Annotated in this window: 52 protein-coding genes, 1 tRNA gene and 1 other RNA gene (2 of these 54 cut by a window edge); 25 read left to right on the top strand and 29 right to left on the bottom strand. The window is 66.9% G+C overall.

Annotated elements, in window-relative coordinates:
- Together ssrA and miaA are read right to left on the bottom strand one after the other, a co-directional pair.
- Positions 1–236, bottom strand: a transfer-messenger RNA (tmRNA) gene (gene ssrA / locus IFE19_RS09020); it reaches 130 nt to the left of the window's first position.
- A gap of 14 nt (positions 237–250) precedes the next feature.
- Complete coding sequence (miaA, locus tag IFE19_RS09015) at positions 251–1,135, bottom strand: tRNA (adenosine(37)-N6)-dimethylallyltransferase MiaA (protein ID WP_207821571.1); 885 nt, start codon at positions 1,133–1,135, stop codon at positions 251–253.
- A 77-nt stretch (positions 1,136–1,212) separates the two neighbouring features.
- Here miaA and IFE19_RS09010 point away from each other — a divergent pair, with 77 nt between their 5' ends.
- The gene (locus tag IFE19_RS09010) at positions 1,213–2,283 is read left to right on the top strand and encodes an Mrp/NBP35 family ATP-binding protein (RefSeq protein WP_207821569.1); all 1,071 of its coding nucleotides are present in this window, start codon (positions 1,213–1,215) and stop codon (positions 2,281–2,283) included.
- A gap of 15 nt (positions 2,284–2,298) precedes the next feature.
- Here the strand turns inward: IFE19_RS09010 and parE are convergent, their stop codons facing one another.
- Positions 2,299–4,383, bottom strand: a complete 2,085-nt coding sequence (gene parE / locus IFE19_RS09005; protein ID WP_207821567.1) for a DNA topoisomerase IV subunit B — start codon at positions 4,381–4,383, stop codon at positions 2,299–2,301.
- Positions 4,349–5,668 carry an O-antigen ligase family protein gene (locus tag IFE19_RS09000; RefSeq protein WP_207821564.1) on the bottom strand — a complete coding sequence of 440 codons (1,320 nt, stop codon included), beginning with the start codon at positions 5,666–5,668 and terminating at the stop codon, positions 4,349–4,351. Before IFE19_RS09000 ends, parE begins: the two co-directional genes overlap by 35 nt.
- A gap of 67 nt (positions 5,669–5,735) precedes the next feature.
- Between IFE19_RS09000 and IFE19_RS08995 the strand changes: the two genes are divergently transcribed.
- Complete coding sequence (locus tag IFE19_RS08995; RefSeq protein ID WP_207821562.1) at positions 5,736–6,893, top strand: low temperature requirement protein A; 1,158 nt, start codon at positions 5,736–5,738, stop codon at positions 6,891–6,893.
- Here the strand turns inward: IFE19_RS08995 and IFE19_RS08990 are convergent.
- Positions 6,890–9,226: an ATP-dependent helicase gene (locus tag IFE19_RS08990; protein ID WP_207821560.1), complete on the bottom strand. Its 2,337-nt coding sequence runs from the start codon at positions 9,224–9,226 to the stop codon at positions 6,890–6,892. The genes IFE19_RS08995 and IFE19_RS08990 overlap by 4 nt on opposite strands.
- 148 nt (positions 9,227–9,374) lie before the next feature.
- On the opposite strand from IFE19_RS08990, the gene IFE19_RS08985 reads away from it, so the two are divergent.
- Together IFE19_RS08985 and IFE19_RS08980 are read left to right on the top strand one after the other, a co-directional pair.
- Positions 9,375–9,686, top strand: a complete 312-nt coding sequence (locus IFE19_RS08985) for a flagellar basal body-associated FliL family protein (protein WP_225910216.1) — start codon at positions 9,375–9,377, stop codon at positions 9,684–9,686.
- Position 9,687: 1 nt separating this feature from the next.
- Complete coding sequence (locus IFE19_RS08980; RefSeq protein WP_207821558.1) at positions 9,688–10,059, top strand: DUF488 domain-containing protein; 372 nt, start codon at positions 9,688–9,690, stop codon at positions 10,057–10,059.
- On the opposite strand, the gene IFE19_RS08975 is transcribed toward IFE19_RS08980, so the two are convergent.
- The 3 genes from IFE19_RS08975 to IFE19_RS08965 are packed head-to-tail and all read right to left on the bottom strand — an operon-like array spanning position 10,040 to position 11,408.
- Complete coding sequence (locus tag IFE19_RS08975) at positions 10,040–10,762, bottom strand: SIMPL domain-containing protein (RefSeq protein ID WP_207821556.1); 723 nt, start codon at positions 10,760–10,762, stop codon at positions 10,040–10,042. The two genes, IFE19_RS08980 and IFE19_RS08975, sit on opposite strands and share 20 nt — an antisense overlap.
- A complete protein-coding gene (locus tag IFE19_RS08970; RefSeq protein WP_207821554.1) occupies positions 10,749–10,994 on the bottom strand; it encodes a ribbon-helix-helix domain-containing protein in 246 nt (81 codons plus the stop codon). Before IFE19_RS08970 ends, IFE19_RS08975 begins: the two co-directional genes overlap by 14 nt.
- Before the next feature lie 3 nt (positions 10,995–10,997).
- Positions 10,998–11,408, bottom strand: coding sequence for a YbaY family lipoprotein (locus IFE19_RS08965; RefSeq protein ID WP_207821553.1), 411 nt, complete (start codon positions 11,406–11,408; stop codon positions 10,998–11,000).
- A gap of 166 nt (positions 11,409–11,574) precedes the next feature.
- Between IFE19_RS08965 and IFE19_RS08960 the strand changes: the two genes are divergently transcribed.
- Positions 11,575–12,471 (top strand): DMT family transporter, encoded by an 897-nt coding sequence (locus IFE19_RS08960; RefSeq protein ID WP_207821551.1) that lies wholly within the window; start codon positions 11,575–11,577, stop codon positions 12,469–12,471.
- Here IFE19_RS08960 and IFE19_RS08955 read toward each other — a convergent pair.
- A complete protein-coding gene (locus tag IFE19_RS08955; RefSeq protein ID WP_207821549.1) occupies positions 12,468–12,653 on the bottom strand; it encodes a DUF4169 family protein in 186 nt (61 codons plus the stop codon). The two genes, IFE19_RS08960 and IFE19_RS08955, sit on opposite strands and share 4 nt — an antisense overlap.
- Positions 12,654–12,784: 131 nt before the next feature.
- On the opposite strand from IFE19_RS08955, the gene IFE19_RS08950 reads away from it, so the two are divergent.
- Positions 12,785–13,018 (top strand): DUF2171 domain-containing protein, encoded by a 234-nt coding sequence (locus tag IFE19_RS08950; RefSeq protein ID WP_207821547.1) that lies wholly within the window; start codon positions 12,785–12,787, stop codon positions 13,016–13,018.
- 96 nt (positions 13,019–13,114) lie between these two features.
- Complete coding sequence (locus IFE19_RS08945) at positions 13,115–13,507, top strand: YccF domain-containing protein (protein WP_207821545.1); 393 nt, start codon at positions 13,115–13,117, stop codon at positions 13,505–13,507.
- A 64-nt stretch (positions 13,508–13,571) separates the two neighbouring features.
- Here IFE19_RS08945 and fumC read toward each other — a convergent pair whose 3' ends face one another.
- A complete protein-coding gene (fumC, locus tag IFE19_RS08940) occupies positions 13,572–14,963 on the bottom strand; it encodes a class II fumarate hydratase (protein ID WP_207821542.1) in 1,392 nt (463 codons plus the stop codon).
- A 102-nt stretch (positions 14,964–15,065) separates the two neighbouring features.
- Between fumC and IFE19_RS08935 the strand changes: the two genes are divergently transcribed.
- Positions 15,066–15,416 (top strand): RusA family crossover junction endodeoxyribonuclease, encoded by a 351-nt coding sequence (locus IFE19_RS08935; RefSeq protein ID WP_225910215.1) that lies wholly within the window; start codon positions 15,066–15,068, stop codon positions 15,414–15,416.
- A gap of 145 nt (positions 15,417–15,561) precedes the next feature.
- Here the strand turns inward: IFE19_RS08935 and gltA are convergent, their stop codons facing one another.
- Together gltA and gltX are read right to left on the bottom strand one after the other, a co-directional pair.
- On the bottom strand, positions 15,562–16,863 hold the full coding sequence (gene gltA / locus IFE19_RS08930) for a citrate synthase (protein ID WP_207821538.1): 1,302 nt from the start codon (positions 16,861–16,863) through the stop codon (positions 15,562–15,564).
- A 65-nt stretch (positions 16,864–16,928) separates the two neighbouring features.
- Positions 16,929–18,344, bottom strand: coding sequence for a glutamate--tRNA ligase (gltX, locus tag IFE19_RS08925; protein ID WP_207821536.1), 1,416 nt, complete (start codon positions 18,342–18,344; stop codon positions 16,929–16,931).
- A 118-nt stretch (positions 18,345–18,462) separates the two neighbouring features.
- Here gltX and IFE19_RS08920 point away from each other — a divergent pair, with 118 nt between their 5' ends.
- Entirely contained in the window at positions 18,463–20,517 is a 2,055-nt protein-coding gene (locus tag IFE19_RS08920) for a ComEC/Rec2 family competence protein (protein WP_225910214.1), read from the top strand.
- On the opposite strand, the gene lexA is transcribed toward IFE19_RS08920, so the two are convergent.
- Positions 20,498–21,190, bottom strand: a complete 693-nt coding sequence (gene lexA / locus IFE19_RS08915; RefSeq protein WP_207821535.1) for a transcriptional repressor LexA — start codon at positions 21,188–21,190, stop codon at positions 20,498–20,500. The two genes, IFE19_RS08920 and lexA, sit on opposite strands and share 20 nt — an antisense overlap.
- A 294-nt stretch (positions 21,191–21,484) precedes the next feature.
- Here lexA and IFE19_RS08910 point away from each other — a divergent pair, with 294 nt between their 5' ends.
- Positions 21,485–21,688: a hypothetical protein gene (locus tag IFE19_RS08910; protein WP_207821532.1), complete on the top strand. Its 204-nt coding sequence runs from the start codon at positions 21,485–21,487 to the stop codon at positions 21,686–21,688.
- Between the two features lie 44 nt (positions 21,689–21,732).
- Here IFE19_RS08910 and trpC read toward each other — a convergent pair whose 3' ends face one another.
- The 3 genes from trpC to IFE19_RS08895 are packed head-to-tail and all read right to left on the bottom strand — an operon-like array spanning position 21,733 to position 24,156.
- Positions 21,733–22,530 carry an indole-3-glycerol phosphate synthase TrpC gene (gene trpC / locus IFE19_RS08905; protein WP_207821530.1) on the bottom strand — a complete coding sequence of 266 codons (798 nt, stop codon included), beginning with the start codon at positions 22,528–22,530 and terminating at the stop codon, positions 21,733–21,735.
- Positions 22,527–23,561 carry an anthranilate phosphoribosyltransferase gene (gene trpD, locus IFE19_RS08900; protein ID WP_207821528.1) on the bottom strand — a complete coding sequence of 345 codons (1,035 nt, stop codon included), beginning with the start codon at positions 23,559–23,561 and terminating at the stop codon, positions 22,527–22,529. Before trpD ends, trpC begins: the two co-directional genes overlap by 4 nt.
- Positions 23,562–23,565: 4 nt before the next feature.
- Positions 23,566–24,156, bottom strand: coding sequence for an anthranilate synthase component II (locus IFE19_RS08895; protein ID WP_207821527.1), 591 nt, complete (start codon positions 24,154–24,156; stop codon positions 23,566–23,568).
- A gap of 109 nt (positions 24,157–24,265) precedes the next feature.
- On the opposite strand from IFE19_RS08895, the gene IFE19_RS08890 reads away from it, so the two are divergent.
- Positions 24,266–24,454, top strand: coding sequence for a hypothetical protein (locus IFE19_RS08890; protein WP_207821525.1), 189 nt, complete (start codon positions 24,266–24,268; stop codon positions 24,452–24,454).
- Here the strand turns inward: IFE19_RS08890 and trpE are convergent.
- The gene (gene trpE / locus IFE19_RS08885) at positions 24,451–25,992 is read right to left on the bottom strand and encodes an anthranilate synthase component I (RefSeq protein WP_207821523.1); all 1,542 of its coding nucleotides are present in this window, start codon (positions 25,990–25,992) and stop codon (positions 24,451–24,453) included. The genes IFE19_RS08890 and trpE overlap by 4 nt on opposite strands.
- Positions 25,989–27,920, bottom strand: coding sequence for a peptidylprolyl isomerase (locus IFE19_RS08880; RefSeq protein ID WP_207821522.1), 1,932 nt, complete (start codon positions 27,918–27,920; stop codon positions 25,989–25,991). Before IFE19_RS08880 ends, trpE begins: the two co-directional genes overlap by 4 nt.
- A 132-nt stretch (positions 27,921–28,052) precedes the next feature.
- Here IFE19_RS08880 and tpiA point away from each other — a divergent pair, with 132 nt between their 5' ends.
- From tpiA to IFE19_RS08865, 3 genes are all read left to right on the top strand, one after another.
- Positions 28,053–28,802, top strand: coding sequence for a triose-phosphate isomerase (gene tpiA / locus IFE19_RS08875; RefSeq protein ID WP_207821520.1), 750 nt, complete (start codon positions 28,053–28,055; stop codon positions 28,800–28,802).
- A 105-nt stretch (positions 28,803–28,907) separates the two neighbouring features.
- On the top strand, positions 28,908–29,321 hold the full coding sequence (gene secG, locus IFE19_RS08870; protein ID WP_404822109.1) for a preprotein translocase subunit SecG: 414 nt from the start codon (positions 28,908–28,910) through the stop codon (positions 29,319–29,321).
- Positions 29,322–29,442: 121 nt separating this feature from the next.
- The gene (locus IFE19_RS08865) at positions 29,443–31,095 is read left to right on the top strand and encodes a CTP synthase (protein ID WP_207821516.1); all 1,653 of its coding nucleotides are present in this window, start codon (positions 29,443–29,445) and stop codon (positions 31,093–31,095) included.
- A gap of 131 nt (positions 31,096–31,226) precedes the next feature.
- Here the strand turns inward: IFE19_RS08865 and glnA are convergent, their stop codons facing one another.
- Both glnA and IFE19_RS08855 read right to left on the bottom strand, forming a co-directional pair.
- Positions 31,227–32,636: a type I glutamate--ammonia ligase gene (gene glnA / locus IFE19_RS08860; protein WP_105563499.1), complete on the bottom strand. Its 1,410-nt coding sequence runs from the start codon at positions 32,634–32,636 to the stop codon at positions 31,227–31,229.
- Positions 32,637–32,709: 73 nt separating this feature from the next.
- The gene (locus tag IFE19_RS08855) at positions 32,710–33,048 is read right to left on the bottom strand and encodes a P-II family nitrogen regulator (RefSeq protein ID WP_114817034.1); all 339 of its coding nucleotides are present in this window, start codon (positions 33,046–33,048) and stop codon (positions 32,710–32,712) included.
- Positions 33,049–33,168: 120 nt separating this feature from the next.
- Between IFE19_RS08855 and IFE19_RS08850 the strand changes: the two genes are divergently transcribed.
- Complete coding sequence (locus IFE19_RS08850; protein ID WP_207821514.1) at positions 33,169–33,993, top strand: NAD(P)H-hydrate dehydratase; 825 nt, start codon at positions 33,169–33,171, stop codon at positions 33,991–33,993.
- A 5-nt stretch (positions 33,994–33,998) separates the two neighbouring features.
- On the opposite strand, the gene IFE19_RS08845 is transcribed toward IFE19_RS08850, so the two are convergent.
- Together IFE19_RS08845 and IFE19_RS08840 are read right to left on the bottom strand one after the other, a co-directional pair.
- Positions 33,999–34,083, bottom strand: a tRNA-Leu gene (locus IFE19_RS08845).
- Between the two features lie 154 nt (positions 34,084–34,237).
- The gene (locus tag IFE19_RS08840) at positions 34,238–35,896 is read right to left on the bottom strand and encodes an amino acid permease (RefSeq protein ID WP_207821512.1); all 1,659 of its coding nucleotides are present in this window, start codon (positions 35,894–35,896) and stop codon (positions 34,238–34,240) included.
- Between the two features lie 155 nt (positions 35,897–36,051).
- Here IFE19_RS08840 and hrpB point away from each other — a divergent pair, with 155 nt between their 5' ends.
- Positions 36,052–38,487 carry an ATP-dependent helicase HrpB gene (hrpB, locus tag IFE19_RS08835; RefSeq protein ID WP_207821509.1) on the top strand — a complete coding sequence of 812 codons (2,436 nt, stop codon included), beginning with the start codon at positions 36,052–36,054 and terminating at the stop codon, positions 38,485–38,487.
- A 63-nt stretch (positions 38,488–38,550) separates the two neighbouring features.
- Positions 38,551–39,840, top strand: coding sequence for an MFS transporter (locus tag IFE19_RS08830; RefSeq protein WP_207821507.1), 1,290 nt, complete (start codon positions 38,551–38,553; stop codon positions 39,838–39,840).
- A 147-nt stretch (positions 39,841–39,987) separates the two neighbouring features.
- On the opposite strand, the gene IFE19_RS08825 is transcribed toward IFE19_RS08830, so the two are convergent.
- The 3 genes from IFE19_RS08825 to IFE19_RS08815 are packed head-to-tail and all read right to left on the bottom strand — an operon-like array spanning position 39,988 to position 43,137.
- A complete protein-coding gene (locus IFE19_RS08825) occupies positions 39,988–40,800 on the bottom strand; it encodes a TrmH family RNA methyltransferase (protein ID WP_207821505.1) in 813 nt (270 codons plus the stop codon).
- Complete coding sequence (locus IFE19_RS08820; RefSeq protein ID WP_207821503.1) at positions 40,800–41,696, bottom strand: class I SAM-dependent methyltransferase; 897 nt, start codon at positions 41,694–41,696, stop codon at positions 40,800–40,802. The genes IFE19_RS08825 and IFE19_RS08820 overlap by 1 nt, the downstream gene beginning before the upstream one ends.
- A 16-nt stretch (positions 41,697–41,712) precedes the next feature.
- Positions 41,713–43,137, bottom strand: a complete 1,425-nt coding sequence (locus IFE19_RS08815; RefSeq protein ID WP_207821501.1) for a glycosyltransferase family 2 protein — start codon at positions 43,135–43,137, stop codon at positions 41,713–41,715.
- Between the two features lie 120 nt (positions 43,138–43,257).
- On the opposite strand from IFE19_RS08815, the gene IFE19_RS08810 reads away from it, so the two are divergent.
- From IFE19_RS08810 to IFE19_RS08795, 4 genes are read left to right on the top strand one after another with little or no spacing between them, the layout of a single operon-like run.
- Positions 43,258–43,890, top strand: a complete 633-nt coding sequence (locus IFE19_RS08810; RefSeq protein WP_225910213.1) for a TetR/AcrR family transcriptional regulator — start codon at positions 43,258–43,260, stop codon at positions 43,888–43,890.
- Positions 43,887–44,681, top strand: a complete 795-nt coding sequence (locus IFE19_RS08805) for an ABC transporter substrate-binding protein (RefSeq protein WP_207821498.1) — start codon at positions 43,887–43,889, stop codon at positions 44,679–44,681. The genes IFE19_RS08810 and IFE19_RS08805 overlap by 4 nt, the downstream gene beginning before the upstream one ends.
- Entirely contained in the window at positions 44,678–45,667 is a 990-nt protein-coding gene (locus IFE19_RS08800; protein ID WP_207821496.1) for a FecCD family ABC transporter permease, read from the top strand. The genes IFE19_RS08805 and IFE19_RS08800 overlap by 4 nt, the downstream gene beginning before the upstream one ends.
- The gene (locus IFE19_RS08795; protein WP_225910212.1) at positions 45,664–46,428 is read left to right on the top strand and encodes an ABC transporter ATP-binding protein; all 765 of its coding nucleotides are present in this window, start codon (positions 45,664–45,666) and stop codon (positions 46,426–46,428) included. The genes IFE19_RS08800 and IFE19_RS08795 overlap by 4 nt, the downstream gene beginning before the upstream one ends.
- Here IFE19_RS08795 and IFE19_RS08790 read toward each other — a convergent pair.
- Entirely contained in the window at positions 46,419–48,449 is a 2,031-nt protein-coding gene (locus tag IFE19_RS08790) for a lytic transglycosylase domain-containing protein (RefSeq protein WP_225910469.1), read from the bottom strand. The genes IFE19_RS08795 and IFE19_RS08790 overlap by 10 nt on opposite strands.
- Positions 48,450–48,567: 118 nt before the next feature.
- Between IFE19_RS08790 and dapA the strand changes: the two genes are divergently transcribed.
- From dapA to prfB, 4 genes are all read left to right on the top strand, one after another.
- On the top strand, positions 48,568–49,452 hold the full coding sequence (dapA, locus tag IFE19_RS08785) for a 4-hydroxy-tetrahydrodipicolinate synthase (protein WP_207827286.1): 885 nt from the start codon (positions 48,568–48,570) through the stop codon (positions 49,450–49,452).
- Positions 49,452–49,919 (top strand): SsrA-binding protein SmpB, encoded by a 468-nt coding sequence (gene smpB / locus IFE19_RS08780; protein ID WP_105563368.1) that lies wholly within the window; start codon positions 49,452–49,454, stop codon positions 49,917–49,919. Before dapA ends, smpB begins: the two co-directional genes overlap by 1 nt.
- Positions 49,920–50,022: 103 nt before the next feature.
- Positions 50,023–52,407, top strand: a complete 2,385-nt coding sequence (locus IFE19_RS08775; protein WP_207827510.1) for a penicillin-binding protein 1A — start codon at positions 50,023–50,025, stop codon at positions 52,405–52,407.
- A gap of 127 nt (positions 52,408–52,534) precedes the next feature.
- A protein-coding gene (prfB, locus tag IFE19_RS08770) for a peptide chain release factor 2 (RefSeq protein ID WP_207827285.1) occupies positions 52,535–53,654 on the top strand; the annotation gives its coding sequence in 2 pieces (ribosomal slippage) (positions 52,535–52,603 and positions 52,605–53,654; 1,119 coding nt in all).
- A gap of 50 nt (positions 53,655–53,704) precedes the next feature.
- On the opposite strand, the gene IFE19_RS08765 is transcribed toward prfB, so the two are convergent.
- The 3 genes from IFE19_RS08765 to tyrS form a co-directional block, all read right to left on the bottom strand.
- Positions 53,705–54,268 carry a bactofilin family protein gene (locus IFE19_RS08765; protein ID WP_207827284.1) on the bottom strand — a complete coding sequence of 188 codons (564 nt, stop codon included), beginning with the start codon at positions 54,266–54,268 and terminating at the stop codon, positions 53,705–53,707.
- A 125-nt stretch (positions 54,269–54,393) separates the two neighbouring features.
- The gene (bcp, locus tag IFE19_RS08760; protein ID WP_207827282.1) at positions 54,394–54,861 is read right to left on the bottom strand and encodes a thioredoxin-dependent thiol peroxidase; all 468 of its coding nucleotides are present in this window, start codon (positions 54,859–54,861) and stop codon (positions 54,394–54,396) included.
- Between the two features lie 12 nt (positions 54,862–54,873).
- A protein-coding gene (gene tyrS, locus IFE19_RS08755) for a tyrosine--tRNA ligase (RefSeq protein ID WP_207827281.1) crosses the window boundary here: on the bottom strand, positions 54,874–55,403 show its 3' end. 727 nt of this gene lie beyond the right edge of the window; the window shows 530 of its 1,257 coding nt (coding positions 728–1,257); the start codon falls outside the window, past its right edge; the stop codon is at positions 54,874–54,876.

Here is a 55,403-nt window from a genome sequence, read left to right as displayed (position 1 = left end):
CGCAGTTAGAAAATGGCCCGATACGGTGGGCCAGGACGGGCAAAAGCATCCTCTTTACACGTCCGTCGATGCTAGTCGGCCCCGCAGCTCCCGCCGATAACGCGGTGAGAGATTTGGTGGAGCCGCCGGGAATCGCACCCGGGTCCGGTCCGCTTATTACAGGCGCGTTTATCGCCATAGTCCGGGCGAACCCGAACAAGTTCAATATAGGCGTCTCGGCGTTGGCTTCCAAGGGGAAGCTGTCGAAATCTCAGGCGAAACCCGGATGGCGCGGCCAGTCGCGGGTCTGGTTCCTGAACCAGGTCAGCTGGCGTTTGGCGTAGTGGCGGGTGGACAGGCGGATGGCGGCGATGGCCTGATCCAGCGAGGTCAGGCCCAAGAGATGAGCCGCCAGTTCGGGCACGCCCACGGCCTTCATGGCGGGCAGGACAGGGTCGAGGTTGCGAGTCAGAAGGGTGCGGACCTCGTCCACCGCGCCATTGTCGATCATCAGGCTGACCCGCACGTCGCAGTTGGCGTAAAGGCGGTCGCGCGGGGGCTCGACCACCAGGGCGTTATATGAACCTGCCGCCAGCAGAGGCCGGGTATCAGCCTTCCACGCGCTGAGGGAACGGCCGGTGGCCTGTGCCACGGCCAGGGCGCGGATCAGGCGCTGGCGGTCACCGGGGGTGATGGCGGCGGCGGCGGCGGGGTCGACCCCGGCCAGACGGCGGCGGAAGGCGGTTTCGCCCTCAAGGTCGTAGGAAGCCTGGACCGCGTCGCGGACGGCGTCAGCCACGGCGGGTATGTCGGCCAGACCGCGCGTCAGGGCATTGAAATAGAGGCCGGTGCCGCCGACCAGCAGGGCGGGGCGGTCCTGGGCCGTCAGTTCCTCCAGCAGCGGCATGATCGCGCGGGTCCAGCGTCCGACCGACCAGGATTCGGCGGCGTCGGCCACGCCATAGAGGCGGTGCTCGGCGCGGGCTTCGTCTTCGATGGACGGGCGCGCGCTGAGGACGCGCAGGTCGGCGTAGAGCTGCTGGCTGTCGGCGTTGATGATGATCGCGCCGGTTTTCTCGGCCATTTCCAGCGCCAGACGCGACTTGCCCGAGGCGGTGGGGCCGGCGATCAGGGTGAGGCGGGGCGATTTGGTCAAAGGAACGGGCTCGCGAACAGGATCAGAGGGCGATAGAACGCCCGCGACCGGCCCGGCAAGGGCCAAGGAGTAGAGCCTTGATCGACCGCACCGCCGTAACCGCCGCCCTCGACGCCATTGTCGATCCGAAATCGGGACAGGGGCTGGTCGCCGCCGGTCTGGTTCAGGGGCTGATGGTGGGCGAGGACCGCGCGGGCTTCGTCATGGAGGTTCCGGCTGGCGAGACGGCCATATACGCCCCGGTGCGCGACGCGGCCGAGGCGGCGTTGAAAGCCATGCCGGGCATGGCGCGGGTCTCGGTCGTCCTGACCGCAGAAACGGCGCCCGCAGCCGCGCCGCGTCGCACGGCCGGCCTGTCCAAGGCCGCGACTGATCCGGGCCGCGCCAAGGCGCCGGTTCCGACCGACCGCCCCGCCCATGTGAAGCGCGTTCTGGCCGTGGCCAGCGGCAAGGGCGGCGTCGGCAAGTCCACGGTGGCGGTGAACCTGGCGGCGGCGCTCGCGGCGCGGGGCCTGTCGGTCGGGATACTGGACGCCGACGTCTATGGTCCGTCGCTGCCGACCATGCTGGGGCTGTCGGGCCAGCCGGACTATGTGGACGGGGCCATCGTGCCCCACGTCGCCCACGGGTTGAAGGCCATGTCGGTCGGCCTGCTGACCAAGGCCGACGACGCCATGATCTGGCGCGGGCCGATGGCGTCGCAGGCGATCACCCAGATGCTGACCCAGACGCGCTGGGGCACGGAGGACGCGCCGCTGGACATTCTGGTGGTGGATCTGCCGCCCGGCACCGGCGACGTTCAACTGACCCTGATCCAGAAGACGCCGCTGGACGGTGCAGTCATCGTCTCGACTCCGCAGGAGGTGGCGCTGGCCGATGCGCGCCGGGCCCATACCCTGTTCCAGCGTGTCAACGTGCCGACGCTGGGGCTGATCGAGAACATGAGCGGCCCGGTCTTCGGACAAGGCGGGGCCGAAGCCGAATCCGCCCGGCTGGGCGTGGTCTTCCTCGGCGACCTTCCACTGGACGCTGCCCTGCGTCAGGCAGGCGATGCGGGCCATCCGCTGGTCTCTGCCGAGCCTGAGGGCGAGGTGGCGCAACGCTTCGCCGCCGTGGCGGCTCGGGTGGCGGAGAGCCTCGGCCTGTAAGGCCGAGGCGTTTCCTCAGACGTCCAGATCCGCGACGGCGAAGCGAGCGTTGTCCTGGATGAACTGGTAGCGGGCCTCAGCCTTGCGGCCCATCAGGCGTTCGACCAGATCCTCGATCTCTTCTTCGCTGTCGGGCAGGGAGACGCGCGCCAGGGTCCGCTTCTTCGGGTCCATGGTGGTCTCCTTCAGCTGGGAGGCCATCATCTCGCCTAGACCCTTGAAGCGTCCGATCTCGACCTTCTTGCCCTTGAACACGGTGGCCAGCAGCTCGTCGCGGTGGGCGTCGTCGCGGGCGTACTCCGACAGGGGGCCGGCGCTGATGCGGTAAAGCGGCGGCAGGGCCATGAAGAGGCGACCCTGACGGATAGTTTCGGGCATGGAGCGGTAGAAGAAGGTGATCAGCAGGGCCGCGATGTGGGCGCCGTCCACGTCGGCGTCGGTCATGATGACGATGCGCTCATAGCGCAGGTCTTCGATGTTGAAGCGGCTGCCGGGTTGGACACCGAGGGCCAACGCCAGATCGGAGAGCTCGACGTTGGCGCGCAGCTTGTCGGCGGTGGCCGAGGCGACGTTCAGGATCTTGCCGCGCAGGGGCAGGATGGCCTGGGTGGTGCGATCGCGTGCCTGCTTGGCCGAGCCGCCAGCCGAGTCGCCCTCGACGATGAACAGTTCGGTGCCCTCGGCGGCTTGTCGCGAGCAGTCCGAGAGCTTGCCCGGCAGGCGCAGCTTGCGGGTGGCGGCGGCGCGCTGGACTTCCTTGTCCTTGCGGCGACGCAGGCGGTCTTCGGCGCGGTCGATGACGAAGCCGAGCAGGGCGTTGGCCTGCTTGGGGCTTTCGGTCAGCCAGTGGTCGAAGGGGTCGCGCAGCAGCTGTTCGGCCAGCTTCTGGCCCTCGGGCGAGGACAGGCGGTCCTTGGTCTGGCCCTGGAATTCCGGGTTGCGGATGAAGATGGAGATCAGGGCGCCGGCGTTGGCGATGACGTCCTCGGCCGTGATCTGGGCCGCGCGCTTCTCGTTGGTCAGTTCGCCGTAGGCCTTGAGGCCCTTGACCAGGGCGGCGCGGAAGCCGGCCTCGTGCGTGCCGCCGTCGGGGGTCGAGACGGTGTTGCAGTAGGAGCCGATGAAGCTGTCGGCGTCGCCGAAGCCGATGGGCGACCAGGTGACGGCCCATTCCAGCGCGCCCGCCTCGCCCTTGCGCTCGGCGCGGCCGGCGAAGACGGGGGTGACGGTCTCCAGCTCGCCCACGCGTTCGGCCAGGGCGTCGGCCAGGCCGCCGGGGAAGTGGAGCAGGGCCTGTTCGGGCGTGGCGTCGGTGATGCGGTCCGCCGCGCAGGTCCATTTGATCTCGACGCCGCGGAACAGATAGGCCTTGGCGCGGGCCATGCGGAACAGGCGGGCGGGCTTGAAGGCCGCGCCGACGCCGAAGATCTGCTCGTCCGGCTTGAAGCGGATCAGGGTGCCCTTCTTCTTCGACGGACCGACCTGCTGGATAGGGCCGAGGACGTGGCCGCGGCTGAAGGATTGGCGCCATTCGAAGCCGTCGCGCCAGACGGTGACGTCCAACTGTTCGGCCAGGGCGTTGACCACCGAGACGCCGACGCCGTGCAGGCCGCCCGAGGTCTCATAGGCCTTGCCCGAGAACTTGCCGCCCGAGTGCAGCACGGTCATGACGACTTCCAGCGCCGACTTGCCGGGATGCTTGGGGTGGGGGTCGACGGGGATGCCGCGGCCGTCGTCGCGGACCGACAGGAAGCCCTCGGCGTCCAGATCGACGGTGATCAGCTTGGCGTGCTTGGCGACGGCTTCGTCCATCGCGTTGTCGAGGACTTCGGCGAAGAGGTGGTGCAGGGCGCGCTCGTCGGTGCCGCCGATATACATGCCGGGGCGCTTGCGGACGGGCTCCAGCCCCTCCAGCACCTCGATCGAGGAGGCGGAATAGCCGGTGGCGGCGGCCGTCGCCGTGCTGGCGTGGCTGGCCAGTTCGACCTTGGGCTCGTGCGCGGCGGGCGCAGGTGCGGCGACCGGTGCTGCCGCAGGGGGCGCCGCCGCCTCCGGGCGGGTCGGTTCAGCGTCGTCGAGGGTAGAGAAGAGGTCGGCCATCGGTGCAGTCTGAGGCGATTCGGGGACCGGTCTGGTAGGCTCGACGACGGCTGGGCGCAAGCGTTGCCCGTTCGGTGCGCGGTTCGGGGTAGACCGCGCGCGCCAGGATGGCCAGGCACAGGGTCCAGGGCATGTTCTGGGCGCTGACCAGCACGCTCTCGGACAGGGTCAGCAGGATGTAGACGCTCAGGTAGGCTATTCCCCAGAAGCCCTCGCGCAGACCCGCTGTAGGAAGACGCAGCAGGGTCAGCAGATAGGAGGCGGCCATGATTGTCCCGACCAGGACAGCGCCGGGCCAACCCAGTTGGACCAGCAGGTCGATCCAGCCGTTATGGGCGGACGGCACCAGCCAGCCGGTCTGATAGCGGACCCAGAGCGCGGGTTCGGACTCCTTGCCCCAGAAGGCGTTATAGCCGTAGCCGGTCCAGGGGCGTTCGGCGATCTTGGTGAACAGGGCGTCCCAGATGCCGGTGCGGCCGGTCAGCGAGGGGTCCTTGCCCAGGGCGGCGAGGATCTCGGCGGACTCATAAGTCCACAGCCACCAGCCGACAGCCCCGCCGACCACGCCCATCCAGACGGCGGCGACCGCCAGGGCGGGACCGCCGCGCTTGAGAGTCCAAAGCGCCGCCACCATGCCGACGCCCAGCATGACGCAAAGCAGGGAGGTCTTGGAACGCGTGGCCAGGACCAGGCCGATGCAAACCAGGATGGTCAGCAGCGGGACCGGTCGCAGCCGGTCTTCGGACGCCATCCAGGCGGCAGCCGCCGTTCCGCCGGCCGCCATGACGATGCCCATCTGGTTCTTCTCGTACCAGATGCCGCGCCACATGCCGGCGTTGATGTCGTGGTGGACGCCGATCGACGGCACGGCGAAGACCATGAAGACGCTCAGCACGCCCATGATCAGGGCGCAACGCGCCAGAAGTCGTGGCAGGTGCGGGCCGTGGAAGGTCGAGCCCAGATACATGGCGAAGGCGCCGCTGATGACCATGGCGATGACCCGTCGGCTGGTCGTGGACGGGTCGATCGACCAGTATTTCGAGGCGAAGGCCAGACCGACGATGCAGGCCCAGGCGAGGATGGCTGGCCAGGCCTTGATGACGGTTTTGAAGCGCAACACCGTCAGACCCGCGACCAGGGCGTAGACCGGCAGCCAAAACAGGCGCAGCAGTGGCGTCTCGCCCTGATCCGGGGCGAGAACCGGCCCGATCAGGGCACCGGTCAGCATGCACAGGATGAATCCTGCCGCAACCTGTTCCCACAGGGGCGGGCCGGGACGGATCATTTCTGGCTCTGGACGGATGGCGCGCACGGCGGCACGGTCGCCGAACAGGGTTAAGGAAGGGTGGGGCATGACCAGTCTGATGCGTATCCGGCGACCGGGCGAGCACGCCAGGGTCGGCTTCGTCGAACTGTTCTTCGATCTGGTCTTCGTCTTCGCCATTACCCAGGTCAGCCACCTGCTGCTGGCGCATCTTACGCCGCTGGGGGCGCTGGAAGCGGCCATCCTGCTGGCGGCGGTCTGGTGGGTGTGGATCGACACCAGCTGGATCACCAACTGGCTGGACCCCGAGCGCGGGCCGGTGCGGTTGATGCTGTTCGCCCTGATGGCGGCGGGGTTGATCCTGTCGACGTCCCTGCCCGAGGCGTTTGGCGATAAGGGCCTGGTCTTTGCCTGCGCCTTCGCCTCCATTCAGGTGGGCCGCAGCCTGTTCACCTTGTGGGCCGTGCGCGGGTCACCGTCGCAGAAGGCGAATTTCCAGCGGATATCGGCCTGGGCGCTGTTGGGCGCGGCCTTGTGGATCAGCGGGGGGCTGGCCGAAGGGCAGACGCGGCTGGTGATCTGGCTGATCGCCCTGGCTCTGGAGTTCACAGGGCCGGCCCTGGCCTTCTTCGTGCCGGGGCTGGGGCGATCCAGCACCATGGACTGGGACGTCGAAGGCGCGCATCTGGCTGAGCGGGTCGGCCTGTTCGTGATCATCTGCCTGGGCGAGTCGATCATCATCACCGGGGCGACCTTTGGCGAGCTGTCGTGGACGCCAACGGTGGTGACGGTCTTCGTATCGGCCCTGGTCACCACCATCACCATGTGGTGGCTCTTCTTCAGCGAGGCCCATGAGGCGGGATCGGAGACCATCAGCCACGCCGCAGACCCCGGCGCCATCGCCCGGCGCACCTATACCTATTGCCCGATCATCGTGGTGGCGGGGATCGTGGTGACGGCGGTGGGCGACGAACTGGCCCTGGCGCATCCGCTTGGCGTAGCCGGGGCGGCGACCACGGCGGTTCTGATCGGCGGACCGATGCTGTTCCTTCTAGGAACGGCCCTGTCGATCTACAGCATCTGGGGCAAGGTGGCCTGGCCGCGCGTGGTCGGGGTGGCGGCGATGGGCGCGACCCTGCTGTTCGGACAGGGCCTGTCGCCGCTGGCTCTCACCATGACCTCGTCGGCCATCCTGGTGCTGACGGCTATCTGGGAGTCGATCGCAGGCAGGAGAAAGAAGGCCTAGGAGGTCTTCTCGACGAAGGTGTCTATGACCTTTTTCTCGCCCGCCTTGTCGAAGGCGACGATCAGCTTGTTGCCCTCGACGGCGCGCACGGCGCCATAGCCGAACTTCTGGTGGAAGACGCGGTCGCCGCGTGACCAATCGCTGCTGGACTTGGGCGCTACAGGACGGCTTTGGCCCTCGATGATGGCCTTGCGGGCGGGCGTTGAAGCCGGGCGCGTGGGGGCGCTTGAGGTGAAGCTCTGGGCGCGTTTCCAGCTGGGGCTGGAATAGCCGCCGCCGAACGAGGGGCTGTCGTCCCAGCGGCTCTTGGGTTGCTGCATGCCGGGCGCGCCGCCGCCGTTGTAGTAGCCGGTGTCCGACTGCGGATCGACGTGGGCCAGAGGCAGTTCGTCAACGAAGCGGCTGGGCAGTTGCGAGGTCCAGCGGCCATAGACCAGACGGTTGGCGGCGAAGCTGATACGCGCGTCCTGCTTGGCGCGGGTGACGCCGACGTAGGCGAGGCGGCGTTCTTCCTCCAGGCCCTTCATGCCCTTTTCGTCGATGCTGCGCTGGCTGGGGAAGACGCCTTCCTCCCAGCCGGGCAGGAAGACCAGGGGGAACTCCAGCCCCTTGGCGCCGTGCAGGGTCATGATCTGCACCGCACCGCTCTCGGACTCGGGGGCGGCCCGATCCAGGTCCATGACCAGGGAGACGTGTTCCAGATAGCCTTGCAGGGTCTCGAACGCCTGCATGGCCTGGGTCAGTTCCTTGAGGTTGTCGAGGCGCGTCTGGCCGCTGGTGCGGTCGGCCTTCTGCATATCCGTGTAGCCGCTCTCGTCCAGAAGGGTCTCTGTCACCTGCCAGTGGGGCGTGCCCATGTTGGCCAGATCGCGCCAACGGTCGAGATCGCGGACGAAGTTGGCCAGGGGCGTGCGGGTGCGGGCCTGAAGCTCGTCCGTCGTCAGCAGGTGGCGCACCGCCTGCATGGCCGAGACGCCGTTTTCGCGGGCGATATGCAGGATCTTCTGGACGCTGGTGTCGCCGATGCCGCGCTTGGGCACGTTGACGATGCGCTCGAAGGCCAGGTCGTCGTCCTCGGACTGGATCAGGCGCAGATAGGCGTGGGCGTCGCGGATCTCGGCGCGCTCGAAGAAGCGGGGGCCGCCGATGACCTGATAGGGGACGGCCAGCATGACGAAGCGTTCTTCAAACGCCCGCATCTGGAAGGAGGCGCGGACCAGGACGGCCATGTCCTTGTACTTTATGCCCTGCTTGCGGGCGGTCTCGATCTCGTCGGCGATCAGGCGGGCCTCGGCCTCGCCGTCCCAGACGCCGCGCACGCGCACCTTGTCGCCGCTGTCGTCCTCGGTCCACAGGGTCTTGCCCAGACGGTCCTGATTGGTGGCGATCAGGGCCGAGGCGGCGCCGAGGATGTGCTTGGTCGAGCGGTAGTTGCGCTCCAGCTTGACGATCCTGGCGCCCGGGAAGTCGCGCTCGAAACGCAGGATGTTGTCCACCTCGGCCCCGCGCCAGCCGTAGATCGACTGATCGTCGTCGCCGACGCAGCAGACATTGCCGGTCGAGGAGGTCAGCAGCCGCAGCCATAGATACTGGGCGACATTGGTGTCCTGATACTCGTCCACCAGGATGTAGCGGAAGCGGCGGCGGTATTCCTCAGCCAGATCAGCGTGCTGCGACAGGATGGTGAGGTTGTGCAGCAACAGATCGCCGAAATCGCAGGCGTTCAACGTGGCCAGCCGTTTCTGATAGACGGCGTAGAGAGCGTGACCCTTGCCGTTGGCGAAGTCCTCGCCCGGCGGCAGCTTCTCGGGCGTCCAGCCGCGGTTCTTCCAGTGGTCGATCATGTGGGCGAGCGACTTGGGCGTGTGCTTCTTGGTGTCGATATTGGCCGCTTCCAACAGCTGCTTCAGCAGCCGCTCCTGATCGTCGGTGTCGAGGATGGTGAAGCTGGACTTCAGCCCGACCAGTTCCGCATGGCGGCGCAGGATCTGGGCTGCGACCGAGTGGAAGGTGCCGAGCCAGCGCAGGCCCTCGGCCGAGGGGCCGATCAGATGGCCGATGCGCTCGCGCATCTCGCGCGCGGCCTTGTTGGTGAAGGTGACGACCAGCAGTTCCCAGGGCTTGGCGCGACCCGTCGCAAGGATATGGGCCAGACGGGTGGTCAGGACGCGGGTCTTGCCGGTGCCGGCGCCGGCCAGAACCAGAACCGGCCCCTCGGTCGTCTCGACCGCAAGCTTCTGTTCGGGGTTGAGGCCGGACAGGTAGTCGGCCGCGCCTTGCGGCGACTGGCCGCGCGCGAGGTCGGAAATGCGGGGGGAAGGCAGGTCGGTCACAGGATAAGCGGCTCACGCAGGGCGGATTCGGAGGAGAACATAAGCAGCACAGCGGCCAAAGTCAGGCCCCGTTGGAAATTGGCCTGCGGGAACCGCCAAGCCTGACCTCCGTTCTCTCAACCTTAGCGAAGCGATGAGGAGCCTGTGAATGACGGACCCCAATATCCCGCCGCCCGAACGTGTCGTGCATCAGACGACGATCAATACGAGCGCTGAGCGCAAGGGTGGCGGCGGGCTTCTGGCCTTCATTCTGGGGGGGCTGGTCGTGGCTGTCGCCGTCATCGGCTGGTTCCTCTATTCGGGCGGAAACCCGCCCGCCGCCCCGGAAGCGCCAGAGGTCAACCTGGACATCAATGTGCCGGCGCCCAAGCTGCCGGAAGCGCCGCGTCTGCCGGACGTGCCGCGTCCGGCCGAGCCGCCCACCGTGACAGCGCCGAGCAGCCCCGAACCGCAGGGTTGATGTGGTCAATGGTCCGGTCATCCTGAAGCGCGCCTACGAAGCCGCCTCGCCAGACGATGGGCAGCGTGTGCTGGTCGATCGCCTGTGGCCGCGTGGCGTCAGCAAGGAGAAGGCGGCGATCGACCTGTGGCTGAAGGAGATCGCCCCCACCACGGCCCTGCGCCAATGGTTCGGCCATGATCCCGAACTGTGGGAAGAGTTCCAGCAGCGCTATCGCGCGGAACTGGACGCCAATGGCGAGGCGGTGGGGCAGCTAAGGGATGTGATCCGCAAGGGCAGGACCACGCTGGTCTATGGCGCGCGGGATCAGGCGCACAACGACGCGGTGGTGCTGGCGGACTATATGGCCGAGGCTATTTCAGCCGATAGCTGATGGTGGTGACGACGCGGACCTTCTTGTTCAGCGAGGTCGCTTCGTCGCCGAAGCCGTCGCGGGGCAGGATTTCGAAGGAGCCCTGACCCGCCGACTTGATCGGGCCCAGCGGCGCGCCGGAGTCCTTGGCGAACTGGACCGCGCCGGTGCGGGCGGCGGCGGTGGCCTCGGCGATCATGGCGGGGCGGACGTCGTTCAGCCTGGTGAAGATGTAGGATGGCCCCTGGAAGTCCTGCAGCACCACGCCCTGACGCACCAGATCGTTCAGGTTGCGGGTGGTGGTTTGAACCCGGTCAACGTCATTGGTCCGCACGATCACCGTCTGGGTCAGGATGAAGCGCGGGCCGCCGGTCTGGCTGGCGTATTCGCGCGAGCGGGTGTCGGCGACGCCGAGCTGGCCCAGATCAACCGAGCTGTCGGGATAGCCCTGGGCCTTGAGGAACTGGCGCACGATGGCCAGATCGCCGTCGATGCGGGCCTGAACCTCGGACAGGACCTCGCCCGAGGCGGTGAAGCGGATCGGCAGAACCGCCAGATCGGCCTTCACGTCCTTTTCCGCTAGACCGCGCACGGTGACGGAGCGGTCGCCGGCGCGGGCGTTGACCACGCCTTGACCAATCAGGGCGCCGGCGCCGATCAGGCCGACGGCCAGAAGACCGCCGATGACGGCGGCGGGGATCAGGCGGTTGTCAGAGGTCATCATCGTCTTCTCCGGCGAAGCTTCGGTCGCCGCCGGCCCACTGCAGGGCCAAAACGCGGCAGGCCGAGGCGAGGGGGCGACGGCCGCGCCAGGCGTCGATACGGATCAACAGGGCGGCGCGGCCGAGGTTCAGTTCAGCCCCGATGGCGTCCAGCACGGCCCAGAACTCCGGCTCCAGCGCAACCGAGGTCGCGTGGCCGGACAGGAGGACGGAACGCTTTGCGAGGCTGCTCACGGCTTAGCGAACGCCGATCATCATGATGTTCGCCGTATTGGGCGCGCCGTTGGTCAGGATCGAATGGCGGGTGTCGGTGGTGAAGCGCAGGGCACCGGCCGGGTCGCGGATTTCGGCGCGGACGGCATAGGTGTGGCGCGGGTCGATCTGCGCGTTCGGCACCGACAGGACGACGGCGTAGGGCGGACCGCGACCGTCCAGCGGTTGCGTGGTTTGCGCCAGAACGCGCGCAGGGGCGTCCATCAGGCTGACGTCCTCGACCTTGACCGTCAGCACGTGCCCCGGCGTCAGCATGATGCGCTCGCGATAGGAGGCGGTGACATCGACCTGGGTCGAGGTGGCCTCGTCGCCGGGCATGCTGGAACAGGCGGCGACCACTAGGGCGAGCGGGGCGATCAGCGGAAGGAAGCGCATGGCGGGGGTCCTGTGTGGGGGATAGCTTAGCAGAACGCGCGAGCGTCACATAAGGCTGCAAGACGTGAGGCGCGGCGGTCGCGATCCGGTGCTAACGGAGGTTCCGTTTTCGTTTCCGTTGAGTCGTCTTGAGGCCCCGCCTGTGACCCAGTCTGTGAAGCCTCTCATGTCTCCGGCCGCCCTGGCTCTGGGCGGGATCGGCGTCTGCGCCCTGATCTGGGGCACGACCTGGTACGCCATCACCTTCCAGCTGGGCGCGGTCGATCCGGTGGTGTCGGTGGTGATGCGCTTCGCCATCGCGGCGGCGGTGCTGGCCCTGGTGGTCAAGGCGACCGGCGGGAAGCTGGCCATGACCCGGCCGCAACATGTGATGGCCATGGGGCAGGGACTGTTCTCCTTCGCGATCAGCTACGCCTTCGTCTATGCGTCCGAGGAGAAGATCGCCTCGGCCGTGGTGGCGGTGATCTTTGCGGCCCTGGCCTTCCTCAACCTGATCCTGTTCCGCGTGGCCTCGAAGCAGAAGGCGACGCCGGCGGCCTGGATGGGCGCGGGCATGGGGGTGATCGGGGTGGCGGTCCTGTCGGGCGGCGAGGTCATGGGGGCCGGACTGGGCCTGCACGCGGTCGAGGGCGTGACCTTCGCCGTGATCGCGGTCGTGGCCTCGGCTTTCGGCAACTGGTTCGCCTGGAAGGGGCAGGAGGCGGGCGCTCAGGTCCTGCCGGGCACGGCCTGGGCCATGGCCTATGGCACGGGGGCGCTGGCCGTTTATGGCCTGATCACCGGCGTGTCGTGGTCCGTGGCGTGGAGCCCGGCCTATGTGATCTCGCTGCTGTATCTGTCGCTGTTCGGCTCGGTGATCGCCTTTGGCCTCTACTTCACCATCGCCCGGGCGCGGGGTTATGCGCTGGCCAGCTATATCTCCGCCCTGACCCCGCCCATCGCCATGCTGGTGTCGGTGATGTTCGAGGGCGCGCGGTTCGGCGTGATCGCCTTTGCTGGCTTGGCCCTGGTGCTGGCGGGGCAGCTGTTCCTGATCCGCGCGCCGAAACGGTCGGCGGCCTAGGCCTCCGGCTCATCCAGCTTGTGACCGTCCAGGCGGGCGGCGTCGCGGTCACGCTCCTTCTGCGTCGTCAGACGCTCGGCCCTGGTGCGGCCGAAGGTCAGGCGATTGGCGTCGGCGACGCGTCGGGCCTCGGCCTTGTCGCGGGCCTTCCTCGCCTTGTTCAGATTGACGACCTCGCCCATCAGGCGCGACCAGACTGGGGCGCGAATGGGTGGGTTGGCGACATCGTGAACTCCTTTCAGCGGCAATCGTGATGGACCCGTTGGCGGCGGGAGCCGTTTCACCATCACCTCAAACAGCCATGGAGAGGGTCATGATAAACGCCGCGATGATCAAGGAACATCTCGAAGTCGTCGGTTCGGACGGCGGGCACGTTGGTCGGGTGGACCATGTGATGGGCGATCAGATCGAACTGGCGAAGTTCGACATGGGGTCAGGTCTGAAGCACCACATGATTCCGGTCAGTTGGGTCGATCATGTCGATGAACACGTTCACCTGACTATGACCAGGGATGAAGCCAAGGCGCGCTGGATGGAAAAGCACTAGCCGCCTTACCGCGAATTCACCGGGGCCCCGCTGTCACAGGCGGGGCCTTTCGCCATATCAGGTACGTCGCGCAGTTTCGCGCATGGAGAGACGACCTTGATCCGACTGATCCTGAACCTGCTGTGGTTCTTCCTCGGCGGCTTCGCCTCGGGGCTGGCCTGGCTGTTCGGCGGGCTGTTGCTGGCGCTGACGGTGGTCGGGCTGCCGTGGGCGTTTTCGGCCTGGCGGATCGCCAGCTATTCCTTCTGGCCGTTCGGGCGAGAGATCGTCTGGCGTGATCCCAACCCTGCCGATCTGGGCGTGGGCTGCCTGGGCGTCGGGCTGAACGTGATCTGGCTGGTGCTGGCCGGCTGGTACATCGCCCTGGCCCATATCCTGATCGCCGTGCCGCAGTTCGTCTCGATCATCGGCATCCCGTTCGCGCTGAAGAACGTCGAACTGGCCAAGCTGTCGCTGGCGCCGGTGGGACGGACGATCCGCAACCGTTAGGCCAAACAGTAACGGCGGCGAGATTGCTCTCGCCGCCGTCCTTGTTTCAGTCTGCTAGAGCCGATTAGCCCGGCGAGATCATCTTCTCGGGGCGGACGTATTCGTCGAACTCGGCGTCGGTCAGGTAACCGCCGCCGACGGTTTCCTGGCGCAGGGTCGTGCCGTTCTTGTGGGCGGTCTTGGCGATCTTGGCGCAGGTGTCATAGCCGAGGCGGCCGTTCAGGGCGGTGACCAGCATCAGCGAGTTGTTCAGGCCGCGCTCGATGTTGTCCTCGCGGGCTTCGATGCCGACGATGCAGTTGTCGGTGAAGCTGATGGCGGCGTCGGCAACCAGGCGGACCGACTGCAGGAAGTTGTAGGCCATGACCGGGTTGTAGACGTTCAGCTCGAAGTGGCCTTGCGAGCCGGCGAACGTAAGTGCGGCGTTGTTGCCGAACACCTGGACGCAGACCTGGGTCAGGGCTTCGCACTGGGTCGGGTTGACCTTGCCCGGCATGATCGACGAGCCAGGCTCGTTTTCCGGCAGGGCCAGTTCGCCCAGACCCGAGCGCGGGCCGGAGCCCAGGAAGCGGATGTCGTTGGCGATCTTGAACAGCGAGGCGGCGACCGTGTTGATGGCGCCGTGGCTGAAGACCATGGCGTCGTGGGCGGCCAGGGCCTCGAACTTGTTCGGGGCCGTGGTGAAGGCCAGGCCGGTGATGGCGGCGATGTTCTCGGCGACCTTTTCAGCGAAGCCGATCGGGGCGTTCAGGCCGGTGCCGACGGCGGTGCCGCCCTGGGCCAGTTCCATCAGGGCCGGCAGGGTCTGCTCGATGCGCTTGATGCCGTTCTCGACCTGCTGGGCGTAGCCGCCGAACTCCTGACCGAGCGTCAGCGGCGTGGCGTCCTGGGTGTGGGTGCGGCCGATCTTGATGATATGGGCCCAGGCCTTGGACTTGGCGTCGAGGGCGGCGTGCAGGTGCTTCAGGGCGGGCAGCAGGTCCGACACCACCTGCTCGGCGCAGGCGACGTGCATGGCCGTCGGATAGGTGTCGTTTGACGACTGGCTCATGTTGACGTGGTCGTTGGGGTGGACCGGCTTCTTGGAGCCCATCTCGCCGCCCAGCATCTCGATGGCGCGGTTCGAGATCACCTCGTTGGCGTTCATGTTCGACTGGGTGCCCGAACCCGTTTGCCAGACCACCAGAGGGAAGTGGTCGTTCAGCTTGCCCTCGATCACCTCATTGGCGGCGGCGATGATGGCCTCGGCCAGCTTGGGGTCCAGCTTGCCCAGGTCACGGTTGGTCTCGGCGGCGGCGCGCTTGACGATGCCCAGGGCGCGGACGACCGGCAGGGGCATCTTTTCCCAGCCGATCTTGAAGTTGCCGAGCGAGCGCTGCGCCTGCGCGCCCCAGTAACGGTCAGCGGCGACCTCGATGGGGCCGAAGGTGTCGGTTTCAATGCGGACGTTGCTCATCGCAGGCTCGTTCTCAGACGTGGCGGGAAGATGCCGGGCGGTGTAGCACGCGGACACGGCGGGGCAAGGCGGCCCGACCATTGGCTAAGGGATGAGGTGCGCGTGGAAGGCTGGATCGGCACGGGAAAGGTGCGCGGACGCGAGGTCGGCGACGTGGTCGAGATTACCATCGACGGCCTGACCACTCAGGCCAAATACTACAAGCCGCTGGCCTATGAGTTCTTCCGCAAGGAATGGAGCGCGCGCCCGGCCTGGGGCGACTACGTCGTCGAAATCGTTATGGAGCACGTTGGCGACGCCCCGTGGATGGACCTCGACAACCTGGCCAAGGCCCTTTTGGACGCCATCAAGGGCTATCTGTTCCATGATGACAGCCAGGTCGCCCGTCTGCTGGTCGAGCGCCATGAGGGCGAACGTGAGCGGATCACCATCCGGGTGTTTCCGAGGACGTAGGCAAAGAAAAACGCCGGGGCGAAACCCCGGCGTCTCTCATTCTTGCTTCGCCGTGGTCAGAAGGCGCAGCCTTCTCGACCCGACACGGCCATTCTTGATGGGCCGCGGTCAGGAGACGAAGTCTCCTCGACCCGACGCGACCTGATCAGCCGCGCTGTTCGATCGGCACGTAGTCGCGTTGCGTCGGGCCGGTGTAGAGTTGGCGCGGGCGACCGATCTTCTGCGAGGGATCGGCCATCATTTCCTGCCACTGCGAGATCCAGCCCACCGTGCGGGCCAGGGCGAACAGGACGGTGAACATGGTGGTCGGGAAGCCCATCGCCGACAGGGTGATGCCCGAATAGAAGTCGACGTTCGGGAACAGCTTGCGCGAGGTGAAGTACTCGTCCGACAGGGCGACGCGCTCCAGTTCCTTGGCGACCTGGAACAGCGGATCGTTCTCGCGGCCCGTGGCGGCCAGCACTTCGTAGGCCGACTGTTGCATGACCTTGGCGCGCGGATCGTAGTTCTTGTACACGCGGTGGCCGAAGCCCATCAGCTTGTACTTGCGGTCCTTAACGCCTTGAATGAACTCAGGAATACGGTCCGGCGTACCGATTTCCTTGAGCATGTTCAGCGCTTCTTCGTTGGCGCCGCCGTGCGACGGGCCCCACAGGCAGGCGATGCCGGCGGCGATACAGGCGAAGGGGTTGGCGCCCGACGAACCGGCCAGTCGAACGGTCGAGGTCGAGGCGTTCTGCTCGTGGTCGGCGTGCAGGGTGAAGATGCGGTCCATGGCGCGAACCAGGGCCGGATCGACGTGATAGTCCTCGGCCGGGACGGCGAAGCACATGCGCAGGAAGTTCTCGGCGTACGACAGATCGTTGCGCGGCGAGATGAAGGGCTGACCGATGTGGTACTTGTAGGCGCGGGCGGCGATGGTCGGCATCTTCGCGATCAGGCGGATGGCCGAGATGTCGCGCTGCACCGGATCATGGATGTCCAGGCTGTCGTGATAGAAGGCCGACAGGGCGCCGACGGTGCCGACCATGATCGACATGGGGTGGGCGTCGCGGCGGAAGCCTTCGAAGAAACGATCGAACTGGGCGTGCAGCATGGTGTGCCGCGTGATGTTCTCTTCGAACTTCTCGTATTGGGCGGCGGTCGGCAGTTCGCCGTGCAGCAGCAGGTGGCAGACTTCGAGGAAGTTGGACTTCGAGGCCAACTGGTCGATCGGATAGCCGCGGTGCAGCAGAACGCCTTCGTCGCCGTCGATGAAGGTCAGGGCGCTTTCGCAGGCCGCCGTCGAGGTGAAGCCGGGGTCGAAGGTGAAGGCGCCGGTCGCGCCGTACAGCTTGCGGATGTCGATGACGTCCGGTCCGGTGGAGCCCGCGAGGACAGGAAGTTCGACGTTCTTGTCGCCGTAGGTGAAGGTCGCCGTGCCGGCGGGTTTCGCTTGTTCAGTCATCTAGGCCCCTTATTTTTCTTCGGGCCGGGCGCGGGGAGGCGTCCAGCCTGCATGGTTATGGGTGTTCACTTAGTCTGTTGCAGCGCATCATCCAAGCGCCCCAGACCTTCGTCGCGTCCCAGGGCGGCAAGAATTCTCGCAATATCGGGCGACACCGATCCGCCGGTCAGAACGCCGCGCATGGAAGGCCCTATTTTTCCGAAGCCTACGCCTTCTTCTTCGGCGAACGCCTTAAGCTCAGCTTCGAGGGCGAAAACGTCCCAGCTCTGGAAAAGACCGAGTCGTTCACGGAGTCGTGAAATTCTTTCACCGCCTTCGCCGCTCAGCAAACCGTGGGTTTTCTCGTCTAGGACGAGCGGGCGGGCCTTCAGCACGAAGTCGGTTTGAGCGGCCAGTTCGAGGATGGTCTTTGCGCGATCCTTGACGAAGGGCATGGCGCGCAACAGGCGGGCTTCGTCGTCGGGCTGCAGGGCGCGCCCGGCGGCAAGATGGGCGTCCAGCGTCAGCTTGGCCAGGCGATCGTCCTCGGCCAGCCTGATCCAGTGGGCGTTGACGTGGGCCAGCTTGTCGAAGTCGAGACGAGCCGGGGCCTTGCCGATGCCCGACAGGTCGAACCATTCGATCGCCTGTTCGTCGCTGAACAGTTCGTGGTCGCCGTGGGCCCAACCCAGGCGCGCCAGATAGTTGCGCATGGCCTCGGGCAGATAGCCCATCTCGGCGTATTCATGCACCGCTTGCGCGCCGTGGCGCTTGGACAGCTTGGCGCCGTCGGGGCCGTGGATCAGCGGGATGTGGGCGAAGGTCGGGCGGGTCCAGCCCAAGGCGTCGTAGATCAGGCTCTGGCGGGCGGCGTTGTTCAGGTGGTCGTCGCCGCGAATGACGTGGGTCACGCCCATGTCGTGGTCGTCCACCACCACGGCGAGGTTGTAGGTCGGGGCTCCGTCCGAGCGGACGATGACCAGATCGTCCAGCGACGAAGATTCCCAACGCACGCTGCCCTGCACCGCGTCATCGACGACCACGGCCTGATCCAGCGGGCGACGGAAGCGGATGGTGGAGGGCTTGGCCAGGTCGTCGACGGTCGGTTCGCGGTTGCGCCAGGGCGAGACAAAGTCGCGGCCCTCGGCCTTGGCCTGATCGCGCAGGGCGTTGGTTTCGTCGGCGGTCAGGAAGTCGCGGTAGGCGTGGCCCGAGGCCAGCAGTTGCTCGGCGACTTCGCGGTGGCGGTCGGCGCGGGCGAACTGGAAGACGGGCTCTTCGTCGCCGAACAGCTCCAGCCAGGACAGGCCGTCGAAGATGGCCTTCACGGCGTCGTCGGTCGAACGCTCGCGGTCGGTGTCCTCGACACGGATCAGGAACTTGCCGCCCCGGCTCTTGGCGTACAGCCAGTTGAATAACGCGGTTCTCGCCCCGCCGATATGCAGGTAGCCTGTGGGCGAGGGGGCGAAGCGGGTGACGACAGTCGAGGAGGGGGAGGTCATTCAGGAAGGGTCCGTTGCGGAGGCCCTTATACGCCCGCGCGCGCCAAAGCGAAGCCTTGCCGTAAGGGTTCTTGAGGCCCTGCGCGCCGAGGCCGCAGATCAGACGGACCGCTGGCGTTTGTGGGCGCCGGTCTTCTTCGGCGGTGGCTGTGCGATCTATTTCACCCTGACGACCGAACCGGCGGGGTGGCCGCTGATGCTAGCGGCGGTGTTGACCGGCGCAGCGTGGCTGGCGGGGCGGCGATACGGGCTGGCGCGGCGCTGGACCTTGATGCTGCTGATGCTGGCCTGCCTGTGCGGCGGGGCGGCGGTCGCCAAGCTGCGGACCGAGGCGGTCAGCGGGCCGATCGCGCCGGCCTTGGCCGAACCCACCGTGGTCGAGGCCTGGGTCATGGATGTCGATAGTCCCGGCGAGCGCGGCGCACGAATCGTCGTGGCGCCGGTGCGGATCAGAGGACTGGCGGCCGAGGCGACGCCGGTGCGGTTGCGGGCCACCGTGCGAGGCGAGCCGCCGGCGCCGGGGACGGCGGTGCGGCTCTATGGCATTCTGAACCCGCCGCCGTCGCCAGCCAGTCCGGGGGCCTATGACTTCGGTCGCAACGCCTTCTTCCAGGGCATGGGCGGGACCTTGTTCGCCTTGGGCCAGACGCGGCCGACAGTCCTGCCCGAACCGCCGTGGCGGGTGCGGATGGCGATGAAGATCAATGCTGCCCGCTATGCCCTGGCGCAGCGGATCGTGGCGCGGTTGGGCGAGCGGACTGGCGGGATCGCCGCCGCCATGACCACAGGGCACGAGACCTGGATCGGGCGCGAGGATCTGGACGCCATGCGCGATTCCGGGCTGGCGCACATCCTGTCGATCTCGGGCCTGCACATGGCCATTGTCGGGGGCTTTGTCTTCTTTGCGGTGCGGTTGGGCGTCGCGGTCTGGCCGTGGCTGGCGTTGCGGGTGTCGGGCAAGAAGGTGGCGGCGGTCGCGGGTCTGATCGCGGTGGGGACCTATCTGGTGGTGTCGGGCGCGCCGCCACCGGCCGAGCGGGCGGCGATCACCGCCTCCATCGCCTTTGTCGCCATCCTGCTGGACCGGCAGGCGGTGACCATGCACGCCCTGGCGGTGGCGGCCTTTGCGGTGCTGTTGCTGCAGCCCGAGGCCATCGTCACGCCGGGGTTCCAGATGTCGTTCGCAGCGACGGCCGCTCTGGTGGCCTTGGTCGAGGTCTGGCCGCGCCGGATCAAGGAGATTTCCGCACCCTGGCCCATCGTGGCGACGCAGCGGCTGGGAAGCTGGCTGCTGGTCGCCTGTACGGCCAGTCTGGTGGCCGGCATGGCGACGGCGCCGTTCGCCATGCAGCATTTCAACCGCACCGCGGTCTATGGCCTGATCGCCAACCTGGGCACGGCGCCGATCGCGGACTTCATCCTGATGCCGGCCCTGGCGTTGGGCGCGGCGTTGGAGCCGCTGGGGCTGGGCGCGCCCTTCCTGTGGCTGGCGGGCAAGGGCGTTGAGCTGATGCTGGCCATCGGCCACTGGACGGCGGGCCTGCCGGGCGCGGTGCAGGCCATCGCCAGCGCGCCAGCGGCGGCCCTGCCGGTCGCTTTTCTCGGCATCGTTTTCATCTGCCTGTGGCGGGGACGGCTGCGCTGGCTGGGTCTGCCGCTGGCGGCGGCGGTGCTAGTCTGGCCGCGTCCGGCGGCGCCCGATCTATGGATCGGGGATGGCGGGACCAATGCAGCCTGGCGTCAGGCCGAGGCGGCGGTTGTGGTGCGGCCCGGCGTGCGGCAGTTCGCGGCGGACCTGTGGTCGCGGCGGCGGGGACTGGAACTGACGCCGAGGCCGAAGGAGGGCTGGACCTGCAAGCGGTCGTTCTGCGCGCCGGAAACCAGCGAGGCCGGGCCGGTGGCGCTGTGGTGGGGCAAGAAGGCGCCGTCGGTGGAACAGTTGGAAGCCCTGTGCCGTTCGGCGGAGGTCGTCAGCAGCCGCGCTGAATTGCCGTCCTTGCCCGCGTCATGCGCAGGGCGGCTGGTGCTGGACGGCGTGGACTATGGGCGCGGCGGCTCGGTCGAACTTTGGCGTGTCGGCGCGGGATGGAAGGCCGTGTGGGCGGCGGACGTCAGGGGGCAGAGGCCCTGGACGCGGCAGGCCGACCCCGACTTCAGTGATAGCGGCGGATGAGGCCGACCAGCTTGCCCTGAACCGCGACCTGGTCCGAGCCGTAGATCTTGGTCTCGTAATTGCGGTTGGCGGGCTCCAGGGCGATGGAGGCTCCCTTTTTACGCAGGCGCTTTAGGGTGGCCTGTTCGCCCTCGACCAGGGCCACGACGATCTCGCCGGACGAGGCGTCGGCGGTCGATTTGATGATGACCATGTCGCCGTTGAGGATGCCGGCCTCGATCATCGAGTCGCCCTCGATCTCGAGCAGATAGTGTTCGCCCGCGCCCAACATGGTCTCCGGCACCGGATAGCGGGCGGTCTCATGCTCGATGGCGTCGATAGGCGTGCCCGCTGCGATCTTGCCCATCATGGACAGTTCACGCGTGTCGTTGGCCGGTTCGGCCGCCTTGGGACGACCGCCGCCCTCGATCACGCCGGGCTTGAAGCCCGCGTGGCCGCGCGGCGCGCCCGCCGTGGCCTGTTCAGGCAGCTTGGTTACTTCCAGCGCGCGGGCGCGGTGGGCCAGACGGCGGATGAAGCCGCGTTCCTCCAGCGCCGTGATCAGGCGGTGGATGCCCGACTTGGACGCCAGATCCAGCGCCTCCTTCATCTCGTCGAAGGAGGGCGAGACGCCCGTTTCCTGAATCCGCTCGTGAATGAACATCAGGAGTTCGTGCTGCTTCTTGGTGAGCATGGGCGCAAGGCTTCCAGAACAAGGCGTGAACCGTTGAGGATGTTCTGTAAGTGTTCTTGCTGAATGTCAACTCGGCTGCGCTCGACCGGCGTTGTCGCTCAAACCCCAATGGCAGCAGGATTTTCATAAGCGTGAGGGCAGCGGACGTTAGATTCCAAGGATGCTGACCGGCCTGTCTTCATCAGTGCGTTCTTCCAACCAGTCGGCCAACGCCCTGAACAATGCATCTCTAGATGTTGCGTCAGGGAGAACGTCAGCCTCGCTCCGTAGGCGCTTGGCCAAGCGTGCACGGGCGTGGGCATTCAGTTCGAACGTGCCGTATCGATGCCCCGCGGTCCAATCTGGCGCTACGGCGCGGAGATGGGGCTCAACGAGGTCAAAGGCTTCCTCGCTGAGTGCAATACCAGCACCGATTTTCCCAGGCGAGCGCCCGTCGGCGAATTGAATCGTCTCTCCGCCAACAAGCCCAGTGGTAAAAGCGAAGTCATCGGGTTTTGACACGAACGGCCCTCCACCAGACCTGCGCGGCTCGTTCCAAGAAACTAGCTCAACGACAGCAGGGCTTTGGTCGCCGCCTCAACATCCTCCTGACGCATCAGGCTTTCGCCGACGAGGATGGCCTGGGCGTGGGCGTCGGCGACGCGCTGGACGTCGTCGGGGGTGAAGATGCCGCTTTCGGCGACCAGCAGGGCCTTGACGGGGCTGAGCATGGACAGGCGCTCGGTGGCGTCGAGGTCGACCTCGAAGGTGCGTAAGGAGCGGTTGTTGATGCCGACCAGATCGCCGCCCAGTTTGCAGGCGCGGGCCATCTCGGCCTCGTCGTGGGTCTCGATCAGAGCGTCCATGTCGAAGCGCTCGGCCTCGGCCAGCAGGTCGGCGGCCAGGGCGTCGTCCACCATGGCCAGGATGATCAGGATGCAGTCGGCGCCCAGGGCGCGGCTCTCGGCAACCTGCCAGGGATCGACCAGGAAGTCCTTGCGCAGGCAGGGCAGGACGACGGCGTCGCGGGCGGCGGCCAGGAAGGCGTCATCGCCCTGGAAGCTGGGGCCGTCGGTCAGGACCGACAGGCAGGTGGCGCCGCCGCACTCATAGGCTTTTGCGAGGGCGGGCGGGTCGAAGTCGGCGCGGATCAAGCCCTTGGACGGACTGGCCTTCTTGATCTCGGCGATCAGGGCGGGGCGGCCGGTGTCCTCAGAGACGCGTTCCAGGGCGGCGCGGAAACCGCGCGGGGCCGAGGCCTGGGCGGCGAGGGCCTCGATGGAGGATTGTGAGGTCGCGGCCTTGCGGGCGGCCACGTCTTCGCGCTTGTAGGCGGCGATCTTCGCCAGAACGTCGGTCATGCGGCCTCGGGATCGATGGGGGTGTTGGTGACGCGCACCAGGGTTTCCAGCGCGGCGGCTGCCCGCCCGTCGTCGATGACGGCGGCGGCCAGTTCGGCGCCTTCGCGCAGGTCGGCGGCGCGGTCGGCCACGACCAGGGCGGCGGCGGCGTTCAGTACGACGATGTCGCGATAGGGACCGCGCTCGCCCGCCAGCAGGGCCTTCAGCGCCGCCGCATTATGCTCGGCGTCGCCGCCACGCAGATCGTCCAGCGTCGCCAGCGGCAGTCCGGCGTCGGCGGGGGTGACGGTGAAGCGGCGGACGGCGCCGTCCTTCCATTCCGCCACCTCGGTCTGGCCTGTGGTGGTCAGCTCGTCCAGGCCCTGACCGTGGACGGTCCAGGCGCGACGCGCGCCAAGACGGCCCAGGACCTCGGCCAAAGGCTCCAGCAGGGCGGGATCATAGACGCCCATGACCTGTCGCGTCGCATGGGCCGGATTACAAAGTGGCCCCAGAAGATTGAAAACCGTGCGGAAACCGATCTCGGCGCGCACCGGCCCGACGTGACGCATGGCCCCGTGATAGGTGGGGGCGAACAAGAAGGCGATGCCGGCCTGATCCAGGGCGCGGGCCTGTTGCGGGATGGTGGCGTCCAGGTTGACGCCCAGCGCCGCCAGGACGTCGGACGAGCCGGACTTGGAGCTGATGGCGCGGTTGCCGTGCTTGGCGACCTTGAGCCCCGCGCCCGCCAGGACGAAGGCGGCGGCCGTCGAGACGTTATAGGTGTGCTGGCCGTCGCCGCCGGTGCCGCAGGTGTCGATCACCTCGCCGAAGGGGTGATCCAGCGACAGGGCGGCGTCGCGCATGGCGGTGGCGAAGGCGACGATCTCGTCCACCGTCTCGCCGCGGATGCGCAGAGCGGTGACGGCGGCGGCGACCTGTGACGGGGTCGGTTCGCCGCGCAGGCAGGCGGAGAAGAAGGCGTGGGCTTCATCCGGGGTCAGGACGCGTCCGTCGACCAGCTTGCCCAGCAGAGGCTTGAAACCGTCCATGGCCTCAGACCGTCGCCAGCCGTTTGACGCCCGCCAGATCGAGGAAGTTGGCGATCATCTCGTGGCCGTGCTCGGTGGCGATGGATTCCGGGTGGAACTGGACGCCATGGATCGGCCGTGTGCGGTGGGCCAGACCCATGATCTCGCCGTCGGCGGTCCAGGCGGTGACTTCCAGCTCATCTGGAAGGGTTTCGCGACACACAGCCAGAGAGTGATAGCGGGTGGCCGTGAAGGGCGACGGCAAACCCTTGAACAGGCTGTGACCCTCATGCTCGATCGGCGAGGTCTTGCCGTGCATCAGGGTCTTGGCGCGGATCACCTCACCACCGAAGGCCTGTCCGATGGCCTGATGGCCCAGGCAGACGCCGAAGATGGGCATGTCCAGCGGCGCTGTCTTCAGGATGGGCAGGCAGATGCCAGCCTGATCGGGCGCACAGGGACCGGGCGATAGCAGGACGGCCTCGGGCTTCAGGGCCCAGGCTTCCTCCACCGTCAGGTCGTCGTTGCGGACGACGTGCGTCTGGGCGCCCAGCTCCGCGAGGTAGTGGACGAGGTTGTAGGTAAAGCTGTCGTAGTTATCGACGACGAGGATCATGGCAGGGTTCTTAGGACGGGAGGGACGACGCGCCAAGCGAAGGCGGGAGGAAAGCGGACGTTAAGCTGTCCGCGCGATACAGGAGCATCGCCATCGGAAGAAATCCGTCTTGACCCGCTTAGAAGCCATCCGCGACGCCCAGGCCCTGCTCAATGAGCCGGCCACAGAGCAACCCAAGCCGCTGCGCCTGCTGGCGGCGGCGGCCTTCGCCGCGACGGCGGCGGTGATGCTGGCGGGGACCATGGTCGTGGGCCCCGGCGTGTCGTTCGACCAGGGTTCCACGGTTTCCAATCCTTAGATCTTGCCGTCGGCGCCCTGGCCGCGAGTGGTCGCGGTGAATCGCCACGCATCCTCGGCCGCCTTCATCGGGGCGCGGGCCTTGGCCAGGGTTTCGGCGTACTCGGCGGCGGGATCGCTGTCGGCGACGACGCCGGCGCCGGCCTGAACGAAGATCTTGTCTTTAGCGAACATGGCGGTCCGCAGGACGATGCAGATGTCCGCTTCGCCATTGGCCGAGATATAGCCCACGCCGCCGCCATAGCCGACGCCGCGTTTCTCGGTCTCCAGCTCGTCGATGATCTCCATGGCCCGCACCTTGGGCGCGCCGGACAGGGTGCCGGCGGGCAGGGCGGCCAGCAGCGTGTCCACCGCATCAAGTTTCGGATCAGCGGCGCCGTGCACGTTCGACACGATGTGCATGACCTGGCTGTAGCGCTCGACGACGAAGCTCTCCGTCACCTCGACCGAGCCGGGCGATGAGACGCGGCCCACGTCGTTGCGGCCCAGATCGAGCAGCATCAGGTGTTCGGCGCGTTCCTTGGGATCGGCCAGAAGCTCGGCCTCCAGCGCCTTGTCCAGTTCCGGCGTGGCGCCGCGCGGGCGGGTGCCGGCCAGGGGGCGGATGGTGACGCGGCCGTCCTTCAACCGGACAAGGATTTCCGGGCTGGACCCAGCCAGTTGGAAGTCCACGTAATCGAGGAAGAAGAGATAGGGCGACGGGTTGCCGCGACGCAGCGAGCGATAGAAGGCGAAGGGGTCCTGGCTCCACGGCGCCGAGAAGCGGTGGGCCAGGACGACCTGGAAGATGTCGCCGGCGGCGATGTAGTCCTTGGCCCTGGCCACCATGGCGTCGAACCCGGCGGCGTCGACCGGCGAGCGGAAATCGGGGGCGGGGACCGGTTCGGCCTCGCGCTGGATCGGCAGCGGGCCGCGCAGGCGGTCCTCGAAATCCTCGAGGCGGGCGATGGCGGCGTTGAAGGCCGTGTCGGGATCAGCACCGCTGTCGGGATAGGCGGCGGCGATCAGGACGATCTCGTGCTTCACGGAATCGAAGATGGCCACCAGCGACGGGCGCGCCATGACGGCGTCGGGCAGGTTCAGCGGGTCGGGGTTCGCCGGGCCCAGCGGCTCCAGCAGACGCACCATGTCGTAGCCGAAGACGCCGAACAGGCCGGCGGCCATGGGGGGCAGGTCGTCGGGGAGGTCGAACCGGGTGGCGGCGATCAGGGCGCGAAGCGATTCCAGCGCGGGTCGGTCCTCGGCCGTGAAGCGGTCGGCCAGGACGGCCTCGCCCCGCGCCATCTCGGCCTGACCGTCACGGCAGCGCCAGACCACGTCGGGGGCCAGGGTGACGATCGAGTAGCGGCCGTTCACAGCGCCGCCTTCGACCGATTCCAGCAGGCTGGCGTAGGGCCGACCGTGACCGACCTTGAGGAAGGCCGAGACGGGCGTCTCCAGGTCGTCGATCAAGCGACGCACGACGACCTGGGGGCGGCCTGATTTCAGGCCCGAGACAAACGCAGCGCGTTCAGCTTCCTGTCCGAGGCCTGCACTCATTTCTTGGCGGGCGCAGGGGCGGCCGGCGCCGCCGGAGCTGTTGCCGGAGCTTCGATGCCCAGGGCGGCGATGGCGGCGGCGGGATCGTTCTTGGCCTTCACCCGCGCGGCGGCGGCGTTGAAGCTTTGCTCGACCATGGCGTTGGCCAGTTCCTGGGTCAGGCGCGGACGGACCTGCTCGACCAGCGGGGCGGCCAGAGCCGGCACGGCGCCGTGGATGGCATCGACGCGGCCGACGACATAGCCAGCCTGACCCTGATCGGCAAAGACCTGACCCTTGCCTTGTCCGAACAGCCCGCGCAGGACGCCCTCACCCAACTGGGCTTGTACGTCCCGGCTTTGCTGCACGCCGGTGCGGGCCACGAGGGTTGCGTTCACCGAGGCGGCGACCTTGGCGATGTCCTCGCCGCCGCGAACACGACCGGCCAGTTCTTCGGCTTTCGCCGACAGGCGGCGGGCGTTTTCGCGCAGGGTCCATTGCTGGGCCAGGGGCGCGCGAACTTCAGCCAGCGTCGGCAGGGCGGCGGGACGGATATCGTCCACGCGAACTGCAAAATACTGGCCTTCGCCGGCATCGATCAGATCGCTTTCGCCACCCTTGGCCAGGGCGTAGGCGGACTCGAAGATCTGACGCGGGGCGTTCATCGGCTGACCGTCGGGCAGGCGTCCCTCGGCGGTGACCGGCGGCAGCTGGATCATGCGCGCGCCGACGGCCTGGGCGGCGTCAGCGAGGTTCTTGCCCTCCTGACGGGCCTTCTCATACTGCTCAACCTTGGCGTAGGTCGCAGCCTTCACGTCTTCGGCGCGCAGTTCTTGAACCAGGGCGCCGCGGACGCTTTCCAGGGTGGCGGGGGCGCCGGCGGTGATACCGGTGAGCTTGGCGACCGTGAAGCCGACGCGACCCTGGATCGGGTTGGAAACCTGGTTGGCGGGCAAGGCGAAGACGGCGGCGCCGACAGCGGGGTCGCCCAGGGCGCTTTGCGGAGTATCGGCGTAGTTGCTGACTTCGATCCCGTTGGCCGAGGCGACTTCAGCCGGGGCTTTGCCAGCACGCAGATCCGCGGCGATGCGGTCTGCGGCTGCCTTGTTCGGCACGGTCAGGGTGACGAAGGTGCGCTTTTCCGGATTGGTCAGCGCGGCCTTGCGGAACTCGAAGCGCTCGCGGATGCGTTCTTCGGTGATCGGGGCGGGTTGGCTGTTCGGGCCAGGCGAGAACAGGACCAGCGAGATCATGCGGAATTCGGGGCGACGCAGTTGAGCAGCGTTTTCGTTGATGAAGGCGGTCAGCTGGGCGTCAGTCGGGGCCGGCGCTGAACCAGCCATCGCCTGGGTTACCGTAAACCAGCGGCCGTCACGCGTCTCCAGCGCCTGACCGGCCAGCAAGGCGCCGTAGATGCGGGGCACACGGGCGCCCGCGAAGACGCCTGCGCCGAACTGGCTGGCGACGTATTGGTCGCGAAGGTCCTGCTCCAGCATTTCCGAGGTCAGGCCCTGAGCGGCGAGCGCCTGCTCATAACGGTCCTGATCGAACTGGCCGCTGACCTGATTGAAGAAGGCCGGAATCTGGCGGATTTCCTTCAGCACCAGTTCCTTGCCGGGGCGGATGCCGGCGTTCCAGGCCCAGGCCAGGAAGCCCAGACGTTGCGTCTGGCTTTCCAGGTACTGGGTGTGGATGTTCTCCTTGACCATATCCTCAAAGGAGACGGGACGTCCGGCCTGCTCTTGCAGGTTGTTGCGCACGCGCTCGAAATCGCCGCGGAACTGCTGGGCGCCGATGCTGCGGTCGCCAGCGTCAATGACATGTTTGGGACCGAAGCTGGCGAAGACATCGGTCTGAGAGCCGCCCACGATCAGGAAGCTGAGGATCAGCAGGGCGAACAGGCCCGCAGCCCATTTCGATTTGGCGAAGTTGCGGAACAGCGTGATCATCGAGACAGAAACCTGACGAGGGCCGGCGTCAAAGGGGCGCCACCGTCGCGTATAGGGGCAGTCCCTAGGGCGCCGCAAGCGGACGCGCCCCAACATCTTGGCTTCCGCGACAACGGCGCCTAAAGAGGCCCCATGAAACAATCTGTGAAGCTGGTCGCCGGCAACTGGAAAATGAACGGTCTGGGCGCGAGCCTGGGCGAGGCTGAGGCTCTGGCGAAAGCCTTGCAGGAACAGGCCGCAGCCTGTCGCGTGGCCCTGTGTCCGCCTGCGACCCTGATTGATCGGATGGCGCGTGTTCTGGCTGACACCCCTGTCGAACTGGGTGGTCAGGACTGCCATGCGGAGGCTTCGGGCGCTTTCACCGGATCGGTGTCCGCCGCCATGGTGGCTGATGCGGGAGCCGATCTGGTGATTCTTGGCCACTCGGAACGCCGCGCCGGTTTTGGCGAGACGGACGCCGATGTCGCCGCCAAGGTCGAGGCGGCGCTGGCCGCGGGTCTGGAGCCCATCATCTGCATCGGCGAGACCCTGGCCGAGCGCGAAGCAGGGCAGGCGATCGCCGTCGTCAGCCGTCAGGTGGCCGGTTCGCTGCCGCCGTCGCTGTCGGGCAAGGCTTTCGCGGTCGCCTATGAGCCGGTCTGGGCCATCGGCACGGGCCTTACGCCGACGCTGGAACAGATCGAAGAAGTCCATGCCGCCGTGCGCGCCGCGATGGTGGCCAAGCTGGGTGAGGGCGGTCGTGTCGCGCCCATCCTCTATGGCGGCTCGGTCAAGCCGTCGAACGCCGCCGAGATTTTGGCTGTGGCTGACGTCGGCGGCGCTCTGGTCGGCGGCGCCTCGCTGAAGGCCGAGGATTTCCTGGGCATTATCCGCGCCGTCTAGACGAGGATTTCGAGCCACAGTTCGTTCGGCGTTTGCCCCGGTCCCGCATCGGTGTTAGACGCCGCCGCTTGATCGGCGCATCTGCGCGCCCACATGATTGACACCATGCTCCAGACCATCTTGCTCGTCGCCATGATCCTGATCTCGGTCGCCCTGACGGCCGTGATCCTGCTGCAACGTTCCGAGGGCGGCGCCCTGGGCATGGGCGGAGGCCCGTCGGGCTTCATGACCGCGCGCGGCGCGGGCAACCTGCTGACGCGGGCCACGTCGATCCTGGCCATCGCCTTCTTTGTTTGCGCCATCAGCCTGACCATCGCCGGCAACTTTGCTCGCGGTTCGCGTTCGGTGATCGACGCCGACGCCGTCGGAGCCATCGCCGTGGGCAATGAGCAGCAGACGGCTCCGGCTGAACCGGCTGCTCCGACGCCGACCGCACCGGTCGCCCCGTCGCTGGACGATCTGGAAGCCAGCCTCCCGGCCGCTTCCGCTCCGGCCCCGGCGCCCGCACCGGCGCAGTAAGCCGCCGACAGATACGAAATCCCCGAAAGCGCGCCGCAGGGCGCGCTTTCTTCTTTTGTTCAACAGATGTTTTGCGTCGGGCCATGCTCCCGCCGCGAATCATGGAGTAAGGTGTCCGCCCATGGCTCGCTATGTGTTCATCACCGGCGGCGTGGTTTCCTCGCTAGGAAAAGGCCTCGCCTCCGCCGCTCTCGGCGCTCTTTTGCAGGCACGAGGTTACAAGGTCCGTCTGCGTAAGCTGGACCCCTATCTGAACGTCGATCCGGGGACGATGAGCCCCTATCAGCACGGCGAGGTCTTCGTGACCGACGACGGCGCCGAGACCGACCTCGATCTGGGCCACTATGAGCGCTTCACGGGCGTTTCGGCCGCCAAGTCGGACAACGTCACGACGGGCCGCATCTATTCGACCATCCTGGAGAAGGAGCGTCGTGGCGACTACCTGGGCGCCACCGTTCAGGTGATCCCGCACGTCACTGACCAGATCAAGCAGTTCTGCCTCAGCCCGGCCAAGACCGATGACGGCGAGGACGTGGACTTCGTTCTGGTCGAGATCGGCGGCACCGTCGGGGACATCGAGGGCCTGCCCTTCTTCGAGGCCATCCGCCAGCTGGGCCAGGATCTGCCGCGCGGCCAGTCCTGCTTCGTCCATCTGACTCTGCTGCCGTTCATCAAGACGGCTGGCGAAATGAAGACCAAGCCGACCCAGCACTCGGTCAAGGAACTGCGCTCCATCGGCATCCAGCCGGATATCCTGCTGTGCCGCTGTGAACAGCCGATCCCGGCCGAGGAAAAGCGCAAGATCGGCCAGTTCTGCAATGTGCGCGAAAGCGGCGTGATCCAGGCCATGGACTCAGCCGACATCTACGCCGTGCCGCTGGACTATCACCGCGAAGGGCTGGACAGCGAAGTCCTGGCCCACTTCGGCATCACCGATGCCCCCCAGCCCGATCTGACCGGCTGGGAAGAGATCGTGCGCCGTCGTCTGCACCCGGACGGCGAAGTCACCATCGCCGTGGTCGGCAAATATACCGTGCTCAAGGACGCCTATAAGTCCCTGATCGAGGCGCTGCATCACGGCGGCGTGGCCAACAACGTCAAGGTCAACATCGACTGGGTTGAGGCCGACACTTTTGAGGGCGATCCTGAGGCTTGCGAGACCCGTCTGGCGGGCGCGCATGCGGTCCTGGTCCCCGGCGGCTTCGGCGAGCGCGGCGCCGAGGGCAAGATCGAGGCGGCGCGTTTCGCCCGTGAGCGCAATATTCCTTACTTCGGTATCTGCTTCGGCATGCAGATGGCCGTGATCGAGGCGGCGCGGAATCTGGCGGGCTTCCCCAAGGCGACCTCGACCGAGTTCGGCCCTGCCGACGAACCCGTCGTCGGCCTGATGACCGAATGGACGCAAGGCAACCAGCGCGTGCTGCGTCAGCAGGGTGGCGATCTGGGTGGCACCATGCGTTTGGGCGCCTATGACTCGACGCTCAAGGCGGGCTCCAGGATCGCCGAGATCTATGGCGCGACCGAGATCAGCGAGCGTCACCGTCACCGCTACGAGGTGAATATCAACTACCGTGACGCGATCGAGGAAAAGGCGGGCCTGGTCTTTGCCGGCCTGTCGCCTGACGGCGTCCTGCCGGAAACGGTGGAGCGTCCGGACCATCCCTGGTTCATCGGCGTGCAGTACCATCCGGAGCTGAAGAGCCGCCCGTTCAAGCCACACCCGCTGTTCGCCAGCTTCATAGGCGCCGCCGTGGTGCAGAGCCGTCTGGTCTGACGGGCTCTGGCGTCCAAGGACAGGAAGGGCCCGGCGTACAAGCGCCGGGCTTTTTTGTTGTTTGATCTTAAGAAAGAAAAAGGCGCCGAGCGTTTCCGCTCGGCGCCTTGATCGTCAGACTGATCCAGGGATCAGCAGCTGTAGTACATGTCGAATTCGACCGGGTGCGGGTGCAACTGCAGACGGGCGACCTCTTCCGACTTCAGCGCGATGTAGCTGTCGATGAAGTCGTCATCCATGACGCCGCCCTTCTTGAGGAAGGCGCGGTCGGCGTCGAGGGCTTCCAGAGCTTCCTTCAGCGAACCGGCGACCTCGGGGATCGAGCCGCGCTCTTCCGGCGGAAGATCGTAGAGGTTCTTGTCGGCGGCGGCGCCCGGATCGATGCGGTTCTCGATGCCGTCAAGGCCAGCCATCAGCAGAGCGACAAAGGTCAGGTAGGGGTTGCCCATCGGGTCGGGGAAACGGGCTTCCAGACGCTTGGCCTTGGGCGACGAGACGTGCGGGATGCGGATCGAGGCCGAACGGTTGCTGGCCGAATAGGCCAGCTTCACCGGGGCTTCATAGCCGGGCACCAGGCGCTTGTAGGAGTTGGTGGTCGAGTTGGCGAAGGCGTTGATGGCCTTGGCGTGCTTGATGATGCCGCCGATGTACCACAGACACTCTTGCGACAGCCCGGCGTACTTGTCGCCGGCGAACTGGGGCTTGCCGTCCTTCCAGATCGACATGTGGACGTGCATGCCCGAGCCGTTGTCGGCGAACATGGGCTTGGCCATGAAGGTCGCCGACTTGCCGTAGGCGGCGGCCACGTTGTGGATCACGTATTTGTAGAGCTGCAGGCGGTCGGCCATGGTCAGCAGGTCGCTGAACTTCAGGCCCAGTTCGTGCTGCGCCGGGGCGACCTCGTGGTGATGCTTCTCCGGGTCCATGCCCAGGTCCTTCATCACGCCCAGCATTTCGCCGCGCAGGTCCTGGGCCGAGTCGACCGGGTTGACGGGGAAGTAGCCGCCCTTGTGGCCCGGACGGTGGCCCAGGTTGCCCTCGGCGTATTCAGCCCCGGTGTTGGACGGCAGTTCGATCGAGTCGAAGCTGTAGCCGGTGTTGTGCGGAGCGGTGTTCCAGCGCACGTCGTCGAAGATAAAGAACTCGGCTTCCGGGCCAAAATAGACCACATCGCCCACGCCCGAGGACTGAACATAGGCCAGGGCCTTCTTGGCCATCGAGCGGCTGTCGCGGTTGTAGGGTTCGCCCGTGTCGGGGCTGAGGACGTCGCAGAACAGGAAGAGCGTGGTCTGTTGATAGAAGGGGTCGATGTAGGCGCGCGTCAGGTCCGGCTTCAGCAGCATGTCGGACTCGTTGATGGCCTTCCAGCCCGCGATCGACGAGCCGTCGAACATGGTGCCTTCTTCCAGGAACTCCTCATCGACCATGTCGATGTCGAAGGTCACGTGCTGCAGGCGGCCGCGCGTGTCGGTGAAGCGGATATCGACGTACTGGACGTCTTTTTCCTTGATCTCTTGAAGGATCTTTTGGGCGGCGCTCATTCTCGAAGTCCTGTCAGTTCGGGGAGGAGAAACGAAAAGCGGCCGCCCTTGCGGGACGGCCGTGGTGGTGGGGTCAGATAGCCTGGGCGCCGGTTTCGCCGGTGCGGATACGGATCACGTCTTCCAACGCGGAGACGAAGATCTTTCCGTCGCCGATCTTGCCGGTGCGGGCGGCGGTCTGGATGGCGTCGATGACGGCGGGAGCCAGATCATCGGCCACGACGACCTCGATCTTGATCTTGGGCAGGAAGTCGATGACGTACTCGGCGCCGCGATAGAGCTCGGAATGACCCTTCTGACGGCCGTATCCCTTGGCCTCCAGCACAGTCATCCCCTGCACCCCGATGTCCTGGAGAGCGTCTTTCACTTCATCCAGCTTGAACGGCTTGATGACGGCTTCAATCTTCTTCATGGCGAGTCCCGAGCCGGCTCCCTTGGTTGGTCCGACGCTCGGGGGGTAAAGGGACATTGCATTGCACAATAAGGCAAGCAATTTTCGTGCGTAGAGGCCATCCGTGAACGGAATTCGATCATGAACCCGATCAACGACCCCATGACATGGCAAGGCCGGCTGCCCTGGCCCGGCGCAGAGGCGCACAAGCATGCGCGCGGCCGTCTCGGGGTGGTGTCCGGCGGCGCTCTGTCGACCGGTGCGGCCAGGCTGGCCGCGCGGGCGGGCCTGAGAATCGGCGCGGGTCTGGTGAAGTTGTTCTGTCCGCCGGATGCGGCGCCCGTTCTGGCTCCGACGCTCGAAGCGGTCATGTTGGCCAGCTTCGTGTCGGGAGATCAACTGGCGGAGCTAGCCCAACCGATGGACGCTGTGGTCATCGGGCCCGCTGCAGGTCTTACCGATGCGACAGCGGCCAATGTCGCGGCCCTGGCGCGGACCGGAGCGGCCCTGGTGATCGACGCGGACGCCCTGACCCTGTTTCGTGACCGGCCCGGCGACCTGTTCGCCTGTCTGGACCGCGACGACGTGCTGACGCCGCATGAAGGCGAGTTCGAGCGGCTGTTCCCAGGCCTTCTGGCCAAGGGGCGCGAGGCGGCGGCAATAGAGGCTGCAGAGCGAGTGGGGTGCGTTGTGGTGCTCAAGGGCAGCGCCACCGTCATCGCGGCGCCGGACGGGCGCTGCGTCGTCAACGGCAACGGCGCGCCCTGGCTGGCGACGGCGGGCAGCGGCGACGTTCTGGCAGGGATGATCGGCGGACTGTTGGCCCAGCACATGGACAGCTTCGACGCGGCCTGTGCGGCGGTATGGATGCACGCGGATGCGGCGGGACGGTTCGGACCGGGGTTGATCGCCGAAGACCTGCCGGGACTGATCCCTGGGGTGCTGGCTGGGCTCTATCCCGGCTGAGCCTATGGTGCGGATGAGAGGACTCGAACCTCCACGCCTCTCGGCGCCAGAACCTAAATCTGGTGCGTCTACCAGTTCCGCCACATCCGCACAGGTAGGCGGATGCCTGTAAGCGAGAGCGCGGGCTTGGGCAATCGGCCATTGGCCGCCGGCATGAAAAAAGGCCCCGGAGCAATCCGGGGCCTTTCTCTTTTTTGGCCTATCGCGCTTGCGATGCTTGAGGCCGAGGGGACTGATCCAGGGATCAGTCCTTCTTGTTGTCGACGCCGTGGCCGAGAGCCTCCACAGCCGTTTCCAGCGTGGTGTCTTCGGTGATGTCGATGCCCTTGGCCAGCTTCGAGTGGGCGAAGCCGTAGAGGCCGTAGATCAGGGCGCCGACGACCGCGTAGATGCCCAGGATGGTCAGGGGCAGCGGGTTGTCGTTCAGGGCGTGCTGAACCATGGGGATGAAGTTGAACGAGGCCAGCGCCAGGCAGGCCAGGATGCCCAGAACGGCGGTGACGATGCCGCCCGGAACCTTGAACGGACGCTCCATCTCCGGATGCTTGATGCGCAGGACGATGACCGACAGGCAGACGATGGCGAAGGCCGTGGCCGTGCCCAGCGACACGAGGTCGCCGAGGATCGAGATCGGCAGGAAGGAGGCCGCGATAGCGATCACGATGCCCAGCAGGATGGTGCCGATCCACGGGGTGCGGAACTTCGGGTGGATGGTGGCGAACACCTTCGGCAGCAGGCCGTCGCGGGCCATGGTGTAGAAGATGCGCGTCTGGCCGTAGCAGAGCACCAGCATGACCGAGGACAGGCCGGTGACGGCGCCGATCTTGATCAGGAACGCGATCAGGTTCAGGTGGCCGTTCGGCGCAGCCGCCAGCGGCACATTGGCCCATTCCAGACCCATGCGGTCGATGGCGACGGCGATCGGAGCCGGCGAAGCCAGTTCCAGGTAGGGAACCACGCCGGTCATGACAGCAGCCACGGCCATGTAGATCAGGGTGCAGACGAACAAGGCGCCCAGGATGCCGACCGGCACGTCCTTGGACGGGTTCTTGGCCTCGGCCGCAGCGGTCGAGACGGCCTCGAAGCCGACGTAGGCGAAGAAGATGATCGACGCGCCGCGGAAGATGCCGCCAACGCCGAACTGGTCCCAGCTGTCGCCCTGGGCCGGGATGAAGGGCTGCCAGTTGGCCGGGTTGATGTACTGGATGCCCACCGCGATGAAGGTCAGCAGGACGATGATCTTGATGACGACGATGGCGTTGTTGATGTTCGCCGATTCCGACACGCCCAGGACCAGCAGGCCGCAAACGGCGGCGATGCCGATAGCGGCGACGAGGTTGAAAGTGCCCGTCATCGGGAAGCCTGCATCAGGTCCGCTGGCGACATACTGGATCAGGGGCGTCGCCCACTGGGGACCTTCGCCACCCGCGAAACTTATTGTCGGGAATAGACTGGCGCTGAGGCCGAAGTCGTTCAGGATCGACACGACATAGCCGGACCAGCCGACCGCCACGGTCGAGGCCGCGACGCCGTATTCCAGCACCAGCAGCCAGCCCATGACCCAGGCGAAGACCTCGCCCAGGGTGCCGTAGGCGTAGGTGTAGGCCGAACCCGAAACCGGCATGGTCGAAGCCAGTTCCGCATAGCAGAGGCCCGCCAGACCGCAGGCGATGCCGGCGATGACGAAGGAGAACATGATGGCCGGGCCGGCGTGCGCCGAGGCGACCTGACCCGTCAGCACGAAGATACCGGCGCCGATAATGGCTCCGATCCCCAGGCTCATCAGGTTCATCGGGCCCAGGGTCCGTTTCAGCTCGCTCTTGGCGGCCTCTTTCTGGATCTGAGCAATGGACTTTTTAAGGAATAGCCGGTTGCCGGCTGGCTTTACGCCGTCTGCGGACATGAAGTCGCGCCCCCAATTACGCAACGACCCCTCCCGGGTCGTCTTCTTGGGCCGGGACGCTAACCATCCGAAGGGCCGCGCGCAACGCGGTTTCGATTGGATGAAGCGATGACGACGCTTTCGTGACCCGGGGCGTTGCGGCTAGAGCCCATGTGATGCTGCCGATTCACGCCGTCCTGGAGCCGCTGAAAGCGGCGATGAGCACGACCACCGCGGTCGTTCTGGCCGCCCCGCCGGGGGCGGGCAAGACCACGGTCGTGCCCTTGGCCCTGCTGGATCAGGCCTGGCTGGGCGATCAAAAGGTGCTGGTGCTGGAGCCGCGAAGACTGGCGGCGCGGGCGGCGGCGGACCGGATGGCGGCGACGCTGGGCCAGAAGGCGGGCGGCACGGTGGGCTATCGCACCCGTCTGCAAAGCCGGATCGGGCCTGAGACGCGGATCGAGGTCATCACCGAGGGCGTCTTCACGCGGATGATTCTCGACGATCCGGGGCTGGAAGGCGTCGGCGCGGTCCTGTTCGACGAATTCCACGAACGCAGTCTGGACGCCGACCTGGGGCTGGCGTTGGCGCGCGAGAGCCAGTCGGTGCTGCGCGACGACATGCGGCTGCTGGTCATGTCGGCGACGCTGGATATCGCGGGGGTGTCCAGACTTCTCAACGGCGCCCCCGTCATCGAGGCCGAGGGGCGGATGTTCCCGGTCGAGACCCTCTATCTGGGCCGCAACACCGCCGAGCGATTCGAGGACGCCGTGGCGCGGGCGGTGATGCTGGCGCTGGGCGAGCAGACGGGGTCGGTGCTGGTCTTCCTGCCGGGGCAGGGCGAGATCCACCGCACGGTCCAGCGACTGAACGAGCGGCTGCGCGATCCGTCGGTCGATGTGGTCGCCCTCTACGGCGCGCTGGACAAGGGCGAGCAGGACCGGGCCATCGAGCCAGCCCCGTCGGGACGGCGCAAGGTGGTGCTGGCGACCTCGGTGGCGGAAACCAGCCTGACGATCGAGGGCGTGCGGGTGGTGATCGATGGGGGGCTGTCGCGCGTGCCGCGGTTCGAGCCGTCCAGCGGTCTGACCCGACTGGCCACGGTCAAGGTCAGCCGCTCGTCGGCCGAGCAGAGGCGGGGTCGCGCGGGGCGGGTCGAGCCGGGGGTCTGCTATCGCCTGTGGGACGAGGAACAGACGCGCGGTCTGGTGCCGCATCAGCGGCCGGAAATTCAGGAAGCCGATCTGACCGCCTTTGCGCTGGATCTGGCGCGATGGGGAGCGAAGTCGGTCGAGGGCTTGGCCCTGCTGGACCCGCCGCCGGCCGGGGCTCTGGCCGAGGCGAGGAAGGTGCTGACCCGCTTGGGGGCGCTGGACGCCAAGGGCGACCTGACGGCGCACGGGCGGCGGCTGACCCGGATTCCTCTGCCGCCGCGCCTGGCGCATATGGTCGCCGTGGCCTCGGATCAGGATGACGCCCTGAGTGGGGCGAAGATCGCGGCGGTGCTGAGCGAGCCGGGGCTGGGCGGGAACGCTGTCGACCTGCACGACCGTTTGAAGGGGATGGAGCGGGACCGTTCGCCTAGGGCGCGGGACGCCATGAAGTTGGCCGAGCGCTGGGCGCGGGCGGCGGGCGGCGGGGCTGGCGGAGAGGCGGATGCGGGCCTGTTGCTGGCCGAGGCCTTCCCCGAGCGGATCGCGCGGGCGCGGGGCAAGCCGGGCGAGGTGCTGCTGGCCTCGGGGCGCGGGGCCTTCCTCGATCCGACCGAGCACATGGCGCGCGAGCCCTGGCTGGCGGTGGCGGAACTGGGCGGCGGGGATGCGCGCGACCGTATCCGGCTGGCGGCGGCGTTGGACGCGACGACGCTGGAGGCCGATCTGGCGCACCGGATCGAGGTCGAGGACCGGCTGGCGCGAGAGCCGTCGGGCAAGCCGGTGATCCGCCGCATCCGGCGCGTCGGCGCCCTGGTGCTGGACGAAAAGGTCGTCGGCGCGCCGGATCGGGCGACCATGACGGCGGCGCTGAAATCCGAGGTCGAGGCGGGCGGGTTGTCGGCGCTGAACTGGGGCGAGCAGGCGGGGGCGCTGCGGGCGCGGCTGGCCTTCCTGCACGGCCTGGACGCCAACTGGCCCGACGTGTCGGACGAGGGCTTGCTGGCGCTGCGCGAAGACTGGCTGTGGCCGCTGCTGGACGGGGCGCGGTCGCTGGGCGACATCGGCGACGGCAAGCTGGCCGAGGCCCTGCGCGGTCTGATCCCGTGGGATTTGCAGCGCAAGCTGGATGAACTGGGGCCGCCGCGACTGGCCACGCCGCTGGGTTCGGCCTCCATCGACTACGCCGCCGAGGGCGGGCCGCGCGTCGAGATCCGGGTGCAGGAGCTGTTCGGGGTGAAGACGCATCCGATGGTCGGCGGCGGTCGGGTTCCGCTGACGCTTAGCCTGCTGTCGCCCGCACGAAGGCCGGTGCAGGTGACGAGGGACCTGCCGGGCTTCTGGGCCGGATCATGGGCGGCGGTGCGTAGCGAGATGCGGGGGAGATATCCGCGTCACCCGTGGCCGGAAGATCCTGCCAATGCCGCCCCGACCAGCCGGGCCAAGCCGCGCGGCACCTAAGGCTCAGCTTGACGCCGGGCGGCGGCGCGCCGCAAAGACCTTGCACTATTGCAAGGATTTCTCTTGACCGACGCTGATATCTTACCGCCTGCCGCCTCCAAGCGGAGAATTCTGTTCGCCAGCCTGATCGGCACGACGATCGAGTTCTTTGACTTCTACATCTACGCCACGGCGGCGGTGCTGGTGTTTCCGGCCTTGTTCTTTCCGGGCGAGGACGCGACGACGGCCATGCTGTCGTCCTTCGCGACCTTCTCCATCGCCTTCTTCGCGCGGCCCGTGGGCGCCGTCGTCTTCGGCCACTTCGGCGACAAGGTGGGGCGCAAGGCGACCCTGGTCGCGGCCCTGATGACCATGGGGCTGTCGACGGTGGCGATCGGCCTGCTGCCGACCTGGCATTCCGTCGGCGTGATCGCGCCCTTGCTGCTGGCCCTGTGCCGGTTCGGTCAGGGCCTGGGGCTGGGCGGCGAGTGGGGTGGCGCCGTGCTGCTGGCGACCGAGAACGCGCCGCCGGGCAAGAAGGCCTGGTACGGCATGTTCCCGCAACTGGGCGCGCCGATAGGCTTCATCCTGTCGACCCTGAGTTTCATCATCCTGACGGCGGCCCTGCCGAACGAACAGTTCCTGGCCTGGGGCTGGCGCATTCCCTTCATCGCCAGTTCGCTGCTGGTCTTCGTTGGCCTTTGGGTCCGGCTGCGGATTACCGAGACGCCCGCGTTCAAGACCGCCATCGACAAGGCTGAGCGGGTCGAGACGCCGATCCTGACCCTGCTGGCGCGGCACAAGTTCGCCCTGCTGACGGGGACGCTGGCGGGGATGGCGACCTTTGTCCTCTTCTACCTGATGACGGTCTTCGCCCTGGGATGGGGGACGACAGCGATGGGCTATACCCGCGAGCAGTTCCTGCCGATCCAACTTCTGGGCGTCTGCTTCTTCGGCCTGTTCATTCCGCTGGCGGCGCTGGCGGCGGATCGCTGGGGGCAGGGGCGGACCCTGCTGGTCACGTCTATCGCCATCGCCCTGTTCGGGCTGGCGCTGGCGCCCTTGTTCGGCAGCGGCGGATTGGCCGGCGTCGTGGCCTTCTTCATCATCGGCTTCAGCCTGATGGGCTGTACCTATGGCCCGCTGGGCGCGGCGCTGGCGCGGCCCTTCCCGACGGCGGTGCGCTATACGGGCGCGTCGATGACCTTCAATCTGGCGGGGATTCTGGGGGCGTCTCTGGCGCCGTTCGCGGCGACCTGGCTGGCGGGGCGTTACGGCTTGCAGGCCGTGGGCGCCTATCTGGCCGTCGCCGCCGTCCTGACCATCCTGGCCCTGCTGGGTATGGGACGGATCAGGACGGACGGGGAGATTTAAGCTCCCGTTCTTCCGTCATCCTCGGCCTTGTGCCGAGGGTCCATAACCTCGACGTCGGCCATGTCAGGCGTCGAGGTTCGCCACAGAGCGATGTGTTTCTGGATCCTCGGCACAAGGCCGAGGATGACGGGGGCGGGGTAGGCCCCCTCAGAGGCTCTCGCCGTAGGCCGCGTCGGTTACGGCATAGACCATGACGCCGGTGGCGACGGCCAGGTTCAGGCTGTCGGCCCGGCCTCGCATGGGGATCTTGACGTTCAGATCGCAGGCGGCGGCCAGTTCATCGGTCAGCCCGGCCTGTTCATTGCCCATCATGATCAGGGCCGGATGGCGCACGGGGCTGTCGCGATAGCCGTGTTTCGCATCCAGACGGGTGCCGATGACGCTGCCTGGCCATTTGGCGCGCCAGGCCAGGAATTCCTCACGCGACGCCTTGCTGATGGTCACGGCGAAGACCGAGCCCATGGTGGCGCGCACGGCCTCGACCGAGAAAGGATCGACACAGTCGCCGATCAGGATGACCCCGCCACAGCCGGCGGAGTCCGCCGTGCGGATGATGGTGCCCAGATTACCCGGATCGCGCACCTGCTCCAACGCCACCCAGCAGGGCTTGGCCTCGGGCTGGATGGCGTCCAGCGGGGTATAGACCTGCTCGAACACGCCCAGCACCGTCTGCGGATTGTCGCGACGGCTGATCTTTTCGAGGATGGCGTGGGTGACGACGATGATCTGGCCGCCGGCCTTGATCGTCTCGGCCTTGGCGCGGTCCAGCAGGGGGTGAGGACGGGCCTCGTCGCCGACCAGCAGCATGGTCGGGGCGCGACCCTGGTCCAGGGCCTCGCCGATGAATTTCAGACCCTCGGCCAGGAAGCAGCCCGTGGCCTCGCGTTCCTTACGCATATGCAGGGCGCGGACGGCCTTGATGGTGTCATTGGTCAGGGAGGTGATGAGGCGCTCGGTCATCAGGCGCTCCACCTGGCGAAGAAGCTGAGGCCGATGGCGCGGGCGTCGGGGCCGTCCTCGGACAGGGCCAGTTCGCCCCAGTCGATGCGCCCGCCGCGATCATGGGTCGCCTCGGCCATCATGTGGGCCAGAGACAGGCCGGAGATCCGCGCCGCGTAGGCGTTCAGCAACAGGAAGGAAGCGTCGTCGGACAACAGGGACGCGCAGTCCTTCAACAACTCGGGCATGTCTTCGAAGAGGCGCCAGACCTCGCCGTTGGCGCCGCGACCATACTTGGGTGGGTCCAGGATGATGCCGTCATACTTGCTGCCGCGCCGCACTTCGCGAGCCACGAACTTGCGGGCGTCCTCCACCAGCCAGCGGATCGGGCGATCGGACAGGCCCGACAGCTCGGCGTTCTCACGGGCATAAGCGACCGACTTCTTCGACGCGTCGACGTGGGTCACGTGCGCGCCCGCCGCCGAGCAGGCCAGGCTGGCCACGCCGGTATAGCCGAACAGGTTCAGGATCTTCGGCTGCTCGAGGGTGCGGACGCGGGCGTCCAGCCATTCCCAGTTGGCCGCCTGTTCAGGGAAGAAGGCCAGGTGCCGGAAGGGGGTGAACCGTCCCATGAAGCGCACGTCGCGCCATTTCAGCGGGAAGGCGTCGATGGGGCCGTGGGCGTCGAAGCGCCAGCGGCCGGAATCCTCTTCCTCCTGCTGGGGATCGAACATGGCGTTGGCGCGCTCGAAGGCGCTTTCGTCATGCGCCTTCCAGAAACACTGTGGTTCGGGTCGAACGACAGTGTAGCGGCCATAGCGCTCCAGTTTGCGGCCATCGCCGCAGTCGAGCAGGGCGTAGTCGGACCAGCCTCGTGTGACGAGGGTTTCGGGTGAGGAGGAAAGAACCGGAGCCATGCGCGCTGATAGGCGCTCAGGCGGCTGCTCGTCCAGACTCGACGGCCATTGGAGGCAGCGTCGGACTCAGGTCTTCGTGGGGAATGTCGGGCTGATGGGCGGTCTTGTCCCAGCGATGGGGCTCAACGATCAGTCGAACGGCGGCGTGGACGAAGGCCAGGCTGAGTAATGACCAATAGAGCGGAATTCGCGCCATGTCCCAGACACCGAAGGGCGTTCCCGCACGCCGGGCGCCGATCACCGTCGTCAGGATGGCCGCCGCTGCGCCGCACAGCAGGACGCCAAGACCCAACCAAGGTGCTTCCGGCATGCGGCGGGCCAACAAGGCTAGAAGGAAGAATACGCCAAAGGACGCAACAGACAGGGCGTGCAGCGCCGCCGAGGTCAGGGCGGCCCCCAGCGTCAGGCTCAAGGCGGTCCAGCCGCGCCAGCCCATGCCATGTGATGACCGTGTATGGACAAAAAGGGTCTGCATGTATCCCTTCAGCCATCGTGTGCGTTGCGGCAGCCAGTGAAGTAGCTGACCTGGCGGCGTTTCATAGGTCGGACGGCTGAGCACGCCCAGACGCCAGCCTTGCCGCCATAATCGAAATCCGAGATCGGCGTCCTCTGTTACGTTCCACGAATCCCATCCTCCGGCAGCACGTAGCGCGGACATGCGAAAATGATTGCTGGTGCCTCCGAGAGGGAAGGGCAGGCCCAGGCGCGCCATGGCTGGCAGGGTGATTTCAAACAGAGCCGCGTACTCGGCGGCGAATTGGCGATCCAGAAAGGGCGAGGCGTTACGGTTCTTGCCCCGACGACGAATCCGCAACGGCGCCTGCAAACAGGCCAGGCGTTCGTCAGCGGCGGCGAACCGCGCCACGGATTCCTGCAACTGAAGCGGATCAGGATCGTCCTCGGCGTCGTAAATCGTGAGAAACTCGCCTTGTGCGAAGCTTAAGGCGTAGTTCAATGCGCGGGGCTTGGTCGTCGGCGCTCCTGGCGGCGCCACAAGGACCTGCAGCCACTCGGGGCGAGGCAGGCCAAGGGCGGCGTCAATCGTAGCCCGGTCGTGAGCTTCCATGACCAGATAGCCGTCGAGCCGATCCGCCGGATATTCGATCGCCGCCAATCGCTCGATCAGATGCGGCAATATTCCTGCCTCATCATGAAGAGCGACGAGAATCGAATAGCGCGGCAGGTCCTCAAGGAGAATCTGTGGTTCGGCCGATGGCGCCTGGCTCGTCATGACGGTGACGAGCCGCCAGGGGATCATGATCAGGAAGGCGGTCTGGACGAGAAGCAGAAATCCCGCGCCGAACGCTGGATAGGAAAGGGCTGAGCCTGCGATTGCAGAAAAAGCAGCTACTCCTATCAAGAGTTGTAGCGGCGTCGCAGTGATCTTGGCCGCGTCAGCAGTTGCGGAGATGTCTACGACCTGCTCGGATCGTCCATGCATTCGGCCCCTCGCGCTGCATGTCTTCGCCTTTCTAGAACCGTCGTTCTTTGAAAAGCAAGCGATTGGCGATTCAGCGGGGATCGGTCTATGCAGAGGTCGTCCCCCACATGGAGTTCTGGATTGTCCGGCGACTCGACCCAAACGCCGCGTTCGGCCCGCAAGCCCAAGGGTGAAGGCCACGTCCGGCGCGCAGAGATACTGGCCGCCGCCGAGAGCATCTTCGTCGAGCACGGCTACGAGGGGGCGACGATCCGCAAGATCGCGGATGAGGTCGGCTTGTCGTCAACAGCGCTCTATATGCATTTCGCCGACAAGAGCGAGATGTTGCACGAAATTTGCCGCGGCGCGTTCGAAGCACTGATCGCCTCGCATCAGCAGATCTTGATCGAGGATGAGCCGCCAGAGGCGCGCCTGCGTCGCATGATCGAGGCCTATATCCGGTTCGGATTCGAGAACCCGAACGCCTATCGTCTGACCTATCTGACACGGCCGGTCGAAGCGCGCGAAGGCGCGCAGACGGTGGCGCAGGAAACCGGCTTTGAACTGTTCCGGGCCTTTGTCGCCGTTGTAGAGCAGGCTGTCGCCGCCGGCCGCATGAAAGGCGATCCGACGACCCTGGCCCAAGCCATCTGGGCCTGCGGTCATGGCATTGTCTCCTTGAGAATCACAAAGCCCTATTTCGAATGGGCGGACCGGGATGAACTGACCCGCGTCACTTTGGACGCCCTGTTCGCGGGGCTGCTGAGGTCGTGAGCAGGCGTTGCGGGGCGCTGGCCGCTCTCCTTCTACTGGCGCCCGCCGTGGCCGAGGCGCGTCCTTTGCGGGTGCTATCGCTCGATCAGTGCGCAGACCAGTACGTTCTGGCCCTGGCGCCCGAGGCCGATCTGGCTGTGTCTTCGCGAGCGGACGATCCGGATTCCTGGATGCGTCATTCAACTCAAGGGCGGCTTCGGGTCCGGCCCACGCTGGAGGCGGCCATCGGGTTCCAGCCTGACGTCGTGGTGCGTTACTGGGGGGGCGAGCCGCGCCTGCTGGCGGCGTTGGAGAAGCGCGGGACGCGAGTGCTGAACATCGACGACGCAACCGATATGGCCGGGGTCCGAGAGAACCTCAGGTCTGTGTCGCATGGCTTGGGACAGGAGGCGCGGGGCGCGGCCCTGATCGCCCATATGGACCGGCGGTTGGCCCAGGCGGCGGGCGGCGGACGCGGGCGTCAGGCCGTCTATGTCACGCCGGGCGGCTATACGACCGGGGCGGGATCATTGATCGATTCCATCCTCAAGGCGGCGGGCTTTCGCAACGGCGTGACCGGGCCGGGCTATCAGCCGCTGGGGATCGAAAAAATCGCGCTGAGCCCGCCGGCCTTGTTCGTGCGGGGTTTTTTCCAGCAGTGGCGGGCCGACTGGCGCGGGCCGGGGCGACATCCGGTGGTTGAGCGGGCGGCCAGGGGACGGACGGTGGCGGACCTGCCGGCTTCGACGTTGAGTTGCCCCGCATGGTTCGTGGCTGACGCGGCGGCTCTGTTGGCGGAGGCCGCGCGATGAACAGACATCTGGGCCTGAACCTCGGGCTGGGGGCGGCGATCCTGCTGGCCCTGGTCGGGGCGGTGGTGTTCGGCGAGACCGTTCTGTCGGCGGCCCAGTATGGGCAGGCCCTGGCCGATCCTGCGTCGGGGCCGGGCGAGGTGCTGTGGCAGGTGCGGGCGCCGCGCGCGGTCTGCGCCCTGATGGTCGGGGCGGCGCTGGGGTTGGCGGGGGCTGTGCTGCAAGGCCTGCTGAGGAACCCGCTGGCCGATCCGGGCGTGCTGGGCGTGTCGGCCACGGCGGCGCTGGGCGCGGCGGGGGCCATTGTGCTGGGGGCGGCGGCCATTCCGGGACTGGTCGAGAGCGCGGCCTTGGTAGGCGCGGCTCTGGCCGGCCTGCTGCTGGTCGCCATCGCTGCGCGGGTGCGGGCGCCCGAGGCGTTGATCCTGTTCGGGGTGGCGCTGTCGAGCTTTGCGGGAGCGCTGACGGCCCTGATCTTCAACCTGTCGCCGTCGCCTATCGCCTCGGCCGAGGTGATGAACTGGCTGCTGGGCTCGGTGCAGAACCGCAGCTGGATCGACGTGGCCTGGGTGGCGCCGGCGCTGGCCGTGGCGGCTGTCTTTGCGGCGGGGGCGTCGCCGGGCCTGCGGATGCTGACCCTGGGCGAGGAGGCGGCGCGGGCGTCGGGCCTGTCGATGGGGCGGATGCGGGTCCTGGCCCTGATCGCCTCGGCGGTCGCGGCGGGGGCGGCGGTGGCCGTGGCGGGGGTGATCGGCTTTGTCGGCTTGGCGGCGCCGCATCTGGTGCGCGCCGCCGTGCGCGGCGATCCGGGGCGGTTGCTGCTGCCCTCGGCCCTGGCGGGCGGGCTGATGCTGGTGCTGGCCGATCTGGCGGCGCGGCTGGCCCCAACGGATCAGGAGTTGAAGTTGGGCGTGTTCACGGCCCTTGTCGGAGCCCCGTTGTTCGCCCTGATCGCCTGGCGCGCGGCGCGGGAGTGGCGGCTGTGAGCGCCTTGCTGGAATTGGACGGCGTCGTGGCGCGCATGGGCGCGGCCACGGTGCTGGACGGGGTCAGCCTGTCGGTTGCGGCGGGTGAGCTGGTGGCCCTGTGCGGGCCGAACGGGGCGGGCAAGTCCAGCGCTGTGCGGGCGGCTCTGGGCCTGACGACCTTGCAAGGCGGAGTGGCCAAACTGGGCGGCGAAGACGTGCGGCGTCTGTCCGAGCGCGAACGCGGAGCGCGGGCGGCCTATCTGCCGCAGGAACGGCACATCGCCTGGAATTTGCCGGCGCTTGAGGTCGCGGCGTTGGGCGCGCCCTTCCTGTCGGGGGCTGCGGCGTTGGACAGGGCCAGGGCGGCGCTGGACGAGGTCGGGGCCGGGCATCTGGCCGAACGCGGCGTGGCCGAGATGTCCGGCGGCGAGCGGGCGCGGGTGCTGCTGGCGCGGGCGCTGGTGGTTCAGGCGCCCTTGCTGCTGGCGGATGAGCCCATTGCTGGGCTGGACCCAGATGCGCAGCTTCTGGTGCTGGAGCGGTTGCGGGCGCGGGCAGATGCGGGCGGGGGCGTGCTGGTCAGCCTGCATGACCTGACTCTGGCGGCGCGGATCGCAGATCGCGTGGTCGTGCTGAATGCCGGCCGGGTGGTTGCGGACGGACCGCCGGTCGAGGCCCTGTCGTCCGCCGTGCTGCGCGCAGCTTTCCATCTGGATGGACGCTGGGTGGAGGCAGAAGACGGGCCGCTGTTGGCGGCCCGCCGCATAGCTCAAGGCTGATAGGCGCGCGGACCGTTGTTGGGCGGCGTGCCGCGCGCCAGGTCGGCGGAGGGGGTCAGCGGGGCTGAGCCGCCGTTCAGGCGGGCGCGATAGACCTGCATATTCTCCATCACCCGCATCATGTAGTTGCGCGTTTCGGTGAAGGGGGCGCATTCGATGAAGTCGATGGGATCGACCTGTCGGCTGCGTGGATCGCCGCAGCGGGCCACCCATTGCGGCGGGCGGGCCGGACCGGCGTTGTAGCCGACCGTCGCCAGCAGGGGCGAACCACCGAAGTTGTTGATCAGTTCGCCCAGATGATAGCTGCCCAGGCGCATATTGGCGTCGGGATCCCAGAGCTGTTCCGCCGAGTAGCCGATGCCCATGCGGCGCGCCACGCCCTGACCCGTGGCGGGCAGAAGCTGCATCATGCCACGCGCGTCGGCGTGCGAGCGGGCCAGCGGGTCGAAGCTGGATTCCTGGCGGGTGATGGCCAGGGTGAATTCCAGCGGCGCGGCGCCGGAGGTCTGGGGCGGCATCCGCACGGGATACATCCGCTCGGGCATGACGAAGCCGCGCTGGCTGGCGGCGCGGCCGACCATCATGGAGCCGAACTGGTCGCCATAGCCCTGCATCAGGTCGAACAGCTGGGTCAGGTCGTAGGGCGAGGGCAGGGTGTCGTCGAGGTGATAGGCGAAGACCCGCATCAGGGTCTTCTCGCCCGCCGCGCCCAGGATCCGCGTGGCGCGGACGACTTCGTTGCCTTCGAAGCGGTTGACGTCCTCAGGCGTCGGGGCGGGTTCGCCGGGCAGGGTCAGGGTGGTGATCCCGGCCTTCTCGGCGGCGAGCTGGCCATAGAAGGTCTGCCAGTGTTCGGCGCCTGCCTTGTACCAAGCCTGAGCGCCGGCCCGGTCACCGCGGGCCTCGGCGGCGCGTCCCAACCAATAAAGGGCGCGGCCCTGGGTGATGGGGGTCGAGGAACTGTTGCGCAGGATCTCGAAATGTTGGGCGGCGGCGGCCGGGTCGTTCAGCTTGGTCAGGGCGACCCAGCCAGCGAAGAACTCGGCGTCCACCTTGCGTTCGCCCGAGGGGAAGCCGTGGCCGTTCATGGCGGCGTAGGCGGCGCGGGGATTGCCCTGCTGCAGGGCGTCCAGGAAGTAGTTGCGGCGCTCGCTCCACAGCGTGTCCTGGCCTTCCTTGTGCGAAGGCGCGGCGGGCAGGGCGGACAGCAGGGGGAAGGCCTCGGACTGGCGACCGGCCGAGCGTAGCAGACGCACCCGTTCCAACACCACGGCGGGATCGTTGGCGACGGCAGGCGACAGGCCAGCGACGATGGCGTCGGGCGAATAAGCGGTGCGGAGGGCCGTGACGGCGTTGGCCACGGCCTGACGGTCGGCGGGGACCATAGTGACCATGGCGCGCGTCGCCGGGCCGTGCGGGCCGAGCAACAGCATGTTGAGGCGCGTGACGTGGTCGTCGGTGTTCAGCCAGCCGCTCCAGCGATTGGCGATGGCGGACTGCTGGGCCTCTTCGAAGGAACGGGTGCGCCACCAGTCGCGGATAAGGGCCTGAGCTTCGCGCCTCTGGCCCTTCTGCTCCAGAGCACCGGCCAGGGCGATGGCGCCCTCGGCGGTCGTCGGGGCCGTGCTGTTGAAGAAGGCAAGGACCGTGTCGGGCGAGGCGTTGGCCATGTTCAGGGCGCGTTCGCCTGCGGCCCGGCGCGAATCACCGCGCGGCCAGTTGGCGAGGTCGGTCTGGGCGCGGGCCAGATCGGCGTAGGAAAGCTGCTTGTCCGAGGTGTCGACCAGGGCCCATTCGACCAGCTTCCTGGCCGTGGGGTCGGAAATGCGGCTCATGATCGACTGCGTGCCGATCACGTCGCGGGCGCGGGCCGAGGCGAGACCTTGCTGGAACAGGGCCATGTCCTGGCCGCTGATGACGCCATTCTGACTGGAGGCATAGGGCGCAGGCGTGCTGTTCAGCACGTCCTGGGTCGGCGGAGTCAGAATCGCCAGGGCGGCGGCCACGGTCGTCGCGATCATCAGATGTCCGATCCTCATTCATCACTGGTTGCGGCCGAGCGGCGAGCAACCTACGCTCCCTGCCTCTTCAAAAGGGCGACACACGCCGCCCGAAACACCGCGCAGGTAACTTGTTTCAATGACCGCCCCCTTGTTCAAGGGCGTGATCACCGCCTTGATCACACCTCTTCGTGACGGAAACGTGGACGAAGGGGCTTTTGAAAAACTCCTGGAACGTCAGATCGCCGCTGGCGTCCATGGCGTGGTGCCGGTCGGTACGACCGGCGAAAGCGCCACCCTGCGCATGGACGAGCACAAGCGCGTCATCGAGCAGTGCGTGAACATTGCGGCCGGTCGCGTACGTGTCATCGCCGGCGCCGGATCGAACGCCACGCACGAGGCTATCGAGCTGTCGGCCTTCGCCAAGGAAGTCGGCGCCGACGCGACCCTGGTGGTCACGCCCTATTACAACAAGCCCTCGCAGGAGGGCATGATCGCTCACTTCGAGACGATCTCTGACGCCGTTCAGATCCCTATGATCCTGTACAACGTCCCGAGCCGCTGCGGCGTTGATCTGTCGAACGAGTCGGTCGCGCATCTGGCGAACAATCCGAACATCGTCGGCATCAAGGACGCCACCAGCGACATCTCGCGGGTCAGCTGGATGCGGAGCCATATCAACGGTCCCTTTGACCTGATCAGCGGCGATGACGCCACCTGGCTGGGCTATGCGGCCAGCGGCGGCGTGGGCGTGATCTCGGTCACATCCAACGTCGCGCCGGAAGCCATGGTCGCCATGTATGACGCGGTCGCGGCCGGCGACTACGCCACGGCGCGGACCTGGCAGGACCGACTGATCGACCTGCACAAGGCGCTGTTCCTCGACAACTCGCCGTCGCCGGCCAAGTACGCCCTGGCCAAGCTGGGTCTATGCAGCGTTGAAGTTCGTCAGCCCTTGTCTCTGACCCGCGACGCCGTGAAGCCCGCTATTGATCAAGCGATGGCGGCGGCCGGAGTCGCCTGATGGCAGCTGACGCGCCCAAGAAGGTGATCGCCGAGAACCGGCGCGCGCGCTTCGATTACTTCCTTGAGGACTATATCGAGGCCGGGATCCAGCTGCTGGGGACCGAGATCAAGGCGCTGCGAGACGGTCGGGCCAATATCGCCGAGAGCTATGCGGCGGTGGAGGGGCGCGAGATCGTCCTGATCAACTCGGACATCCCGCCCTACAAGCAGGCCAACCGGTTCAACCATGAGCCGCGCCGGCACCGCAAGCTGCTGCTGCACCGCAAGCAGATCGACAAGCTGATCGGCGCCGTCCAGCGCGACGGGCGGACCATCATTCCGGTGCGCCTGTATCTGAACGAAAAGGGCAAGGCCAAGCTCGAGATCGCCCTGGCCAAGGGCAAGAAGCTGCACGACAAGCGCGAGGCCTCGGCCGAACGCGACTGGCAGCGCGACAAGGCCAGGTTGCTGCGCGACAAGGGCTGAGTTTGCGGTTCCGCTTTGCGGCGCGCGCGACGCGCGATAAACGACAATTCCTGGGGCGCGTCTTGCGGAGTTCACGGTGAAGATAGCCGAACGCTGGTTCGTTATGGCGGGCGTGGCCCTGCTGGGCGGCATCGCCGTGGCCGGTCTGGTCGTGGCCATCTATGCGGCCTGGGTCCTGCACGACATGCCGGATGCGTCCGAGCTGGCGGATTACCGTCCGGCGACGGCGACTCGCGTCTTCGCCGGCGACGGGACTCTGATCGGTGAATTCTCGGACGAGCGGCGCATCTACGTCACCTATGATCAGGTGCCGGATCAGGTCATCCACGCCTTCCTGGCGGCGGAAGACAGCCACTTCTTCCAGCACGGCGGCATCGACGTGTCCGGCATCGGCCGCGCCATGTTCAAGAACGTCTTCAACGTCCTGTCGGGACGTCGCCTTGAAGGGGGTTCGACCATTACCCAGCAGGTGGCCAAGAACGTCCTGCTGACCAACGAATCCAGCCTGAACCGCAAGCTGAAGGAGGCGATCCTCTCCAGCCGCCTGGAAGCGACCCTGACCAAGGAACAGATCCTTGAGCTGTATCTGAACGAGATCTACCTGGGCTATCGCTCCTATGGCGTGGCTTCGGCTGCCTACAACTATTTCGGCAAGTCGCTGAACCAGCTGACGCCGGACGAGGCGGCCTTCCTGGCGGCCCTGCCCAAGGGGCCGAACAACTACAACCCGAAGCGCCACCCCGAGGCCGCCAAGGGCCGTCGCGACTGGGTTCTGGGCGAGATGGCCGACAACAAGTGGCTGTCGCAGGAAGACCTGGCCACGGCGTTGGCCCGTCCATTGAACACGCGCGCGGCTCCGCGCCGGGCCGAGTACGCCGACGCCGACTTCTTCGTAGAGGAAGCCCGCCGTCGCGCCATTGGCCTGTTTGGTCAGGAAGAGGTCAACCGCGGCGGCTATTACATGCGCACGACGCTGGACCCGCAGTTGCAGTCAGCGGCGCGAGAGGCCCTGATGAACGGGCTCGAGAACTACGACCGTCGCCATGGCTGGCGCGGGGCCTGGGGCACGACCGACTTCGCGCCGGGCTGGCAGGCCGAGGCCCTGAAGAAGAACACCCCGCCCGAGCGGCGCACATGGCAGGCGGCGGCCATCGAAAGCGTCAGCGGCAACAATGTCCGTATTCGCACGGCGCGGGACGACCGCACGGGTTCGCTGATCGTCTCGGACGCCGCCTGGGCCAACGCCAACCGACCCCTGAAACGCGGCGACCTGATCTTCGTTGAACCGCGTGGCGGCCAGTATGCGTTGAAGCAGGTTCCGGCTGTGAACGGCGCACTGGTGGCCATCGAACCGCAGTCGGGCCGCGTCCTGGCCATGGTTGGCGGCTATTCCTACGCCCTGTCCAGCTTCAATCGGGCGACCCAGGCCCGCCGCCAGCCGGGGTCGGCCTACAAGCCGTTTGTCTATGCCGCGGCTCTGGAAGGTGATTTCAACCCGACCAGCATTGTTCTGGATGCGCCGATCAGCTTCCCGGGCGGCGCCAATGGTGGTCGCTGGACGCCTGAGAACTACAGCCGCCAGTACTATGGGCCGCAGACCCTTCGTCGTGGCCTTGAGTTGTCGCGTAACGTGATGACTGTGCGCCTGGCCCAGGCTGTGGGCATGCGAAACATCGTCGACCTGTCCAAGAAGATGGGCGTGGTCGATGACATGTCGCCCAACCTGGCCATGTCGCTGGGGGCTGGGGAGACGACGCCCTATCGGATCACCGCCGCCTACGCCGCCTTCGTCAACGGAGGTCGCAAGATTGATCCCTATCTGATCGAGATGGTCCAGGATCGGAACGGTCAGACCATCCACCGCGCCGACCGTCGTCAGTGCCGCGATTGCGGTCGCGGATTCAGCGGTCAGGAGTCGCCGCGTCTGCAGGACCGCGGCACGCAGGTCATCGATCCCATCACCGCCTATCAGATCAGCTCCATGCTGGAAGGCGTGATCCAGCGCGGCACGGGCGCCAGCGCACGCGGCCTGGGGCGCTGGGTCGGTGGCAAGACCGGCACCACCAACGAGTACCGCTCGGCCTGGTTTGTGGGCTTCTCCAGCGACATCGTGGTGGGGGTTTTCGTTGGCTTTGACGACAACCGATCGCTGGGCGGCGGCGAGGCCGGAGCGGCGACGGCTGTGCCTATCTTCACCGACTTCATGCAGGTCGCCTTGAAAGAGCGCCCGGCGCGTCCCTTCGTCCGGCCCAAGAATGCTGTCTTCCGCACAGTCAACGGTATCGAGGAAGCTTTCCGTCCGGGCACCGAGCGCCAGATCCGTGAGGACGCGCCGCGTCCGGTTCAGCCGGTTGGACCCCAGAACTACAATGATGTGATCCGCCGCGAACAGGAGGCCGCCCAGGCGCCGGCGCCCGCCGCCCCCGCTGCAGTCGCCCCGCCGCCGCCGAAGAAGCAGCCCGCTGAGGACTTGAGCGGACTTTACTGAGGCACTAGTTAGGCCGACTAAACGGCGCGCCTATTCGCAGGCGCGCCGTTATTATCTTGCTTTTCCTGTCGGTCTGTACGCGGTGCAGACCCGCTTGAGGGAAGGCGTTGTTTCGCAGGAGTTTGCGATGAGACCGGATGTCGAGGCCATGAAGGCCGACATCGAGCAGAGCGTCGCTCTGCTCAGGAGGCGTCTTTGACTGGGATGTCTCACTTCGAAAACTGGATGAGCTGAACGCTCGGGTCGAAGACCCGACCCTTTGGGACAATCCTGAACAGGCCCAGGCCGTCAGCCGCGATCGCTCGCGTCTTGAAGGTCAGATCAACAGCGTTCGTTCGCTGGAAACCGATCTGGAAGACGGTGTCATGCTGGCCGAAATGGCCGACGAGGAGGGCGATGAAGCCACCCTCGAGGAGGCCCGTGAGCAACTGCGCGCCGTCAAGGACCGCGCCGCGCGCGCGGAGCTGGAAGCCCTGCTGTCCGGAGAGGCCGACGGCAACGACGCCTATCTGGAAGTGAACTCCGGCGCCGGCGGCACCGAGTCCAACGACTGGGCCGGCATGCTGCTGCGCATGTACTCGCGCTGGGCCAAGGCCCACGGCTATGAGGTTACGATCGAGGCCCACGAAGAGGGCGAACAGGCGGGGGTCAAATCGGCAACCATCCTGATCGAAGGCCCCAACGCCTATGGCTGGCTGAAGTCGGAATCGGGCGTGCACCGTCTGGTCCGCATCAGTCCCTATGACGCGGCGGCCAAGCGCCACACCAGCTTTGCCTCCATTGGCGTCTCGCCGGTCGTGGACGACACGATCGAGATCGACATCAACCCGTCGGATGTGCGCACCGACACCTATCGCGCTTCGGGCGCGGGCGGTCAGCACATCAACAAGACGGACTCGGCCGTGCGTCTGACCCACGTTCCGACCAATACGGTCGTGGCCTGCCAGGCCGGTCGCTCGCAGCACCAGAACCGCGACATGGCGTGGAAGATGCTGCGCGCCCGACTGTACGAACTGGAACTGCAGAAGCGCGAGGCGGCGGCTCAGGCCCTGGCCGACGCCAAGACCGATATCGGCTGGGGACACCAGATCCGCTCCTACGTCCTGCAGCCCTATCAGATGGTCAAGGACCTGCGCACCGAGGTCGAAACCTCGGATACGCAGGGGGTTCTGGATGGTGATCTGGACCGGTTCATGGGCGCGGCCCTGGCGGCCCGGGTCGGCGAGACCCGAGACGCAGCGAACTAAAAAAGGGCGGCCCGATCGGGCCGCCCTTTTCATTAGACGTTCGAGCCAGATCAGGCGGCGGGCTTGGCCTCGACCTTGTCGGTCTTGGCGTTGGCGGCCACGGGCTTTTCAGCCGGAGCCGGGGCGTCCAGCATGTTGGCGCCGGGCGTGTCGCGCTTGGCCTGGGTGCAGCGGCCCTGGAACCATGCTCCCTGTTCGATCGACAGCTGCTCCTGGGTGATGTCGCCCTCGATACGGGCGGTGGCGAACAGCTTGACCTGCTTGGCCACGATGGCGCCTGAAACGCGGCCGCGAACTTCCAGAATATCCGCGTGAACCGTGCCCTCGACCGAGCCGCCTTCGCCGATGGTGACGCGCACCACGCGGATGTCGCCCTTCAGCGAGCCGTCAACCTGAAGCTCGCCGGCGCCGGAAATATTGCCCTCGTATTTCACCCCGGCCGACAGGGTCGACAGGCTGGATGACCGTGAAGCGGCAGGCCGCGACGGTTCAGGCGCGCGCGGTGCGGCGGTGGGCGCGACCGAAGGCGTGGCGGTGGGTGTTGGCTCCGGGGCGGGGGGGATGCCCATACCGCTGGACGGGCCGTTGTCGAAGGGTTTGCTCTTGTTGAACATGGTGCTCTCCGCATCTCGCCAGCAAGGCCGGCCTAATCCTACTGTTGCCCCTTGGGCGGCAGTTAGGGGCAGGTCGGCGGCGGAGGCAAGCTTGGCCTCAGAGCATTCCGCGGATCACTGTCCGGTCAAAGTGAGTGGAGGGCGTCCAGCACCTGTTCGGCGTGGCCCTTGACCTTGACGCTGCGCCAGACGCGGCGAACCACGCCCGCGCCGTCGATCAGGAAGGTGGCGCGTTCGACGCCCATATATTCCCGGCCGTAGAGCTTCTTCATGATCCAGACGCCGTAGGCCTCGCAGACCGCGCCGTCTTCGTCGGAGCCGAGCACCACCTTGAGGTCATGCTTGGCCTTGAAGCGGTCCAGCTTCTTCACTGCGTCACGCGAAACGCCGATGACGACGGCGTTGGCGGCGGCGAACTGATCGGCCAGGGCCGAGAAGTCCAGCCCCTCCGTCGTGCAGCCGGGTGTGTCGGCCTTGGGGTAGAAGTAGAGGACGACCGACTTGCCCTTCAGGCCGTCGAGCGTGACGCGGCCGTCGCCGTCGGTGGACAGGTCGAACGCGGGGGCGGCTTGGCCTTCGGTGATGTCGGTCATCCTCTTGTTCCCTTAGACCGGCCGAACCAGGACGATCTTCTTCTTGCCGGCGGCCAGTTTCAGCACGCCGTCGGCATTGACGTCGGCGTCTTCGATCAGGCGGGCGCCGTCGGCGATGGCTTCGTCGTTCAGGCGCAGACCGCCGCCCTGGGCCAGGCGGCGCGCCTCGCCGTTGGACGTGGTCAGACCGGCCTTGGTCACGACGGCGGCGATCATGGCGCCGATCACCTCGTCCTTCGGCAGTTCGACAGTCGGCAGGTCGGCCGACAGCTGGCCTTTTTCGAAGGCGGCTTCGGCGGCGGCGCGAGCAGCCTGGGCGGCCTCCGAGCCGTGCAGCATGGAGGTCGCGGCGTCGGCCAGGGCCTTCTTGGCCTCGTTGATCCCGGCGCCTTCCATGGCTTCGAACAGCGCGATCTGGTCCAGCGGCAGGTCGGTGAACAGGCGCATGAAGCGGCCGACGTCGGCGTCCTCGGCGTTGCGCCAGAACTGCCAGTAGTCGTAGGGGCTCAGTTGCTCGGAGTTCAACCAGATGGCGCCTTGGG

Source organism: Brevundimonas pondensis (assembly GCF_017487345.1).
Classification (GTDB): domain Bacteria; phylum Pseudomonadota; class Alphaproteobacteria; order Caulobacterales; family Caulobacteraceae; genus Brevundimonas; species Brevundimonas pondensis.
The sequence above is the reverse complement of the archived record's forward strand: the minus strand, read 5'-3'. Positions and strand labels throughout refer to the sequence as shown.

What these genes read in the sequence shown, in the direction of transcription:
- bcp (WP_207827282.1), bottom strand. Translation starts at nt 54,861, where the DNA reads ATGACCGACATCACCGAAGGCCAAGCCGCCCCCGCGTTCGACCTGTCC.
- lexA (WP_207821535.1), bottom strand. Translation starts at nt 21,190, where the DNA reads ATGCTCACCAAGAAGCAGCACGAACTCCTGATGTTCATTCACGAGCGG.
- IFE19_RS08820 (WP_207821503.1), bottom strand. Translation starts at nt 41,696, where the DNA reads ATGGCTCCGGTTCTTTCCTCCTCACCCGAAACCCTCGTCACACGAGGC.
- IFE19_RS08950 (WP_207821547.1), top strand. Translation starts at nt 12,785, where the DNA reads ATGATAAACGCCGCGATGATCAAGGAACATCTCGAAGTCGTCGGTTCG.
- smpB (WP_105563368.1), top strand. Translation starts at nt 49,452, where the DNA reads ATGGCAGCTGACGCGCCCAAGAAGGTGATCGCCGAGAACCGGCGCGCG.
- IFE19_RS08895 (WP_207821527.1), bottom strand. Translation starts at nt 24,156, where the DNA reads ATGATCCTCGTCGTCGATAACTACGACAGCTTTACCTACAACCTCGTC.
- IFE19_RS08775 (WP_207827510.1), top strand. Translation starts at nt 50,023, where the DNA reads ATGGCGGGCGTGGCCCTGCTGGGCGGCATCGCCGTGGCCGGTCTGGTC.
- tpiA (WP_207821520.1), top strand. Translation starts at nt 28,053, where the DNA reads ATGAAACAATCTGTGAAGCTGGTCGCCGGCAACTGGAAAATGAACGGT.
- IFE19_RS09000 (WP_207821564.1), bottom strand. Translation starts at nt 5,668, where the DNA reads ATGATCCGTCCCGGCCCGCCCCTGTGGGAACAGGTTGCGGCAGGATTC.
- IFE19_RS08965 (WP_207821553.1), bottom strand. Translation starts at nt 11,408, where the DNA reads ATGCGCTTCCTTCCGCTGATCGCCCCGCTCGCCCTAGTGGTCGCCGCC.
- hrpB (WP_207821509.1), top strand. Translation starts at nt 36,052, where the DNA reads ATGCTGCCGATTCACGCCGTCCTGGAGCCGCTGAAAGCGGCGATGAGC.
- IFE19_RS08840 (WP_207821512.1), bottom strand. Translation starts at nt 35,896, where the DNA reads ATGTCCGCAGACGGCGTAAAGCCAGCCGGCAACCGGCTATTCCTTAAA.
- IFE19_RS08960 (WP_207821551.1), top strand. Translation starts at nt 11,575, where the DNA reads ATGTCTCCGGCCGCCCTGGCTCTGGGCGGGATCGGCGTCTGCGCCCTG.
- IFE19_RS08850 (WP_207821514.1), top strand. Translation starts at nt 33,169, where the DNA reads ATGAACCCGATCAACGACCCCATGACATGGCAAGGCCGGCTGCCCTGG.
- IFE19_RS08955 (WP_207821549.1), bottom strand. Translation starts at nt 12,653, where the DNA reads ATGGGCGAGGTCGTCAATCTGAACAAGGCGAGGAAGGCCCGCGACAAG.
- trpD (WP_207821528.1), bottom strand. Translation starts at nt 23,561, where the DNA reads ATGGACGGTTTCAAGCCTCTGCTGGGCAAGCTGGTCGACGGACGCGTC.
- gltA (WP_207821538.1), bottom strand. Translation starts at nt 16,863, where the DNA reads ATGACTGAACAAGCGAAACCCGCCGGCACGGCGACCTTCACCTACGGC.
- gltX (WP_207821536.1), bottom strand. Translation starts at nt 18,344, where the DNA reads ATGACCTCCCCCTCCTCGACTGTCGTCACCCGCTTCGCCCCCTCGCCC.
- dapA (WP_207827286.1), top strand. Translation starts at nt 48,568, where the DNA reads ATGACCGCCCCCTTGTTCAAGGGCGTGATCACCGCCTTGATCACACCT.
- IFE19_RS08815 (WP_207821501.1), bottom strand. Translation starts at nt 43,137, where the DNA reads ATGCATGGACGATCCGAGCAGGTCGTAGACATCTCCGCAACTGCTGAC.
- IFE19_RS08880 (WP_207821522.1), bottom strand. Translation starts at nt 27,920, where the DNA reads ATGATCACGCTGTTCCGCAACTTCGCCAAATCGAAATGGGCTGCGGGC.
- IFE19_RS08790 (WP_225910469.1), bottom strand. Translation starts at nt 48,449, where the DNA reads ATGATCGCGACGACCGTGGCCGCCGCCCTGGCGATTCTGACTCCGCCG.
- trpC (WP_207821530.1), bottom strand. Translation starts at nt 22,530, where the DNA reads ATGACCGACGTTCTGGCGAAGATCGCCGCCTACAAGCGCGAAGACGTG.
- IFE19_RS08865 (WP_207821516.1), top strand. Translation starts at nt 29,443, where the DNA reads ATGGCTCGCTATGTGTTCATCACCGGCGGCGTGGTTTCCTCGCTAGGA.
- IFE19_RS08855 (WP_114817034.1), bottom strand. Translation starts at nt 33,048, where the DNA reads ATGAAGAAGATTGAAGCCGTCATCAAGCCGTTCAAGCTGGATGAAGTG.
- glnA (WP_105563499.1), bottom strand. Translation starts at nt 32,636, where the DNA reads ATGAGCGCCGCCCAAAAGATCCTTCAAGAGATCAAGGAAAAAGACGTC.
- IFE19_RS08765 (WP_207827284.1), bottom strand. Translation starts at nt 54,268, where the DNA reads ATGTTCAACAAGAGCAAACCCTTCGACAACGGCCCGTCCAGCGGTATG.
- secG (WP_404822109.1), top strand. Translation starts at nt 28,908, where the DNA reads ATGCTCCAGACCATCTTGCTCGTCGCCATGATCCTGATCTCGGTCGCC.
- IFE19_RS08995 (WP_207821562.1), top strand. Translation starts at nt 5,736, where the DNA reads ATGACCAGTCTGATGCGTATCCGGCGACCGGGCGAGCACGCCAGGGTC.
- trpE (WP_207821523.1), bottom strand. Translation starts at nt 25,992, where the DNA reads ATGAGTGCAGGCCTCGGACAGGAAGCTGAACGCGCTGCGTTTGTCTCG.
- IFE19_RS08975 (WP_207821556.1), bottom strand. Translation starts at nt 10,762, where the DNA reads ATGATGACCTCTGACAACCGCCTGATCCCCGCCGCCGTCATCGGCGGT.
- IFE19_RS08825 (WP_207821505.1), bottom strand. Translation starts at nt 40,800, where the DNA reads ATGACCGAGCGCCTCATCACCTCCCTGACCAATGACACCATCAAGGCC.
- fumC (WP_207821542.1), bottom strand. Translation starts at nt 14,963, where the DNA reads ATGAGCAACGTCCGCATTGAAACCGACACCTTCGGCCCCATCGAGGTC.
- parE (WP_207821567.1), bottom strand. Translation starts at nt 4,383, where the DNA reads ATGGCCGACCTCTTCTCTACCCTCGACGACGCTGAACCGACCCGCCCG.
- IFE19_RS08985 (WP_225910216.1), top strand. Translation starts at nt 9,375, where the DNA reads ATGACGGACCCCAATATCCCGCCGCCCGAACGTGTCGTGCATCAGACG.
- IFE19_RS08800 (WP_207821496.1), top strand. Translation starts at nt 44,678, where the DNA reads ATGAACAGACATCTGGGCCTGAACCTCGGGCTGGGGGCGGCGATCCTG.